General features: G+C 41.1%; 60 protein-coding genes and 3 tRNA genes (1 of these 63 only partly in view). 44 read left to right on the top strand and 19 right to left on the bottom strand.

Annotated features, from left to right (window positions below; all coding sequences use genetic code 11):
• From NO991_RS07605 to NO991_RS07595, 3 genes are all read left to right on the top strand, one after another.
• Positions 1-997 carry the 3' portion of a TonB-dependent receptor gene (locus tag NO991_RS07605; RefSeq protein ID WP_371351906.1) on the top strand. The gene continues 1,955 nt to the left of window position 1, outside the view, so 997 of the gene's 2,952 nt are visible here — the last part of the coding sequence; its start codon lies off the left edge, out of view; the stop codon is at positions 995-997.
• 228 nt (positions 998-1,225) lie between these two features.
• Positions 1,226-1,813, top strand: coding sequence for a dCTP deaminase (gene dcd / locus NO991_RS07600; protein ID WP_138615771.1), 588 nt, complete (start codon positions 1,226-1,228; stop codon positions 1,811-1,813).
• Positions 1,814-1,945: 132 nt separating this feature from the next.
• Positions 1,946-4,441 carry an EAL domain-containing protein gene (locus NO991_RS07595; RefSeq protein ID WP_371351905.1) on the top strand — a complete coding sequence of 832 codons (2,496 nt, stop codon included), beginning with the start codon at positions 1,946-1,948 and terminating at the stop codon, positions 4,439-4,441.
• Here NO991_RS07595 and NO991_RS07590 read toward each other — a convergent pair.
• A complete protein-coding gene (locus tag NO991_RS07590; RefSeq protein ID WP_138600098.1) occupies positions 4,407-5,183 on the bottom strand; it encodes a CLCA_X family protein in 777 nt (258 codons plus the stop codon). The genes NO991_RS07595 and NO991_RS07590 overlap by 35 nt on opposite strands.
• Positions 5,183-5,782 carry a tRNA-uridine aminocarboxypropyltransferase gene (locus NO991_RS07585; RefSeq protein ID WP_138600097.1) on the bottom strand — a complete coding sequence of 200 codons (600 nt, stop codon included), beginning with the start codon at positions 5,780-5,782 and terminating at the stop codon, positions 5,183-5,185. Before NO991_RS07585 ends, NO991_RS07590 begins: the two co-directional genes overlap by 1 nt.
• 121 nt (positions 5,783-5,903) lie before the next feature.
• On the opposite strand from NO991_RS07585, the gene NO991_RS07580 reads away from it, so the two are divergent.
• Both NO991_RS07580 and NO991_RS07575 read left to right on the top strand, forming a co-directional pair.
• Entirely contained in the window at positions 5,904-6,248 is a 345-nt protein-coding gene (locus NO991_RS07580) for an Hpt domain-containing protein (protein ID WP_054552950.1), read from the top strand.
• Positions 6,249-6,341: 93 nt separating this feature from the next.
• Entirely contained in the window at positions 6,342-7,559 is a 1,218-nt protein-coding gene (locus NO991_RS07575) for a pyridoxal phosphate-dependent aminotransferase (protein WP_138600096.1), read from the top strand.
• Positions 7,560-7,584: 25 nt separating this feature from the next.
• Here NO991_RS07575 and NO991_RS07570 read toward each other — a convergent pair whose 3' ends face one another.
• Genes NO991_RS07570 through NO991_RS07555 form a run of 4 tightly spaced genes read right to left on the bottom strand, consistent with a single transcriptional unit; the run spans position 7,585 to position 10,485 of the window.
• A complete protein-coding gene (locus NO991_RS07570; RefSeq protein ID WP_187490320.1) occupies positions 7,585-8,052 on the bottom strand; it encodes a glycine zipper 2TM domain-containing protein in 468 nt (155 codons plus the stop codon).
• 12 nt (positions 8,053-8,064) lie between these two features.
• A complete protein-coding gene (gene lpoB / locus NO991_RS07565) occupies positions 8,065-8,676 on the bottom strand; it encodes a penicillin-binding protein activator LpoB (RefSeq protein ID WP_300362963.1) in 612 nt (203 codons plus the stop codon).
• A 10-nt stretch (positions 8,677-8,686) separates the two neighbouring features.
• Positions 8,687-9,112: a YcfL family protein gene (locus tag NO991_RS07560; RefSeq protein WP_054552954.1), complete on the bottom strand. Its 426-nt coding sequence runs from the start codon at positions 9,110-9,112 to the stop codon at positions 8,687-8,689.
• An 8-nt stretch (positions 9,113-9,120) separates the two neighbouring features.
• Positions 9,121-10,485 (bottom strand): COG3014 family protein, encoded by a 1,365-nt coding sequence (locus NO991_RS07555; RefSeq protein WP_371351904.1) that lies wholly within the window; start codon positions 10,483-10,485, stop codon positions 9,121-9,123.
• 134 nt (positions 10,486-10,619) lie between these two features.
• Between NO991_RS07555 and NO991_RS07550 the strand changes: the two genes are divergently transcribed.
• Positions 10,620-11,492: a DMT family transporter gene (locus NO991_RS07550; protein WP_371351903.1), complete on the top strand. Its 873-nt coding sequence runs from the start codon at positions 10,620-10,622 to the stop codon at positions 11,490-11,492.
• Between the two features lies 1 nt (position 11,493).
• Here the strand turns inward: NO991_RS07550 and NO991_RS07545 are convergent, their stop codons facing one another.
• The 7 genes from NO991_RS07545 to NO991_RS07515 all read right to left on the bottom strand — a co-directional run bounded on the left by NO991_RS07545 (position 11,494) and on the right by NO991_RS07515 (position 18,129).
• Positions 11,494-12,174 carry a M15 family metallopeptidase gene (locus NO991_RS07545; protein WP_371351902.1) on the bottom strand — a complete coding sequence of 227 codons (681 nt, stop codon included), beginning with the start codon at positions 12,172-12,174 and terminating at the stop codon, positions 11,494-11,496.
• The gene (dapE, locus tag NO991_RS07540) at positions 12,171-13,301 is read right to left on the bottom strand and encodes a succinyl-diaminopimelate desuccinylase (protein WP_371351901.1); all 1,131 of its coding nucleotides are present in this window, start codon (positions 13,299-13,301) and stop codon (positions 12,171-12,173) included. The genes NO991_RS07545 and dapE overlap by 4 nt, the downstream gene beginning before the upstream one ends.
• Positions 13,301-13,645 (bottom strand): ArsC family reductase, encoded by a 345-nt coding sequence (locus NO991_RS07535; protein WP_054561266.1) that lies wholly within the window; start codon positions 13,643-13,645, stop codon positions 13,301-13,303. Before NO991_RS07535 ends, dapE begins: the two co-directional genes overlap by 1 nt.
• Before the next feature lie 5 nt (positions 13,646-13,650).
• Positions 13,651-14,148: a PTS glucose transporter subunit IIA gene (locus NO991_RS07530; RefSeq protein WP_188730213.1), complete on the bottom strand. Its 498-nt coding sequence runs from the start codon at positions 14,146-14,148 to the stop codon at positions 13,651-13,653.
• A gap of 3 nt (positions 14,149-14,151) precedes the next feature.
• A complete protein-coding gene (locus NO991_RS07525; protein WP_054552960.1) occupies positions 14,152-14,544 on the bottom strand; it encodes an ACT domain-containing protein in 393 nt (130 codons plus the stop codon).
• A gap of 209 nt (positions 14,545-14,753) precedes the next feature.
• Positions 14,754-16,910 (bottom strand): phosphate acetyltransferase, encoded by a 2,157-nt coding sequence (gene pta, locus NO991_RS07520; RefSeq protein WP_138615758.1) that lies wholly within the window; start codon positions 16,908-16,910, stop codon positions 14,754-14,756.
• A gap of 4 nt (positions 16,911-16,914) precedes the next feature.
• Positions 16,915-18,129, bottom strand: a complete 1,215-nt coding sequence (locus NO991_RS07515) for an acetate kinase (RefSeq protein ID WP_138600089.1) — start codon at positions 18,127-18,129, stop codon at positions 16,915-16,917.
• A 290-nt stretch (positions 18,130-18,419) separates the two neighbouring features.
• Between NO991_RS07515 and yfbV the strand changes: the two genes are divergently transcribed.
• Positions 18,420-18,866, top strand: a complete 447-nt coding sequence (gene yfbV / locus NO991_RS07510) for a terminus macrodomain insulation protein YfbV (protein ID WP_054552963.1) — start codon at positions 18,420-18,422, stop codon at positions 18,864-18,866.
• Here the strand turns inward: yfbV and NO991_RS07505 are convergent.
• The 3 genes from NO991_RS07505 to xthA are packed head-to-tail and all read right to left on the bottom strand — an operon-like array spanning position 18,863 to position 21,113.
• A complete protein-coding gene (locus NO991_RS07505) occupies positions 18,863-19,660 on the bottom strand; it encodes a putative RNA methyltransferase (protein ID WP_058584803.1) in 798 nt (265 codons plus the stop codon). The genes yfbV and NO991_RS07505 overlap by 4 nt on opposite strands.
• Entirely contained in the window at positions 19,657-20,307 is a 651-nt protein-coding gene (locus NO991_RS07500; protein WP_371351899.1) for an energy-coupling factor ABC transporter permease, read from the bottom strand. The genes NO991_RS07505 and NO991_RS07500 overlap by 4 nt, the downstream gene beginning before the upstream one ends.
• Positions 20,304-21,113, bottom strand: coding sequence for an exodeoxyribonuclease III (xthA, locus tag NO991_RS07495; RefSeq protein WP_138615750.1), 810 nt, complete (start codon positions 21,111-21,113; stop codon positions 20,304-20,306). The genes NO991_RS07500 and xthA overlap by 4 nt, the downstream gene beginning before the upstream one ends.
• Positions 21,114-21,356: 243 nt before the next feature.
• Here xthA and NO991_RS07490 point away from each other — a divergent pair, with 243 nt between their 5' ends.
• From NO991_RS07490 to rluB, 4 genes are all read left to right on the top strand, one after another.
• Positions 21,357-21,788: an exonuclease III gene (locus NO991_RS07490; RefSeq protein WP_138615748.1), complete on the top strand. Its 432-nt coding sequence runs from the start codon at positions 21,357-21,359 to the stop codon at positions 21,786-21,788.
• 206 nt (positions 21,789-21,994) lie between these two features.
• Entirely contained in the window at positions 21,995-22,516 is a 522-nt protein-coding gene (locus tag NO991_RS07485) for an EF-hand domain-containing protein (RefSeq protein WP_138600085.1), read from the top strand.
• Positions 22,517-22,646: 130 nt separating this feature from the next.
• Positions 22,647-23,237 carry an SMC-Scp complex subunit ScpB gene (scpB, locus tag NO991_RS07480; RefSeq protein WP_054552968.1) on the top strand — a complete coding sequence of 197 codons (591 nt, stop codon included), beginning with the start codon at positions 22,647-22,649 and terminating at the stop codon, positions 23,235-23,237.
• Positions 23,234-24,106, top strand: a complete 873-nt coding sequence (gene rluB / locus NO991_RS07475) for a 23S rRNA pseudouridine(2605) synthase RluB (RefSeq protein ID WP_063704647.1) — start codon at positions 23,234-23,236, stop codon at positions 24,104-24,106. The genes scpB and rluB overlap by 4 nt, the downstream gene beginning before the upstream one ends.
• A 101-nt stretch (positions 24,107-24,207) precedes the next feature.
• Here the strand turns inward: rluB and ald are convergent, their stop codons facing one another.
• Complete coding sequence (gene ald / locus NO991_RS07470; RefSeq protein WP_054552970.1) at positions 24,208-25,329, bottom strand: alanine dehydrogenase; 1,122 nt, start codon at positions 25,327-25,329, stop codon at positions 24,208-24,210.
• Between the two features lie 142 nt (positions 25,330-25,471).
• Here ald and lrp point away from each other — a divergent pair, with 142 nt between their 5' ends.
• From lrp to NO991_RS07370, 20 genes are all read left to right on the top strand, one after another.
• Positions 25,472-25,951, top strand: coding sequence for a leucine-responsive transcriptional regulator Lrp (gene lrp, locus NO991_RS07465; RefSeq protein WP_054552971.1), 480 nt, complete (start codon positions 25,472-25,474; stop codon positions 25,949-25,951).
• Between the two features lie 141 nt (positions 25,952-26,092).
• On the top strand, positions 26,093-28,585 hold the full coding sequence (locus tag NO991_RS07460; RefSeq protein ID WP_371351898.1) for a DNA translocase FtsK 4TM domain-containing protein: 2,493 nt from the start codon (positions 26,093-26,095) through the stop codon (positions 28,583-28,585).
• On the top strand, positions 28,585-29,211 hold the full coding sequence (lolA, locus tag NO991_RS07455; RefSeq protein WP_371351897.1) for an outer membrane lipoprotein chaperone LolA: 627 nt from the start codon (positions 28,585-28,587) through the stop codon (positions 29,209-29,211). Before NO991_RS07460 ends, lolA begins: the two co-directional genes overlap by 1 nt.
• A 3-nt stretch (positions 29,212-29,214) precedes the next feature.
• Complete coding sequence (locus NO991_RS07450) at positions 29,215-30,552, top strand: replication-associated recombination protein A (protein ID WP_371351896.1); 1,338 nt, start codon at positions 29,215-29,217, stop codon at positions 30,550-30,552.
• Complete coding sequence (gene crcB / locus NO991_RS07445; RefSeq protein WP_082389253.1) at positions 30,545-30,931, top strand: fluoride efflux transporter CrcB; 387 nt, start codon at positions 30,545-30,547, stop codon at positions 30,929-30,931. Before NO991_RS07450 ends, crcB begins: the two co-directional genes overlap by 8 nt.
• A gap of 9 nt (positions 30,932-30,940) precedes the next feature.
• The gene (gene serS / locus NO991_RS07440) at positions 30,941-32,245 is read left to right on the top strand and encodes a serine--tRNA ligase (RefSeq protein ID WP_371351895.1); all 1,305 of its coding nucleotides are present in this window, start codon (positions 30,941-30,943) and stop codon (positions 32,243-32,245) included.
• Between the two features lie 175 nt (positions 32,246-32,420).
• Positions 32,421-33,965 (top strand): arylsulfatase, encoded by a 1,545-nt coding sequence (locus tag NO991_RS07435; protein WP_371351894.1) that lies wholly within the window; start codon positions 32,421-32,423, stop codon positions 33,963-33,965.
• Positions 33,966-34,143: 178 nt separating this feature from the next.
• Positions 34,144-35,466, top strand: coding sequence for an ABC1 kinase family protein (locus tag NO991_RS07430; protein ID WP_371351893.1), 1,323 nt, complete (start codon positions 34,144-34,146; stop codon positions 35,464-35,466).
• 638 nt (positions 35,467-36,104) lie between these two features.
• Positions 36,105-36,458: a hypothetical protein gene (locus NO991_RS07425; protein WP_105174297.1), complete on the top strand. Its 354-nt coding sequence runs from the start codon at positions 36,105-36,107 to the stop codon at positions 36,456-36,458.
• Positions 36,459-36,579: 121 nt separating this feature from the next.
• Positions 36,580-37,089, top strand: coding sequence for a hypothetical protein (locus NO991_RS07420; protein WP_199529930.1), 510 nt, complete (start codon positions 36,580-36,582; stop codon positions 37,087-37,089).
• 793 nt (positions 37,090-37,882) lie between these two features.
• The gene (locus NO991_RS07415) at positions 37,883-38,320 is read left to right on the top strand and encodes a hypothetical protein (RefSeq protein ID WP_371351892.1); all 438 of its coding nucleotides are present in this window, start codon (positions 37,883-37,885) and stop codon (positions 38,318-38,320) included.
• Positions 38,321-38,436: 116 nt separating this feature from the next.
• On the top strand, positions 38,437-38,856 hold the full coding sequence (locus NO991_RS07410) for a hypothetical protein (protein WP_371351891.1): 420 nt from the start codon (positions 38,437-38,439) through the stop codon (positions 38,854-38,856).
• A 103-nt stretch (positions 38,857-38,959) separates the two neighbouring features.
• Positions 38,960-39,238: a hypothetical protein gene (locus tag NO991_RS07405; RefSeq protein ID WP_371351890.1), complete on the top strand. Its 279-nt coding sequence runs from the start codon at positions 38,960-38,962 to the stop codon at positions 39,236-39,238.
• Positions 39,239-39,406: 168 nt separating this feature from the next.
• Positions 39,407-40,270, top strand: a complete 864-nt coding sequence (locus NO991_RS07400) for a DUF2167 domain-containing protein (protein WP_371351889.1) — start codon at positions 39,407-39,409, stop codon at positions 40,268-40,270.
• 439 nt (positions 40,271-40,709) lie between these two features.
• Positions 40,710-41,150: a hypothetical protein gene (locus NO991_RS07395; RefSeq protein WP_371351888.1), complete on the top strand. Its 441-nt coding sequence runs from the start codon at positions 40,710-40,712 to the stop codon at positions 41,148-41,150.
• 113 nt (positions 41,151-41,263) lie between these two features.
• A complete protein-coding gene (locus NO991_RS07390; protein WP_371351887.1) occupies positions 41,264-41,533 on the top strand; it encodes a hypothetical protein in 270 nt (89 codons plus the stop codon).
• 107 nt (positions 41,534-41,640) lie between these two features.
• On the top strand, positions 41,641-41,907 hold the full coding sequence (locus NO991_RS07385) for a hypothetical protein (RefSeq protein ID WP_371351886.1): 267 nt from the start codon (positions 41,641-41,643) through the stop codon (positions 41,905-41,907).
• 121 nt (positions 41,908-42,028) lie between these two features.
• Complete coding sequence (locus tag NO991_RS07380) at positions 42,029-42,505, top strand: hypothetical protein (RefSeq protein ID WP_371351885.1); 477 nt, start codon at positions 42,029-42,031, stop codon at positions 42,503-42,505.
• Positions 42,495-43,184: a hypothetical protein gene (locus NO991_RS07375; RefSeq protein ID WP_371351884.1), complete on the top strand. Its 690-nt coding sequence runs from the start codon at positions 42,495-42,497 to the stop codon at positions 43,182-43,184. Before NO991_RS07380 ends, NO991_RS07375 begins: the two co-directional genes overlap by 11 nt.
• Before the next feature lie 998 nt (positions 43,185-44,182).
• On the top strand, positions 44,183-44,725 hold the full coding sequence (locus NO991_RS07370; protein WP_371351883.1) for a hypothetical protein: 543 nt from the start codon (positions 44,183-44,185) through the stop codon (positions 44,723-44,725).
• A 499-nt stretch (positions 44,726-45,224) separates the two neighbouring features.
• Here NO991_RS07370 and NO991_RS07365 read toward each other — a convergent pair.
• Positions 45,225-45,301, bottom strand: a tRNA-Pro gene (locus NO991_RS07365).
• Between the two features lie 105 nt (positions 45,302-45,406).
• Positions 45,407-46,024 (bottom strand): arylesterase, encoded by a 618-nt coding sequence (locus NO991_RS07360; RefSeq protein ID WP_371351882.1) that lies wholly within the window; start codon positions 46,022-46,024, stop codon positions 45,407-45,409.
• Here NO991_RS07360 and NO991_RS07355 point away from each other — a divergent pair, their 5' ends adjacent.
• The 13 genes from NO991_RS07355 (at position 46,025) to NO991_RS07295 (ending at position 57,671) form a co-directional block, all read left to right on the top strand.
• Positions 46,025-46,744 (top strand): ABC transporter ATP-binding protein, encoded by a 720-nt coding sequence (locus NO991_RS07355; protein ID WP_054553007.1) that lies wholly within the window; start codon positions 46,025-46,027, stop codon positions 46,742-46,744.
• On the top strand, positions 46,734-49,235 hold the full coding sequence (locus NO991_RS07350; protein ID WP_371351881.1) for an ABC transporter permease: 2,502 nt from the start codon (positions 46,734-46,736) through the stop codon (positions 49,233-49,235). Before NO991_RS07355 ends, NO991_RS07350 begins: the two co-directional genes overlap by 11 nt.
• A gap of 138 nt (positions 49,236-49,373) precedes the next feature.
• On the top strand, positions 49,374-49,898 hold the full coding sequence (ruvC, locus tag NO991_RS07345) for a crossover junction endodeoxyribonuclease RuvC (RefSeq protein ID WP_054553009.1): 525 nt from the start codon (positions 49,374-49,376) through the stop codon (positions 49,896-49,898).
• 1 nt (position 49,899) lies between these two features.
• Entirely contained in the window at positions 49,900-50,520 is a 621-nt protein-coding gene (gene ruvA, locus NO991_RS07340; RefSeq protein WP_054553010.1) for a Holliday junction branch migration protein RuvA, read from the top strand.
• Between the two features lie 7 nt (positions 50,521-50,527).
• Positions 50,528-51,532, top strand: coding sequence for a Holliday junction branch migration DNA helicase RuvB (gene ruvB / locus NO991_RS07335; RefSeq protein ID WP_371351880.1), 1,005 nt, complete (start codon positions 50,528-50,530; stop codon positions 51,530-51,532).
• 983 nt (positions 51,533-52,515) lie between these two features.
• Complete coding sequence (gene tolQ, locus NO991_RS07330; protein ID WP_054553012.1) at positions 52,516-53,220, top strand: protein TolQ; 705 nt, start codon at positions 52,516-52,518, stop codon at positions 53,218-53,220.
• A complete protein-coding gene (tolR, locus tag NO991_RS07325; protein ID WP_054553013.1) occupies positions 53,207-53,632 on the top strand; it encodes a protein TolR in 426 nt (141 codons plus the stop codon). Before tolQ ends, tolR begins: the two co-directional genes overlap by 14 nt.
• A gap of 1 nt (position 53,633) precedes the next feature.
• Positions 53,634-54,572 (top strand): cell envelope integrity protein TolA, encoded by a 939-nt coding sequence (gene tolA / locus NO991_RS07320; protein WP_054553014.1) that lies wholly within the window; start codon positions 53,634-53,636, stop codon positions 54,570-54,572.
• 9 nt (positions 54,573-54,581) lie between these two features.
• Positions 54,582-55,940, top strand: a complete 1,359-nt coding sequence (gene tolB / locus NO991_RS07315; protein WP_199528908.1) for a Tol-Pal system beta propeller repeat protein TolB — start codon at positions 54,582-54,584, stop codon at positions 55,938-55,940.
• A gap of 34 nt (positions 55,941-55,974) precedes the next feature.
• The gene (pal, locus tag NO991_RS07310) at positions 55,975-56,517 is read left to right on the top strand and encodes a peptidoglycan-associated lipoprotein Pal (RefSeq protein ID WP_054553016.1); all 543 of its coding nucleotides are present in this window, start codon (positions 55,975-55,977) and stop codon (positions 56,515-56,517) included.
• Between the two features lie 12 nt (positions 56,518-56,529).
• Positions 56,530-57,291, top strand: a complete 762-nt coding sequence (ybgF, locus tag NO991_RS07305; RefSeq protein WP_054553017.1) for a tol-pal system protein YbgF — start codon at positions 56,530-56,532, stop codon at positions 57,289-57,291.
• Between the two features lie 168 nt (positions 57,292-57,459).
• Positions 57,460-57,535, top strand: a tRNA-Lys gene (locus tag NO991_RS07300).
• Positions 57,536-57,598: 63 nt separating this feature from the next.
• Positions 57,599-57,671 (top strand) — tRNA-Lys (locus tag NO991_RS07295).

The following is a 57,671-nucleotide window of genomic DNA, read 5'->3' as shown; positions in this document are numbered from 1 at the left end:
TTATCAAGAAGAAGGTAATTATGATATCTGGTTACCAAATATCGACGTAAAAGTTGAAATTACAGACGAGCTTGTTGGTCGTGTTTCATGGGGTAAAACCATGGCACGTGCGCCGCTGGGTAATTTGGCTGGTGGCCGTAGCTTAACGGGTAGCCCGAAACCAGGTTCGCGTACAGGTAGCCAAGGTAATACTGATCTGTTGCCATTTGAATCAACTAACCTCGATTTATCACTTGAGTACTACTACGGCGAAGGTAGCTATGCTTCGGTTGGTTACTTCAAAAAAGACGTAGATAACTTTATTCAAACGCAAATCACTGAAACAACCATTGATGGTTTATACGATATCTTAAATGGTCCTCGTTACCTTGAAGCTGTGGCATCTGTAGAAGCTCGTGGTGAGCAAGCTACAAGTGACGCTGTGTTCAATGAAATGCTGGCATTAGGTTATGGTAATGCGGATGGTGCTATTGAACCAACGAGTTCTGATCCACTGATGGTATGGAATATTTCTCAACCACAAAACACGGATAGTAAATCAGTTGATGGCTTTGAACTAGCTGTTCAACACTTATTTGGTGAAAGCGGCTTTGGTTTAGGGGTTAATGCTACGTTTGTTGATGGTGATGTTGAATTTGATGTAGCAAGTTTGACTCAACAAGCTCCTTTATCTGGCTTAAGTGACTCAGCTAACTTCCAAGCTTTTTACGATAAAGATGGTTTATCTGTGAAAGTGACTTACGCATGGCGTGACTCTTACTTAATTGGTGTTGGTCAAGCACAAGGCTCATCTGATGCGCCGCCACAATTTGGCGATACATATGGTCAGTGGGACTTGAGTGTTAACTACGACATTAACGAAAACATGACTGTTTTCTTTGAAGGTATAAACCTTAACAACGAAACTGAGCGTGGCTATGGCCGTTACGAAGAGCAGTTCTTATTTGCTCGTCAATATGGACCACGTTACACAATCGGTGCCCGTTATAGCTTTTAATATGTGATCTCAAAAGGAACAAAAGCCGCTCGTTGAGCGGCTTTTTATTATCTATTTTAATTAATTAATAATTATTGAAGCAACGCACAGTTGATTTGTGTAATATATGCCTCACTAAGTCCACTATAATTAGCTTTTCGTAGACGCAAAAGGTTTGTGTTTTTTGTTAAAGTTATCGTTTTTTCCAACTTTAAATCAAATGTTTAAGTTGTTTAGGTAGAATAATAAATGAGATTATCAGATACCCATATTCAGCAATATATTGACGAAGGCCGCATTGTTATAGAGCCAGCACCAAGTAATGAAATGATCTCGGGTGTCACGGTTGACCTGCGTTTGGGCAATAAGTTTCGTGTTTTCCAAGATCATACTGCTGCGTATGTTGATTTAAGTGGCCCTAAAGATCAGCTTAATAAGGCAATGGAATCAATCATGAGTGATGAAATTGTGCTTGATGAAGAAGAAGCTTTTTTCCTTCATCCAGGTGAATTAGCATTGGCTATTACTCATGAAAAAGTTACTTTACCAGCAGATATTGTTGGTTGGTTAGATGGTCGCTCGTCGTTAGCACGCCTTGGTTTGATGGTACATGTAACAGCGCATCGTATTGATCCAGGTTGGTCGGGTAATATCGTTTTAGAGTTTTATAACTCAGGCAAGCTGCCACTTGCGCTTCGTCCAATGATGAAAATTGGTGCCATGAGTTTTGAAACCATGACAAGCCCAGCACAGAACCCTTATAACACGCGTAAAGATGCTAAATATAAAGATCAAAATACGGCAGTAGCAAGCCGCATTAGTGACGATAATAAATAATCCTTCAACATGTGGTCTTTGGACCACATATCATTATTTGTTAAACTTTTTACTTATTTGCATTCTCATAAATTGGCAATTTAAGCGTATTCATCCCATACTTTTAGCTGGTGTTTAAAGCACGGAGCTAAAATGCACTTTATTGGCAAGCTGATCCATCAGGTTATAAAAAATTTGCTCGTTTTACTGGGCTGCGTATTGCTTCATAGTGCCAGTATTAATGCTGCAAGCAATAACTTACCGGTATGGGTACTTGATTCAGAACAGCCTTTAGCCAAACTTAGTCAGACCCTCGAAGTATCACTGCAAAATGCTGAGCCTTTAAATGCTTTAGAAAACAATACGGTTCGCCTCGCAGCACAAACCTCCTATTGGTTAATTATCGATTTACAGCAATTGCCTGAAAATAAAAACTATGTTGTTTATCTTAGTGAGCCTAACTTAACGTGGGCAAAGTTTTATCTGTTAGATGAAAATTATCAGTCCACCAATGATCAGCGGCTTGCTTCTCTAGAAAGTTTATCGAATGTGCGACCTCATTGGTTAATAGAGCACAGCCAAGGAGCTCGCTGGGCGCTAGTTAACTTCGTGCACAAAAGATCGCTAACATTAGAACTAGGTGTCGAAACAGCAAAAAGTTTTGAAGTTGACTTACATCAAACTATTTTGAGTTACGGTGCGATTTTAGGGGGGCTGATTTTGTGTATGTTTGTTTGTGGTGTTTACTTTTTTGTATCCCAGCGAACAAAATACTTAGTCCTAAATGCCTATTTTATATTGGTCACCATTGGGTTTTTAATCGATAACGGATTAATAAATTATCTAATTGGTGGTTTTAATTGGGAATCTAAATGGCCTGTTAATGAGTTCGCATTATGTTTTGTGAGCTATTTTTTATATCATTTTTTAGCGATCCATACCTATACAGCAAAGTTTAAAAAGGCCTGGCAAGCAATGATGCTGTGTTTATTCAGTGCAGCTTTATTGTCATCACTATTGCCTCATTTTAATCGTCAGTGGTTATTTATAGTCAGCTGTTTGGGCTTTTTGTGCTTTGCCTCTGTAATATTTTATAGTTTGATTAAGCGTAAGGGTAATCGTACTCATCTGCGTATTTTTATGCTTCTAATTATTGTTATTCAGGCGTTAAGTCTGTTTTTATGGAATGGATTTGGTATTGGCTACCATGGAATTCATAACACCATTTTATTGCTCACATCATTGGCGATCTGCTCCGTACTGTTATTAAAAGACCGTCAGCAAATTTCAGCATTTAGTTATTCGATGCTGCACGATGCGGATACGAAGCTACCAAATAAACAATTTTTACTCGCGCAAATGATGAAAAAAGTGTCGCAAAAGCAACATTTTTCAGTTTTATTATTTAAACCTCATGTACTCTCAAATGCACGTTCTACCTTTGGGTTTGAGCAAGCTAATATTTGTATCAATGAAAAACTAAGTATATTAAACATTCAGATGCAGACCATGAATACATTAAAGTTGGAAGTTCAAGCCACCAGAAGCACATGGCTTGCTCATATTGACGATAGTACATTTGGGTGTTTGATCTTGGGCGAACTAGAATTAAGCCATATTGAGCAATTTGCCTGCATGATCCATGGTGTGTTTGAAGAGGGCCTTACTCATGAAGAAATTAACTTAGTCGACCGTGTTGATATTGGTGTTGCTTATTACCCGATGCATGGCAATACCGCGAAACAAATATTGCAATGTGCAATACAAGCAATGACTGAAAAGCGCCTACAAGGTGAACGTTGGCGTATGTTCGACTCAGAAAGTGCGCGGCTTTCTGAACAAAGGTTATCCATTGCGGCAGCGCTTAAAATTGCGATTGATGAAAATCAGCTAAGTTTGCACTTTCAACCGCAGATATGTTTGAAAACGGGCAAAGTAGTTGGCTGTGAAGCATTACTGCGCTGGACACATCCAATTTTTGGTATTGTTAGTCCTGAGATATTTATTCCAATTGCAGAGTCAGCAGGGGTGATCAATCAGCTAACAGAGTGGGTCGTTGAAAAGGGGGTTGAATGGCAAGCGAAGTTTTGCAAACTGATACCCGATCATGTTATTTCCATCAATATTTCTGCAAAGGATTTATTAAATAAAAATTTACCTGTGCTGCTAATTACCATTTTAAATGAGCAAAATGTGGCGGCTGAATCAGTGATGTTAGAGCTCACTGAATCAGCGACCTTAGAAGAAAGTAAAAAAATTAAAGCCATGCTTGATGATTACCGTTTAATAGGTCTAAAACTCGCTATTGATGATTTCGGTACAGGCTACTCATCACTTGCCTATTTAAGCCAACTTGGTTTTGATGAAGTCAAAATAGATAAACAATTTGTGTTAAATCTGCCGTTTTCGGTTAATGATCAAAGTATCTGTAAGGCAACCTGTGATATCGCCACTACTTTAGGTGCACATGTTGTTGCTGAGGGTATTGAAGATGAGCAAAGCCTCGCTATGTTACAAAGCTATGGTTGCCAGTTTGGACAGGGATATTATTTTTCAAAACCCCTTGCTGCAGATGATTATTTAGACTGGATAAGCGAGGTAAAAAAACTTGACCTTAATCTTGATGCAACAGCGAACCTAGCTGATTAAAATATTTAAGCAAGGCTTCAAAACAATTCATCGTATGCTGCTCATCCGGGTAGATTAAGCCACTTTTCGATAAGCCACTCACTAAAAAGCTATTTTTGATGTTAGGGTGGACGCTAATACACTTTTCAAAACAGCGGGCAGCTAGTTCCTCAGGCATACTCATATAAAGTTGCTTTACTTGCTTATCAAAAGCGATAGATTGTTTTACGAATTCATTTGGATTTTTACCAGAGTTATCTAAAAATACCTGATGATAAAACTCATTTAAGCGTTGATTAAGTGGATGACTCAAGTCTGGTGACTGTTCGAGCCACAGCGCCGAACAGAATTGCATGCTCTTTCTGCCGCTAAATAAGTGCTGACAAATATGATGGTCAAAAGCATGAAACCATTCATGGGCGAGTGCGCCACCACCTGCATTTTTAGCCAGCGCAAGGGTTTGGCTGTGAGCATTATAATGAGCCTGCACACCTTTTTGTCCGCCATGACCAAAAGCAAAATTGAGTTTCCCTCTAAGGCCAATTGCCGTTGGCGGTAAAGTCAGTATTTGCGCAAGATCGGCTAAAGCATCGTAAATTAAATTCGCCGCTAATAGCCGTTCTTGCTTATTAACCCAATTACCAACCACCATAGTGCGAAAACCAAAGGTGTCGCGAATATCGTCAAAATCGACCTGATCATCAAAGCGATAATCGGGTCCCTTACGATGAAAACCTGCGCTTAGTCGTTTTGATACACGCATTATAGATAGCGTGCCTTAACATCATCCGGCATATGCTGAGTTTGCTTATCGACCAGTGCTGCTAATAATCTGTATAGTGGTGTTACATCAATGCCTTCAATTAATTTAAGGCTATGAGCTACAGCTTCTAAAGTTGATAAACTATCTGCTCGAGGTGCTTTACGGATGACGTATTTGTTTTGTGGTATGTGCTTAAAACTCACCGTTTGAAATGCACGGAGGCTAGGGGTTAATTGCAGCATTTTGTAGGCTTTTTTCCATGTACCATCAATTACGATTAAATGATTTAAAGACTGTTTGAAAGCATCTGTAGTGGCAGTGTGCTCATCTAGACTTAAGGCATCCTCAGTAGGGTAAAGAACCGCTGTTGTTGCTTTTGGCAATGTTGCAAGCTGTAAAAAGTCTTGCTCTGACTCACCAGCGATGATCTGGCAATTTTCTAAACCTAAATTCAGTAAATTGGCCGTATTTTTAGTGACTTTTTCCTCACTTGGGTGGCGTAATATAATGATTTTTAGTTTATTATTGATTATGCTTATTGAATCACATAAACAGGTTTTAATTGAAAAGCCACAATGTGAGCATAATTCTCTAGCCATAGATACTCTTGTATACATTTGAAGTCTCTTTAGTATACATGAGCTAGAGCTGTAATTTTGCATTTTTAAAGCAGACAGCTAAAATTGCGATTTAAATATTTGGTTTTATTAAGGGATAAAGATGACGACTATCACTATCGATGAAAGTGCGCTTGAAGGAATGGAGTCGCTACTGGGTGATCAATTTGCTGACACGCTTTCTTTTTGTTGTAGCGAGTTTCAAAGGTTAGGCTCTGAGGTGCACGCTAATCTTGGTTCAGACAACGAAGCTGCAGCGCGTCATGCTCATAGCTTAAAATCAAATGCCGCCCAATTTGGAGCCCAAAGTCTATCTGAGCTCGCTCAATCAATTGAGCATGCACTCAATGAAGGGAATGCTGATATAGCACAGCAAAACAGTGCAAGTATCGATCAGCAAGTTTCTGGCTCTGTAGAAAAATTACAAGCTTGGTTCGCTACTCGCTAAAAACTTGAATTTATTTCAGTTATAACCGCAAAAATCCTCTGGCGTGGTGGCCCCTTACTAGGTTAGTCTTAAGGCTAATTAGTAGAGGTAACCATGTCACAAATCAAAAAGAGTCACAAACTAGACGGTGTCTGTTATGACATACGTGGGCCTGTGCTTGCACAAGCTCGAAAAATGGAAGACGAAGGGCAAAAAGTATTAAAGCTAAATATTGGTAATCCAGCTGCCTTTGGCTTTGATATGCCTGAAGATATGCACAAAGATATCATTCGTAACTTATATTCAGCCCAAGGCTACTGTGACTCTAAAGGCCTCTACTCAGCCCGTGTGGCAGTCTATCAGCACTATCAGCAACGCGGCTTATATAACCTTGATGTCGATAATATTTATATCGGCAATGGGGTCAGCGAACTCATTCAAATGACCACGCAAGCACTACTTGATAATGACGATGAAGTGCTTATTCCTGCACCGGATTATCCGCTATGGACAGCTTCGGTTAAATTAGCAGGGGGTAACCCTGTGCATTATCTTTGTGATGAAGAACAAGATTGGTTTCCTGATATTGCTGATATTAAATCGAAGATCACCTCAAAGACCAAAGCATTGGTGCTTATTAACCCAAATAACCCAACCGGTGCGGTATATAGCGATGATCTGTTGATGGAACTGATCAACATTGCTCGCGAGCATAAATTATTGTTATTGAGCGATGAAATTTACGAGAAAATCTTGTACGACGGTGTCAGCCACAGCTCAATTGGCGCACTGTGTGATGATGTACCAATTATCACCTTTAATGGCCTAGCAAAAACGTACCGCGCTGCGGGATTGCGAATGGGCTGGATGGTGCTAAGCGGTCGCACTAGCATGATGGACGACTTGAGTCGTGGCCTAGATATGCTGGCATCCATGCGCTTATGTGCCAATGTACCAGCACAATATGCTATTCAACAAGCTTTAGGTGGTGTGCAGTCAATCGATAACCTGATAAACCCAGGTGGTCGGCTTTATGTTCAGCGTGATATTGCATGGCGTGGTTTAAATGCCATTGATGGTATTAGCTGTAAAAAGCCTAAAGGGGCGCTTTACGCATTTGCGAAAGTAGATACCGCGCACTTTAATATTAAAGATGATGAGCGCATGATTTTAGATTTACTCAAAGCGGAGAAAATCTTATTAGTGCATGGCCGTGCATTTAATTGGCCAGATCCTGATCATTTCAGATTGGTGTTTTTACCAAACAAAGATGATTTAACAGAAGCCATGAGTAAGATGCAGCGATTTTTCGCTGATTATCGACAAAGCTAAAAAAAGCGAGCCGAGGCTCGCTTTTTTAATACGCTTTATCAACACGCACCGTGTTATCATTGAGGTACACCAAGCGTACTTTATCACCTTGGCTAAACAGCATTTGGTTGTCTTTATCTTGCACAACCATAAATTGTTCGCCGCTTTCTACTTTGATCATTAATTCAACAAGTTGATATTGTATTACGCGACTGTTTTGCTGACGGTTGTGAGCAACAGAGCCACCAATCATCGAACCTAAAATGGTTGCTACAGTACGGCCACTACCGCCACCAAACTGATTACCGATAACACCGCCAATAAGTGCACCGCCAAACGTTTCCCAGCCGTTGGTTCTGTCTTTGACCAGTTCTTGTTCGGTAATGGTTCGTACTGATTGTACTGAGCCAAATAACACCTGTTGTACTGGTACTGCTTTGTTACGCTGATAGTCAGCATAACTAGGCGAGCTCAGTAATAAACAGCTTGCTAGGATTGCTACTAGGTATTTCATAACCCCTCCTGACTACCAGCCAAAGGTTGATTTCTCACGTGTTTTACGGATTTCAGTTTCATCAGCCCATTCAACTAAGCCGCTTTTTAAATCCATTAAACGCATAGTGAATTTGTAATACACATCAGCCTTGTCAGCATTTGATTTAACAATGCTCGATAAGTTGCCGTATAACATATATTGCGCACCAACTTGCTGGCCAAAGGCAATAGCGGTATTTGGATCAACTAGTGGATCGACGTTTTGGAAATTAAGTTGTTCGCGCACAGCTTCAACACGGGTCATATCAACAAAGCGGAACTTACCACTGCGTAATAACTGTGTTGAGATTGAATCGGTGATTGATTCAGAATCAATATGCTCGCTCGTTTTGTTTTTAATACGCTCAACAAACACGATAGGGCGAGTATTTGCTGTCATGGTGCCAACCACAGGTGAAGCAAGTAACGAGTCTGTCATTTGGCTGGCTACTTTTTGTAGATCTGTTGAACCAAAATTGATGTCTGTGGTTTCAACAGCTTGCGCATCACCATAGCTAACAACGGCCTTATTAGCACAGCCAGATAGTAACAAAGCGCTTGTCATTGCAACGGCCGCAGCCGACTTAACAGAAAGTAATTTCATTGTAGTATCCTTAATCTTCAAATTCTTGTGCTTCTGTTGACACTTCACGCACTGCAAGCGAGAAGGTGACAGCATTTGCTGTCGGGGCTAGGCCCGGTAATTGAGTTTTAGCAAATCCAAATAAAGTAATGGGTTGCCAAGGTGAGTGGTTGCCACGAATAACAAAGCCATCAGCGTCATACCAAGTAAATTGATATTGTAAGTATTGAGACTTTTTATATTGGCTTGCCAGTGTCACAACCACATCAGTTAAGCCGTTCGTTTGGCGTGTTTTTACATCTGTAATGGCTAATTTCTTGCCTAGTTCAGGGTTATTAACAATCAGTTGTTGGTTATACTGTTGTGATGCCTGCTCAACACCAATGCCAGAAGTGGTAGGGCGTGAGGAGCAAGCCGCAACAAGTAAAATGGTTAATAGTGGCACTAAGTATTTCATCATTGCTCCTAGAGTTGTACAACGTGTGTGTCGTAGTAGTTATTTATGGAGGTTAGAAAAATCAAGGTTAACCCTTGCTTACCAACCGTAAAAGTTATTTCGCCATGCCCTGGCACAGTTAAAGTGTGCTGACCTGTGGGCATTGGGTGCTGAGCAATGCTAAGTTGGCTTGGTAAAGTCAACCAGCTTCGTGTATCAGCTTGCTCAGATGCAACGTTATAAATGTTGGCTAAAATGTTACCAACATCGCCGCCACTTCTTGCTAACTCTGCACGTACCTTTTCTTTTGCTACCAGACGCATTACTTGTCGGGTTATTCTGCCAGCACTTTGATCCTTTAATGTCTTCGCCGCTAGTGCTTCGAGCCTAACAATAGGGGTTAACATTATGCTTTCACCACCGATATTCACAGTGTTATCACCGCCAGCATAAGGTGTATCGCGATAAACTGGCATGGCAACACTATAAAAGCGTGCATCGCCACGCGAAGTATAAATAGGTAACCGTAAATTAAACTCTTGCCTTGCTGGTATTAAACCTTGCTCTGCAATTACAATTACTTGGCCTGTGTTTGCTTGAGTCTGCTTTAGCTTGCCAAAGCGTTTGCTAAATTCTTCAAAGTCCTGATCAAAACCTTGTTTTTTGGCAAGACGTAACACTGCTTGCTGTAAGTAGCTATTCTCACTGTTTATTTCGAGCGCTTTCTTATAGTCGATATAGGCATCATCATATTGTTTATCTGCCTCATAAAGTAGGGCCGATAAATAAAACGTAAAAGCATTTTGAAAGCCATTTTTGACATTACCAATTAACTCGGCCATATCAGGGTAGCCTTCAGCGGCCTTTTCTGCTTGTTCATCAAGTGCGGCTTGATTATCTTTTAGTGCATCTTCTTGCACTTTATTAGCGCGTCTAACTTCAACTAATGCAGATTCAAGTTGTTTATCAAATACATAACTCAGTGCTTTGTAGCTATGCAGCATGGTCATTTCATAGGCTGCTGGCTCATAACCAATCACTGAGTCATTGGTTAATAATGAATTTGTTTGCTCAAGGCCTGCACTTAGCTGTACTTTGGCTGCTTGACGCTTTTTTTCCATATTTTGATAAACAGCTTCAAAGGTCTCATTGGCCTGAGAATTTTGTTTAGCCAAAAACTCAAGACGGGCCGTTTCAAGCTGATTTAACAAATAGTTACTGTGAACACGGCTATTACTTGGCAAAAGCTGCTGAGCACTTGCTATGTTATTTTGAGAAACAGCTTGGCGCACAGGTCTTAGCTGCGTCGCATAATCTTGGAATAGATCAGTAATACCTATGGTACTGCAACCAGATAACAGTAAAGCAGCTCCAATAAATAAACGTCGATGCACTGAACACTCCTTTTAAACAATGTACTCAGATTAGCATACGCGGCTTAACCTTATATGATAAATTATGTAAAAAATCGTAAGTTAATAGACAACTTTCTGGTCTTTTTATTTTTTATGTTAAAGGAACACCGTATTTGTTAAGCACTGTACTTTATACCTTGATTGCACTTTGTGCGTTTGCAGCTAACTCTTTGCTGTGCCGGATGGCATTGCAAAGTGGTGATATTGATCCGTTAAGTTTTACCGTCATTCGCTTAGTGAGTGGGGCGTTTATGTTGCTTGGTATACTTTTATGGCAAACAACTTTATTGAGATCAAAATCACAATCAGCACAACCTTTAACCGATAAAGGTAGCAATATCAGTGCGCTTAGTTTATTTATTTACGCGCTGTGCTTTTCAGTTGCCTATGTTGATTTAAACACAGGCACAGGCGCACTTATCTTATTTTCAGCAGTACAGTTAACCATGATAGGCCATAGTGTTTTAAATAAAGAACCACTCAGTAAAGTGCAGTGGGGGGCTTTGTTTGTCGCTTTTGCGGGGTTTATATACTTAATGCTACCCTCAGCCACGGTGCCTTCTTTCATGCCGGCAATGCTCATGGCGTTAAGTGGTGTGGCGTGGGGTGTTTACAGTATTCGCGGAAAATCATGCAGCTCACCTTTGAAAGCAACCAGCTTTAACTTTCTAAGAAGTTTAATACTTGTGCCAATTTTAGTCTTTCTAGCCGTGGTTGATTGGCAGGGTATCACAGCAACTGGCGTTTATTTGGCGATAGCTTCAGGAGCGCTTGCATCTGGGCTTGGTTATAGCATTTGGTACATTGCACTACCTAGGCTTAAAAGTAGCCAAGCAGGTGTGGTACAGCTAACCGTGCCCGTGCTTGCCACATTAGCTGGGGTGGTGGTATTAGATGAGCAATTAACAGCGCGTTTAGTTGTAGCCAGCGCCTTAATTCTTGGCGCTGTACTGGTGTTTTTAATGGCTAAAAAGCACAGAGTCTAGATTAGGGCTTATTAACATTTAATACGTAGCGTTCATACAGGGTGTTTAGTTCGGCTAGTATCGCTTGTTTGCCGCTAAGCTCACTTTGTTCAATACATTGCTGTAATGTTGCAACTGACAAATACTGCATCATCTTAGCAGCTGCACCAATATGACTAATATGCCAAGGCTCAGGGGCAACTCCACCTTTGTATTCTTGGTAAGGGCGATAAAAACCATACTTTTCTAGGTTATCGTCAAGCCATGCAGCAAGCTTGGCAAAGGGCCCTGTGGGCGAATACTCATCAGGGGTTAATTGCAGCTGGTAATCATCGTCAATAGGGCGGGTATCGTAAATGTCGAGGTCGGTACCAAAGTGGTGCCTACTTGCCCCAGGGAGTGCTGAGTAAAGCATAATAGCGTGGCACTTTTCAGTATCACTTAGGCTTGCTAAATCTACCGTTTGTTGCTCAAGGGTGTAAACCGGTCGAAGGCCCTGAAATTTAGCATTCCAAATAGCACTTTGACGATGAAAATCGCGAAAGCTTGAGGCAATTGTCAGATCAATACCTGCTTCTTTTGCCCCTTGCTGCAGAGCTAAAAAATCATCGACAATATTACGATGCAAGCGATGATTTTGTAGCTCAACTAAATGTGAGCTACTCAACCCAGTGGCGCATTGCTTAAGCTCTGTTTGGTTCATGTAAGCAGCTGCTCTAAAATCACTTCGTAAATATCAGCAAGTTGAATTAAATCATCGGTGCTAACACATTCATCTACTTTATGGATGGTTTCATTACGCGGACCAAGCTCAATGACTTTGGCACCCGTTTGTGCGATAAAGCGACCATCAGAAGTACCGCCGGTGGTTTCAAGTGCGGTGTCGCGTCCAGTCACCTGCTTAATAGCGTGCACGGTGGCATCAACTAACGGACCATGGTCGGTTAAAAACGGTAGTCCATTAATAATCCAATTTAGCTCGTAATTGAGGTTGTGTTTCTCAACAATATCAACCACTCGTTGCTGTAGCTGTTGGTGAGTTACTTCGGTGCTAAAACGAAAGTTAAATTGAATCTCAAGTTCACCTGGGATCACATTACCGGCACCGGTGCCACCGTTAATATTCGAAACCTGAAAACTTGTTGCAGGGAAAAATTCGTTACCTTGATCCCACTCGGTTTGACTTAGCTCAGTTAACGCAGGAGCAGCTAGGTGAATCGGGTTTTGCGCTAAATGCGGGTAAGCAACATGGCCTTGCACACCTTTCACAGTTAAAAAGCCAGTTAATGAACCACGACGACCATTTTTTACCACATCGCCAAGTACATCTCGTGAAGAAGGTTCGCCAACTAGGCATAAATCAATCTTCTCACCTCGTGCTTCAAGAGTATCGATAACACGGGTTGTGCCGTTGATAAACGGGCCTTCTTCATCAGACGTAATTAAAAACGAAATTGACCCTTTATGATCAGGGTGTTTAGCCACAAAACGCTCGGTGGCAACCACCATGGCAGCTAAAGAGCCTTTCATATCGGCTGCACCGCGGCCATGTAACATACCGTCTTTTACCAGTGCAGAAAAAGGAGGGTGCTGCCAATTTTTTTCAGGACCTGTTGGTACAACATCTGTGTGACCAGCAAAACAAAAATGCGGTGACGCATCGCCCTTACGAGCCCAAGTATTTAGCGTATCAGTGAAAAACAGTGATTCAATATTAAAGCCTAGTTTTTCAAGGCGTTCGTTCATTAACGCTTGGCAACCAGCATCTTCAGGCGTTACTGATTCACGCTGAATAAGCGCTTGAGCAAGTTCAATAACAGGGTGAGTCATTAGGCAAAAATCTCATCGTATTGAGCGGCTTTAAAACCTAAGTGGTATTGGCCGTTATGCACAAGTACCGGGCGCTTGATCATCGCAGGTTGCTCAACCAGCAATGCTAATGCAGATTCTTTATCTAGGTTTTGCTTTTGTTCATCAGATAATTGACGGTAAGTTGTGCCGCGTTTATTAACTAAGTCTTGCCAATCAATGTGCGCTGCAAACTCATTAACTAGCTCAGCACTAATGCCGTCTTTACGGTAATCATGGAAAGTAAATTCTTGATTGTTATCAGTTAAATATTTTTTGGCTTTTTTAATTGTATCGCAGTTGCTGATACCGTACATGATAGTCATAAATTCTACTTTTTAGTTACAGTGAGTAATGTGTCTACCCCAGCAGTGACCTGAGATAGTGAATAATAAAGGGGTCCAAGGTGTTGGCTATTGAGAACGCAAAGCGTACCAAGCATAGGGCTGCTCAGCTCGCGTAAATCAAAATAGGCTAATCGTTCACCTTGGCTAATTTTACTGCCGTTTAATTTAGCAATATTGGTGTGGTTGATATGTTCTTCAACCGATGAAAACGATAAGTTTAATAAAACTTTTAAACCGTTTTTTGCTTGTAAAATGTATTCTTTACCAGCATTTTTAACTTGTAATAGGGTGCCATCGAATGGCGCAATGATGTTGTGGCTGGTTAGTTCAACACTAATCCCTGGGCCAAGGGTGGCAAAACGAAAAAATGGCTCAGGGTGCTCGCTAATGCTTTTTACACGCCCAGTAAATGGGCTTTTAATGGCCATGCAGCGCGCTTTTCTGAGACTGCGTTCGGGTAAGTATTGAACTTCGTTAGTCATGGCTTATTTAACATCACCTAGCACATGGTAACCGTCTTTTTTCAGAGCTGTAATGGCTTTGGCCATACTTTGTTTTTTCACCAATACATAATCTGTATCGTAGGTTGATAATGCAAAAATCGAAATCGACGCTTTTGCTAACACACCAGAAATGTTCGCCATAATACCTGTTAATGAAAAACCAAGTGGGCCAATGACTTCCAGTGCTTGCCAGTCGGTTTCTTGGTCCAGACTGTCGAGCTGGAAACTACTTGGGCAGACAATAGACAGCTCATCAGCCGTTTTTGCAATAAAGAAAATAGCTTGTTGGAGTAAGGCAGGGTCAATCGTTGCATCGACATCTAAACTATGAATGGTAAGTTCTTCACTATGAAGTTGTAACGTTTGTTTTGACATCTGCGATCCTATCTTTGAAGCCTTTGAATTTATAGTATAGGTAAACAAAGTTAAGATAAAGCGCAATAATTTTGATTGCTGAGGTTTTGCCCAATATCGCTGTTGAGGTTGTCCACAGATTCTGTGGATAAATATGGGAATAGGTCAGTATAAAGAAGGTAATAGGCTAATTTATAAAGGGTTTATAAATTAGCCTAAATTTTGAAGGGTTAATTTTCTAAGCTTTCAACTTGCTTAGCTTGAATCGCTGTAAGGGCAATGGTGTAAACAATATCGTCTACTAATGCACCACGGCTCAAGTCATTTACCGGCTTACGCATACCTTGCAGCATAGGGCCAATACTAATTAAATCAGCACTACGTTGTACGGCTTTATAAGTTGTATTACCGGTATTTAAATCAGGGAATACAAACACCGTTGCTTTACCTGCAACGGGGCTGTCTGGTGCTTTCTTAATTGCTACGTTTTCCATAATTGCAGCGTCGTATTGAAGCGGGCCATCAATCACTAAATCAGGGCGCTTTTGCTGGGCAAGTTTAGTAGCTTCACGCACTTTTTCTACATCAGCACCTGAACCCGAAGTACCTGTACTGTAGCTTATCATTGCAACACGAGGTTCAATACCAAACGCAGCCGCTGAATCAGCTGACTGGATCGCGATATCGGCCAGTTGCTCTGCCGTTGGGTCTGGGTTGATTGCACAGTCACCATAAACCAGAACTTGATCAGGTAACAACATAAAGAACACTGACGATACCAACGATGAACCTGGTGCAGTTTTAATTAACTGTAACGGCGGGCGAATCGTATTCGCTGTAGTGTTAACCGCACCCGACACTAGGCCATCTACTTTGCCTTGCTCAAGCATCATAGTACCAAGCACCACGTTATCCAGTAGTTGTTCTTGAGCAACCACTTCTGTTAAGCCTTTGTTTTTACGAATTTCAACCATAGGCGCAACGTAATCGTTGATCACATCACTTGGCTCAACAATAGTTACGTTATCGTTAAGCTCAACACCTTGTTGCTCAGCAATACGTAAAATCTCTTCTTTGTCACCAAGTAAAATTGTTTTTGCAATGCCACGTTGACCACAAATTGCCGCAGCTTTAATTGTGCGCGGCTCATTACCTTCTGGTAAAACAACCGTTTTATTCGCTTGACGAGCTTTGTCTGTCAGTAAGAAGCGAAACGCTGGTGGAGACATTTTACGAGTACGACCAACACTTTGTGCCAGGCTGTCTAACCAGTCAGAGTCAATATGGCTGGCGTTGTGATCTTTTACTTTATCGATACGTTGGTCATCATCACACGGTACTTCCATATTGAAGTTGTGCAGTAATAAAGATGTGCGCCATGTATCTTCTTCTGTAGCAAGAATTGGCAGGCCAGTATCCATCGCTTGTTCGCATAATTTCATGATGCGATCTTCAGGTTTAAAGCCACCGGTTAATAAAATAGCCCCAAGCTTGGTACCATTCATAGCCGATAAACAAGCGGCAACGAGTACATCAGAGCGATCGCCCGGAGTGACCAGTAATGCACCCGGGGTAAAGTGGCTTAAAATATTCGATACAGTACGAGCACAGAAAGTAACGCGACGTAAACGACGGTGAGCCATGTCGCCTTCATTAATAACTTCAGCCTTTAGGTATTCACATAAATCACGCACACGCGGCGCCACTAGGTCGAAATCCCACGGGATTGAACCTAATAACTTAAATGGGTGTTTTCTGAAAATAGGCAGTGATGCTAAACGGTTTAATTCGTTTTCAAGTTGCTCAGGCTCATGGGCTTCAACAAGGTCAGCACGGGCACGACCTTCGTCATCTAAAGGTGCATTAACTTTATTGAAAATACAACCTAACACGCGAGGGTGGTTAACACCGCCATAGTTGCCTGAGGCGATTTCTAAACGGTCTTCAATTTGGTCGTTGCTATCGTTACTAGGCGTTAAAACAAAAACAATATCAGCACCCAGTGTTTGCGCGATTTCACGGTTTACACGGCCTGCATAAGGCTGACGGCGTGTTGGCACCATACCTTCGATAATAGCAATTTCGTCTTCTTTAATAGTGCTTTCAAAGCGCTCTACGATTTCTTCTAGTAAATCGTCGCCTTTACCATCACCAATCATTTGCTCTGCATAGCTAAGCTCAAATGGTGTCGGCGGATTAATTGGTGAGCCATGGGTGACAATTTGCGTCGACTTTTCAGGGCCTGTATCGCCAGAACGTGGCTGTGCAATTGGCTTGAAAAAGTTCACTTTGAGCGCTTTTTGCTCAAGCGCACGCACTAAACCAACAGAAACAGATGTTAAACCAACCCCAGTCGAAATAGGGATCAACATAATTCTACGTGCCATTTACTTAACCCTCCTTTGCAATGCGGGCTGCATCGTTAGCAATAACCCATTCTTCGTTGGTCGGGATCACAAACGCTTTAGCATGCGTTTGGCCTTTTGAAATTAAGCCTTCTTTACCAAAACGTGCCGCTAAGTTTGCAGCTTCGTCACACTCAAGGCCTAAAAAGCCTAATTGGGTGATCACTTTGTCGCGAATGATATCTGAGTTTTCACCAATACCACCGGTGAAAATAAGCGCATCAAGGCGCTGCACAGGCACTAAGAATGCGGCGATTTGTTTTGCTAAACGGTAGCAAAAAATATCGAGTGCAAGGTTCGCTTGCGGGTGGCCTTCAACAGCGGCTTCTTCAATAGTGCGACAGTCATTTGATAGTTCACTAATACCTAACAGGCCACTTTGCTTATTAAGTAAGTCATCAATTTCTTGCACTGAATAATTTAGTTGCTGAGTTAAAAACGTGAATAAACCCGGGTCGATGCTACCACTGCGCGTGCCCATCACTAAGCCTTCAAGCGGTGTTAGACCCATACTGGTATCAACGCTCTTACCATCTTTAATCGCACACACTGAACAACCATTACCTAAATGCGCACTGATCACATTGGTTTGGTCGCGCTCTTTGCCGAGCATTTTTGCTGCTTCACCTGCAACATAATAATGGCTTGTACCATGGAAGCCATAACGCCTTACGCCGTGCTCTTTATAAAGCGAGTAAGGCAGGGCGTATAAGTAAGCAATATTTGGCATGCTTTGGTGAAATGCCGTATCAAATACAGCAATTTGTGGCAGCGCTGAGAACGCTTGCTGTGCAGTGCGAATGCCTAATAAGTTGGCTGGGTTATGAAGTGGAGCAAGTGCGGCTGTTTTTTCGATAGCTGCAAGTACATCATCGTCGATAAGCACAGATTCAGTGAAATGCTCACCACCGTGTACAACACGATGACCCACAGCAATTAAATTATCTGCAAGGCCTAGCTCATTAACTAGCTTCACAAGCTCAGCAATTGCTGCATCGTGGGCTTGGCCCTTTGCAAGCTCAATAAGTTGTTTTTCACCATTATATTTATATTTGATTGAAGGCGTGTCTGAGCCAAGGCGCTCAGCTAAACCAGAAATAACTTCGTCAGAAGTGGCGGCATCTAAAATGGCAAATTTTAAACTTGAACTACCACAGTTCAGTACTAAAACATGTTGTGGTGAGCAAAGGGGCGTCGACATAGCTAGGTCCTAAAAGTACGATATCAGTCAGTGTATATTAAGGCTTGATAATTAGAATTCTTTGCCAGTATAGTAAATAAGTATTTTGTTGCTACACTTAACAAAGCTAGGCTGTAATTATACTAAAGTCTGGTTGACTTAAGCCGATAACATTTTATCTCATTTAGACTTTAAACGTTAGTCTCCTAACCATTAATTTGGTATTAAAACTAGGACAGGTTTTGCAGGGATTGTATCCGGGAGTGTGTTACACTCGGTTGTGAAACAAGTTGAAAACCCTAGGAGTGATGATGCAAAAAGGTGTCATGTCACAAGTGCAAACAGGTCGTCAATACGCTAAAAAATGGCCGATGCGACAAGAGCTCGCTCCATTGTTTGCCGAATTTAGAGTGATCAAGGCCACTGATCTGGCAATTACAGTGATGCCAATTTTGGCAATGCTGACCGTATTTATGCAAGTGAATTACTTAGGTAGTGATTATTTTCCACAAGCTATCACTATCGCGCTTTTCTTTTTATCACTACCGCTTCAAGGTTTGTTGTGGCTAGGCCGCCGTGCAGAAACCCGTTTAGAGCCAGCAATGCTAAGTTGGTATACCGAGCTGCACAGTAAAATGAAGGCGCATGGTTATCAGTCACAGTTAACGACTGAAAAACCACGCTACACTGATTTAGCTCAATTATTAAAAGATATGTTCGAAAAAATGGATAAAGCCTTCACTAAAGAACACTTCTAATCGCGAATAAACTGGCTCACATAAAACGATAACGTTACTTTTTGTGGGCCTTGCTGCTCAATCTGCTGCCAATGCTCCGGGCGAAACTTCCACGCAAACGGCGTCATCATAATTAAATGTTTAATCTCATCGACAGACAACAGCACCTGCTGTTCTAATAAATTTATCGACTCTTTGCTGAAGCCTGCTGGTGGTTCTATCTCTGTATGCGGTTTTACATCAGCATAAATAAACGCTTTTAACTCTTTAAGGTGCCAAGGGCCAGGACTTGCAACAATTAAACTAGCTTGCGGCTTGGCAAGGCGGGCAAGCTCTTGTGCAAATAAAGGGGCAAACACACTAACAAGCACATCAGCCTGCGCATCTGCAAAAGGGGCTTGGCTAATCGACGCGACACTAAAATGCGCATTTTCGTAGCGCTTAGCGGCGTATTTTACCGCGGGCTTAGAAATATCGACACCATATACATCGGCACTCGACTGCGCTGCTATAGCTTGAGTATAAAAACCTTCACCACAGCCTAAATCAATCACTGAACTTGGTTCGAGAGATGCCACTAACTCAGCTAAAGCCTGCTGTAAAAACAAATAGTGTCCGGCACTTAAAAAAGCGCGGCGAGCCTGCACCATTTCAAGGTTATCGCCCGGTTGTTTCGACTTTTTATTTTGCACGGGAAGTAAATTGACATAACCCTCTTTGGCGATATCAAAACTGTGGTTATTGTCACAACGGTAAGTTTTGTCGTTTAGAGTGAGTTCAAGTTTGCAAAGCGGGCAGTGGTAGTGAAGACTCATGAGTCTAAATAGTCCTTATCATAAAAGGTTTTAACCCAATGAGGGCGATAGGTGATCATCAAGGTAATGGCCATGCCATTGAGCATTGCTTCAGGAAACCAAATTATGGCACACAGAATCAGATAATTTTCTGAAATCTCAATAAAACTGTAATCACCAAGCAAGTAATAAAACACACCGCTGGTAAGTATTTTAATACAGGCGATAACAGCAGCGGTTAAAAACGCGCATAAAAAGATATAAATAAAAAAGTGTCTTGGTAAATAGGTATAGCAAATTACAAAGCACAGATAGCTCAACGTAATTGGAATGAACGCTGTAAATAACAAATGCACAGGCAATAAACTGATTGGCAATTGTGCAACCAGCACTAACAACAAACTCGCCAAGGTACTTGCAAAAATAGCCAGTCGCCAACCTAAAATTAGGGTCACTGAAGTAACCCCTAAAATATGCAATTCGAGGCCTGGCAATATCCCCGCTTTAATGCGCCACAGTACCGCAAGTACTAAAGCACATGCGAGCACACCAACTTGTCTTATTGGCGTTGCCAATAATTGTGATGCGCTTTGCTTATCAAAGCTGAGCCAGAGTATTATAGCCACACAGCTCCATAAAGGGAGCTGCCATTGCAATGTGTCTATCATGCGTTAAATGTTGACCAAATTGGCGCATGATCAGATGGTTTTTCGATACCTCGCAATTCGTAATCGATACCAGACTCAACACAACGCTCAGCAAGAGCTGGAGTTGCTAAGATCACATCAATACGTAGACCACGGTTGTCATCAAAACCTTTTGAGCGGTAATCAAACCACGAGTATTGCTCAGTTTTTTCTGGGTAAAGTTCACGGAAGGTATCTTTAAAGCCCCAGTTTAATAAAGTGCTTAACCATTCACGCTCTTCAGGTTGGAAAGAACACTTACCTGTTTTTAACCAGCGCTTACGGTTTGGTTCACCAATACCAATGTCGAGATCGGTCGGTGAAATATTAATGTCGCCCATCACAATAACATCTTGATCAGCCGTGTGGTTATCTTCTAAGTGAGTCATTAAATCTTTATAGAACTGACGCTTATAAGGGAATTTGGTTTCGTGGGCAATATTATCGCCTTGTGGGAAGTAGCCATTCATCACCGTTAGGTCACGACCATTTTCTTGTGTCACGGTAACACTGATCATACGACGCTGTGATTCGTCGGTATCGGTTGCAAAGCCTTTAACAACTGATTTTGGCTCTTGTTTACATAACATTGCCACGCCGTAATGTGCTTTTTGACCGTGAAAATAAACGTGATAACCCATTTTTTGTACGTCTTCGAGAGGGAAGGCTTCATCATGTACTTTGATTTCTTGTAAGCCAATAATATCTGGTTGATGTTTATCAATTACGGCTTGCAATTGGTGTAAACGAGCGCGCAGGCCGTTAATGTTAAATGAGATTACCTTCATGGTGCACCTATTATTTTTGTTTCAGTGTTTAGCGCAATTCTATCATCAAACTAGGGCTTATTCATAAGCTAATTACGAAAATCAAATTGGGTAAATGTTGATCAATTGCTGCTTAATTTAAAAACATTGTTAACTCACTATTAATTATTAAATTAAATAAATAATTCAGTTGATCTGCTTATTTTTGTTTATATAATGCGCGCAAACCACCCGTTCATATTATGTACTATTTAAAGGTAAACCATGAAAAAACAATTAGTGATGCTTTCTCTTGCATGTATCTCATTTGGCTCATTAGCAAGCAACCCGCACTACTTTTCAGCTGATAACAGTATTGAATCGAAGTTATGTAGCTTAAGTGCAAACGAAGGGTTTACCGCTGCACGTAAAGAAGCAGCAAAGCATGGCATTTCAATGTCACGTTTTTCAAAAAGCATTTTATGTAACGGTACTGACATTCGTGAAATTGCAAAAAAAGCACAATCACAAGAAGTAGCAAAAGCATCGATTGAAGTGTTTGCTAAAAATGAGCAAAAAGAAACTCAACTTTGCATCACTGCACTCAAAAAAGGTTTAACACCTGTGCGTGAAAAAATTGGCAACTTAAACACGTTAAAATGTAATGGCGAAGCAGTAACAGACTTCGTTAAGCGTTACCAAAACGCAGCTATCTAATAACGGCATTTTTGTTATTTGTAAAAAGCGCTCTTCGGAGCGCTTTTTTTATGAAAAAATTACAGCAACCTATGAAAAGCTTGCTAAATCATAGGCTTAACAGTAACTTAACTAGATTGTAAGTGCTTGATTTTAGTCAATAAGGCATTTTGGCATTCAACTTGAAATAGTCTAATTGAATCTAATCGACTACAAGGAAATGTCTTATGAAAAAGTTAACTTTAGCATCTACAATTTTAGCAGCACTAAGTCTTTCAGCATGTTCTGCAAGTAACTCTTTAGCAAAAATCGACAGCGATTTTGGCAGTCTAGATAATGACAATGACGGCTATATCTCTAAGGTAGAAGCTGACGATGATGCAATTTGGGAGCATTTTTCAAACATCGATACCAATATGGACGAGCAAATCAGCCGTACTGAATTTAATGCATATATGCAATTAAATACAGGCAAGGTGGCAGCTGATAGTGAGGTATCTGAATCAGCATTTAAAGCTGAAATCGCTAAATTTGACCCAATCGAAAATGACTTTAAATCGTTAGATAACGACAAAAATGGTTATGTTTCAATTGAAGAAGCCGATGACGACGATATCGCAAATCACTTTGGCTATATGGATAGCAACAAAGATAAGCGTATAAGCCGCACTGAGTTTGTTAATTACATTAGCAAATATGGCAGCGACGTTGCCGAAGATGATGCCCTTGAAATGGTTAAAAATAGCTAATTTCAAAATTCATTTATAAATATCCCCCAAAGCCAGTGTTTTACACTGGCTTTTTTACAATAATTTTTCCAACCTTGGCCGACTTCTGTCATAATAGAGCGTTAGTGATTTAAAATGACCTTTAGTAGCAATGGCCACAAAACGTATCAGTGATGAACAGTTAGTCGAAATCATAGAAGCCGCGATTTTTGTTGCTGGAAAACCTGTGTCTAAACGTCATTTAAAAGAGACAGTATTAGCTGATTTAAGCGTATCTATGCCGCGCATTAATAATGCAATTGAACAAATTCAAACGCATTATCAAACCCGAGGCATTAAGCTTGTTGCAGTAGGCAGCGGTTACAGGTTTCAAGCCTGCGCTAGTTTAGCGCCTTGGCTGGCAAACTTATGGCAAGAGCGCGCACCTAAATACTCACGAGCACTACTAGAAACGTTATCCTTGATTGCCTATAGACAACCTATTACCCGTGGTGAAATTGAACAAGTACGGGGGGTCGCTGTTGGCTCAGGAATAATTAAAACCTTATTAGAAAGAGAGTGGGTTAGAGTTGTTGGCCATAAAGAGGTGCCCGGGCGCCCAGCGTTGTATGCCACAACATCCGCTTTCTTAGATTATTTTTCATTAGCTGGTTTAGATGAATTACCGCCGTTACCTGAACTTCAGGAGAGTAAAATCAACCAGCTATTGAGCGATCCTTCTGTGAGAGAACTATCTGAATGAGTAATGTAGAAACTGAAAAGTTACAAAAAGTATTAGCCCGTGCTGGCGTGGGTTCACGTCGTGAAATGGAAAAATACATCGATGCCAACCGCGTGAGCGTGAATGGTAAAGTGGCTCGTTTAGGCGACCGCGTAGAAGCAACCGATGTAATTCGTGTTGACGGTCACGTAGTGAAAATCGAAGACAAAGCCGACCGTATTTGTCGTGTGCTTATGTATAACAAACCAGAAGGTGAGTTATGTACGCGTAAAGACCCAGAAGGTCGTCGTACGGTATTTGACCGTTTACCACGTGTTGATGGCGAACGCTGGATTGCAGTTGGCCGATTAGATATTAATACCGCAGGTTTAATGCTGTTTACTAACGATGGTGAACTTGCTAACCGTTTAATGCACCCAAGCTACGAAGTAGAGCGTGAGTACTCAGCTCGTGTGTTTGGTGAAGTGACTAACGAAACGCTACGCACTCTAACAAAAGGCGTTGAGCTTGATGATGGTCCTGCGAAATTCTTAAACATCAAACCTATGGGTGGTGAAGGTATCAACCGTTGGTTCAATGTGACTTTAACAGAAGGTCGTAACCGCGAAGTTCGTCGTTTATGGCAATCACAAGATGTTGAAGTATCGCGTCTTATCCGTATTCGTTACGGTAAGTTAGAGCTTGATAAGCGTTTGCCACAAGGTGGTTGGGCTGAGCTTGATTTAGACACGGTTAACTATTTACGTAAAACAGTACAACTTGGCCGCGAAACGCAAACTAAGCTGTCGGTTATTCCTGAAAAGCGTAAAGACAAACGTGCTAAAATTAACCAAATCCGTAAAGCGGTTAAAAAGCACAATCAACGCGCTAAACAAACTAAGCGTCGTTAATCAGAAATATAATTGTTTGCAGATAAACTAATTTATTTGCAAACAGGCATAAAAAAAGCAGCGATTTCGCTGCTTTTTTTGTTTCACAATGCTAATTCTTATTAAGCATTTTCAACTGCTGTACGTGGGTCAACATATTCCATGTTGAAAGCTTCAGCTACTTCTTTATAAGTAACTTGGCCTTTGATCACGTTTAAGCCTTTTAAGAAGTTTGCATCGTCAAGAAGCGCTTTCTTATAGCCTTTGTTAGCAAGGTTGATGATGAACGGTAATGTTGCATTGTTAAGTGCGAACGTAGAAGTACGTGGAACAGCACCTGGCATGTTAGCAACACAGTAGTGAACAACGTCATCAACGATGTAAGTAGGATCAGCGTGAGTTGTCGCCTTAGAAGTTGCGATACAACCACCTTGGTCGATTGCAACGTCAACGATTGCAGAACCAGGCTTCATTGCTTTGATGTGCTCAGCTGTTACTAGTTTAGGCGCTGCTGCACCTGGGATTAGTACGCCACCGATCACAAGGTCAGCTTCTAGTACGTGTTTTTCTAGTGCATCAGCAGTAGAGTAGATAGCTTTAACTTTATTACCGAACTGTGCGTCTAATGCACGTAGTACGTCGATGTTACGGTCAAGAACAACAACGTCAGCACCTAGGCCAACAGCCATTTGCGCTGCGCTACGACCAACCATGCCGCCGCCGATAACAACAACTTTAGCTGGCTCAACACCTGGTACACCACCAAGTAACATACCACGGCCGTGGTTTGATTTTTCAAGCGCTTGTGCACCAGCTTGAATAGACATACGACCAGCAACTTCACTCATAGGAGCAAGAAGAGGTAAACCGCCACGTGAATCAGTTACTGTTTCGTAAGCGATACACACTGCGCCACTTTTAACTAGGTCTTCAGTTTGTGGAAGATCCGGTGCTAAGTGAAGGTAAGTAAATAGAATTTGGTCTTCGCGTAACATTGCACGCTCAACAGCTTGTGGCTCTTTTACTTTAACGATCATTTCAGCTTTAGCAAAAACGTCTGCTGCTGTAGGTAAAATTTCAGCACCAGCTGCAACATAATCTTCGTTAGTGAAGCCAATGCCCATACCAGCATCAGTTTCAACAAACACTTGGTGGCCATGGTTTACTAGTTCACGAACACTCGCAGGAACCATACCTACACGGTATTCATGGTTTTTGATTTCTTTAGGTACACCAATAATCATAGTTTTTCGCCTTAATAGAACGGGATAAAATTTTTGACTATTATATTCATGACCAGCCAGTGTGTCTCACCTTTTTTAAGTGGCATTCTAGTGATATAATCTAAAAATATATTTTAAACAGTGCAAAACTCTGGTTTGGCTTATGCATCAATTACTCGACAGAATAGACCGTAAAATTTTAATGGAATTACAGCTCGATGGTCGGATCTCTAACGTAGAGCTGGCAAGGCGTGTAGGACTAAGTGCCACCCCTTGTTTAGAGCGGGTAAAAAAGCTCGAAAGAGAGGGGTATATACTTGGATATAAAGCAGTAGTGGATCCTGCTAAGCTTGGCCAAGGTTTGTCGGTTTATGTAGAAGTAACCATCACTAAAACCTCACCAGATGTTTTCGAAGAGTTCAACGCTGCAGTTAAAAAGCACGACGAAATAATTGAGTGCCATCTCGTGTCGGGTAATTTCGACTTTCTATTAAAAACACGTGTAAATGATATGTCGGAATATCGAAATGTACTGGGTGATATTCTACTAAAACTACCAAATGTTAGTGAAAGCCGAACTTATGTGGTAATGGAAGAAGTAAAAGGTGAAGAAGGGGTCATTATTCGCCCATATATTGCCTAAACTGTTAAAATACACATTGAGTAACAAAAACTTGTTCATTATCAGTCCATCAAGGCTAAGATAAAGTGCATCAAACGGCATTTCCTGCTAAGGTATTTCACTGCTAATCGATCAGTAAAGAATAATAAGGAATAGGGAGCTATGCGCCTAAATGGTGTTCAAAGACTGTTAGAAACGGGGCTAATCATCAGCACCTTTGCTGCAGTATTTATTTTATGTGCATTAATCAGTTTTGATCCTGCGGACCCTTCATGGTCGCAAACCGGTGAATTTGTTAATGTTAAGAATATTACCGGCACAGCGGGAGCTTGGGTTGCAGATATCCTATTACTCACTTTTGGCTGGCTTGCTTATTTAGTGCCTGTTGCTATTCAGTTGTTCGGTTATTTATTGTTTAAACAGCCACACCGTATTTTCCAGCTTGATTACACCACGCTTGCCTTACGTGTTATTGGTTTTGCGTTGTTTATTACTTCTGCGACAGCTATCAGCAGCATTAATTTTGATGATATTTATAACTTCTCATCTGGTGGGGTAGTGGGGGATGTTATTGCGACAGCAATGATGCCTACCTTTAATTTTACCGGCACCTCAATTTTACTACTGTGTTTTTTCTTTGCTGGTTTAACCCTATTAACCGGTATTTCGTGGGTGCAATTTGTCGATTTTGTCGGCAAGTGGGTAATGAAAGCATTCTACTTTTTACGTGAGCAATTTTCTGCTTGGCTACATCGTGAAAAAGAAGCTGTTAAAGATATCGCCACTACAGAGCCTGACGCTAACTTTGTAGAGCCAGAAAACGAGCCTGCTATTAACTTTAATGATGCAGATGAAGAACAACCAAAGCCTGCTAAAGCTAAGCAAAAGCCTGCTGAAAAAGCCGATGATGACTTTAAAGGCTTTGATGAACTAGACGATATTCTTGACCAAGAAATTGGTTTTAGTGCCCTTGATGATGAATCATTTGATACCGTGTCGGCACTGAATGCGCTTGATCAGAGCCCAGTTGTTGAGCCAGAAAAACCTGTCACAACGGTTGTTTCGCCTGCGCGCCCAATGCCTAAGCCAAAACCTGCGTACCAGCCACCGCCAACTGCAAAAGAAAAGTTTGAAGCACTGCTTGAAGAGCAGCCGCCTGCAAACCCGTTACCATCACTTGATTTATTAGACCGCCCAGATAAAGCGAAAAACCCATTATCTCAAGAAGAGCTTGATGGAATCTCGCGTTTAGTTGAAACCAAATTACTTGATTTTAACATTCAAGCTGCGGTTGTGGGTGTGTACCCTGGTCCGGTTGTAACGCGCTTTGAGCTTGATTTAGCGCCGGGTATTAAAGTGGCTAAAATCACTGGCCTAGCGAAAGATTTAGCGCGTTCACTGTCTGCTGTAAGCGTACGTGTGGTAGAAGTTATTCCGGGTAAAACCTATGTAGGTCTAGAGCTGCCAAACAAACACCGTGAAATTGTGCGCTTAAGTGAAGTTATTAACGCGCCTAAGTTCGAATCAAACCCATCACCACTGACTATGGTGTTAGGTAAAGACATTGCTGGCGAACCGGTATGTGCTGACCTTGGCAAAATGCCACATTTACTTGTTGCGGGTACCACAGGTTCAGGTAAGTCAGTGGGCGTTAATGTAATGATATTAAGCTTACTGTACAAATCGGGCCCAGATGATGTTCGTATGATCATGATCGACCCGAAAATGCTTGAACTTTCTGTGTACGAAGGCATCCCACATTTATTATGTGAAGTTGTGACCGACATGAAAGAAGCAGCCAATGCATTGCGTTGGTGTGTAGGCGAAATGGAACGTCGTTATAAGCTGATGTCGGCACTTGGTGTGCGTAATTTAAAAGGTTACAACCAAAAAGTGTTGGATGCCAAAGAAGCGGGTCAGCCGATTCTAGATCCACTGTTTAAAGACACCGACGGTATGGCCGATGGCCCTGAAGAGCTAGATAAACTGCCAAGTATTGTGGTGGTTATTGACGAATTTGCCGACATGATGATGATCGTGGGTAAAAAAGTGGAAGAGCTGATTGCACGTATCGCGCAAAAAGCCCGTGCTGCAGGTATTCACTTAGTGCTAGCAACACAGCGCCCATCGGTTGACGTTATTACAGGTTTGATTAAAGCGAATATTCCAACCCGTATGGCGTTCCAAGTTTCAAGTAAAATTGACTCGCGTACCATTTTAGATCAGCAAGGTGCTGAAAACTTACTTGGTATGGGTGACATGCTTTACTTACCGCCGGGTACCAGTGTGCCAGTGCGTGTGCATGGTGCGTTTGTTGACGACCACGAAGTACATGCGGTTGTAGACGATTGGAAAAAACGTGGCAAACCAAATTATATTGATGAAATTTTAAGTGGCGATGCCACAGAAGAAATTTTACTACCAGGAGAAACCAGTGAAGACGGTGATGAAGAGTCAGATCCGCTTTACGATGAAGCAGTATCATTTGTAATTGAAACCGGCAAAGTGTCGGTATCGAGTGTACAGCGTAAGCTTCGTGTAGGTTATAACCGCGCAGCGCGCTTAGTTGAACAAATGGAAACATCAGGCATTGTTAGCGCACCAGGACATAACGGTGCCCGCGAAGTCTTAGTGCCAAATGGTGGAGCAAATTAATGAAAAAAATTAAATACCTAGCCCTAATTATGGGCTGTTTATTAAGCGGCCAAAGTTTTGCAGACGACAGCGAAGCGTTGCAACAACAGCTGGCTGCGATTAAAAGTTTTAAAGCAGAGTTTTCACAGCAAGTGACGGATTCACAAGGTGAAGCTATCATGCAAGGTGAGGGGAATATTGCCCTTCAGCAACCTATGATGATCCGCTGGCAACAGCAAAGCCCAGACGATACCTTGTTTGTATCAAATGGCGACAAAACGTATTACTTCGACAGCTTTGCTGAGCAAGTAACGATTATGAATACTCACAGCCTGATTGACTCAACCCCGTTTGTGCTGTTGACCTCAAAAGATCCAGAGCAGTGGGCTAAATACCAAGTTGTGGCAACTGATGCAGGCTTTAGCGTCACGCCAAACAAAGGCGTTGAGAGCCAAGTTGAAAAGTTAGACATTAGCTTTAACGCTAAAGAACAAGGTCTAGCATCACTGACAGTATTAGATACCTCTGGTCAGCAGTCTTTATTTACCTTTAAAGAGGCTAAAGTAAACGAAGCACTGGCAGCTCAAACCTTTGAATTTACCATTCCTGAGGGCGTTGAAGTTGACGACCAAAGCCAAGGTGATTAAGGCTTGAGTAACCTCGGATTTAATTTTGGTCCTGATGTGCGCCCACTTGCGGCGCGCATGCGACCTGAAACACTTAATGACTACATTGGTCAGCAGCACCTTTTAAGCCCCGATAAACCTCTTTACCAAGCGATTCTTGCAGGTCGATGCCACAGTCTTATTTTGTGGGGGCCGCCAGGTGTTGGTAAAACAACCTTAGCGCAGATTATTGCAAACCATGCCGATGCCAGCCTTATTCAAATGTCGGCGGTTACAGCGGGTGTTAAAGACATTCGTGAGGCAGTAAGCGAAGCCAAAGCAAACCTTGCCGGGCGAGGGCAACGCACCTTATTGTTTGTCGACGAAGTGCATCGCTTTAATAAATCTCAGCAAGATGCATTTTTACCACATATCGAAGATGGCACCTTTATTTTCGTAGGCGCAACCACCGAAAACCCATCATTCGCACTTAATAACGCGATATTGTCTCGTGCTCGTGTGTATGTTTTAAAAGCGCTTGAACAAGCCGACTTATTTACCGTGATTGAGCGCGCCTTACGTGAAGACGTAGAGCTTAGCCAAAAACACATAGACATTGCCGATAACGCTAAACAAGCGCTTTGCCAAGCAAGTGATGGCGATGCGCGTAAAGTGCTGAACCTTTTAGAACAAGCGGTTGATTTAACTACGGAGCAGCAGGGCAAATACTTTGTTGATCAACATGTTTTAAGCCAAGTTTTACCAACTCACTTAGCCAAGTACGACAAAGGCGGTGATGAGTTTTATGACTTGATTTCAGCGTTTCATAAGTCAGTGCGAGGTAGTTCACCTGATGGCGCTTTATATTGGTATTGCCGTATTTTAGCTGGGGGTGGCGACCCACTTTATGTGGCTCGGCGTTTATTAGCGATTGCTACAGAAGATATTGGCAATGCTGACCCGCGAGCAATGGAAGTGGCACTCAACGCGTGGGATATTTTTCAACGTGTAGGCCCTAGTGAAGGTGAGCGCGCTATTGCACAAGCCACCATTTATTTAGCCAGTGCCCCTAAAAGTAACGCAGTTTATATGGCGTTTAATCAAGCTATGCAAGATGCTAAAAATGAGCCGAGCCATCCGGTGCCTGAGCATTTACGTAATGCGCCAACCAACTTAATGAAAGACTTGGGTTATGGCGCTGAATATCGGTATGCACACAATGAGGAAGGTGCATTTGCAGCAGGTGAAAAGTATTTTCCTGAGGCGATTAATGATCGCCAGTATTACTTCCCAACTGACCGTGGGCTTGAACAAAAAATAAAACAAAAGCTGGACTATTTAACTCAGCGTAACGAGCAAAGTGATATTAAACGCTATGAATAGTTTGAAACTTTACATGATGATTGCAATGGGTGGCGCTTCAGGGGCATGTTTACGCTATTTTCTTAGCGAAACCATGCTAAAACTGCTCGGTAGGGGATTCCCTTTTGGCACGTTGACAGTTAATATTCTTGGTTCATTGTTAATGGGCATTTTATACGGCTTGATTGAAAAAGAAATAATCGCTGTTAGCCCCGCTAAAACCTTAATTGGTATTGGCTTTTTAGGTGCATTGACCACCTTTTCAACATTCTCAATGGATTCGTTGTTGCTCTTGCAACAAGGTCACTTTTTTAAAATGGCCCTCAATATCACCTTAAACGTGGTGGTGTGTATATTTATGGCTTGGCTGGGCCTTCAGCTGGTAATGCAAAAAGGTTAAAAATCGAACATGTTAGATTCTAAATATTTACGTCAAGATATCGAACAAGCGGCTGCACGTTTAGCATCACGCGGTTACGAACTTGATACTGCAGCGGTAACTGCACTTGAAGAAAAACGCAAAACATTACAAGTAAAAACGCAAGAACTTCAAAGCGAGCGTAATGCAAGTTCCAAAGCTATCGGCCAAGCAAAAGCGAAAGGCGAGCACGAAAAAGCACAACAGCTGCTTGATTCAGTAAGTAATCTTGGCGATCAACTAGACAGCGTAAAAGCAGAGCAAGACGCAGTACTTGAAGAGCTTAAGCAAATTGCACTTGCTATTCCAAATTTACCTGATGAGTCTGTTCCTGTAGGTGAAGACGAAGATCAAAACGTTGAAATTTCAACCTGGGGTACGCCTAAGTCATACGGCTTTGAAGTAAAAGATCACGTTGATGTTGGTCAAGACGTAAACGGCCTAGACTTTGAAATGGGCGTTAAAATCAGTGGCGCGCGTTTCACTGTTATGCGTGGTCAAGTTGCACGTATGCACCGTGCTCTTACGCAGTTCATGCTTGATACGCACACAGAGCAAAACGGCTATACAGAAATGTATGTGCCTTACCTTGTTAATAGCGCAAGCTTATACGGCACAAGCCAATTACCTAAGTTTGCTGGTGACTTATTCCACACATTAGGTTTAGTGGATGACGACGGTCAGCAACAACCAGGTTTTAGCTTAATTCCTACAGCTGAAGTACCGCTTACGAACAGTGCTCGTGACGAAATTTACGACGAAAGCGACTTACCAATTCGTTTAACAGCGCATACGCCTTGTTTCCGCAGTGAAGCCGGTAGCTATGGCCGTGATACACGTGGTCTTATTCGTCAGCACCAATTCGACAAAGTTGAATTAGTACAACTAGTAAAACCAGAAGATTCAATGCAAGCGCTAGAAGAGCTAACAGGCCATGCTGAGCAAATCTTACAAGCATTAGAACTTCCATACCGTAAAGTGATTTTATGTACGGGTGATATGGGCTTTGGTGCAGCAAAAACTTACGATTTAGAAGTATGGTTACCTGCACAAAACACTTATCGTGAAATCTCATCATGTTCTAACATGGTTGATTTCCAAGCACGTCGTATGCAAGCGCGTTTCCGTCGTCAAGGCGAGAAAAAGCCAGAGCTACTTCATACACTAAATGGTTCAGGTTTAGCGGTTGGTCGTACACTGGTAGCAATCTTAGAGAACTACCAACAAGCAGACGGCTCGATTGTTGTACCAGAAGTATTACGCCCTTACATGGGTGGCTTAGAAGTTATTAAATAACGTTTAAGTTAATAACGTTTTAAAAACCGTATTTTGATCAGAAAATACGGTTTTTTTATGCCTAGCATTAATAATAATTGCGGTACACAGTATTTTTAGTAGACTAAAAAAAGTACTACAAGTTTAAAAACTAAACTACATAGTATTTTATTAAAATACACGAAGGACTGCTGTTATGAAAAGACTACTCGCCGTAGCATCCGCTGCTTTATATTTAGCAAGCTCTGTCGCTTTTGCTAAAGACAAACCCAATATTCTAATTATATTCCCCGATGATGTTGGCTGGCAAAATGTAAGTGCTTATGGACTTGGTACCATGGGTTATAAAACGCCAAACATCGATAAACTCGCCCACGAAGGGGCAATGTTTACCGATCATTACGCGCAACCATCGTGTACTGCAGGGCGCGCTGCACTTATTACAGGTCAATATCCAATTCGTAGTGGCATGACAACGGTGGGCCGACCAGGCGCTGAGCTTGGTTTAAAAGCGGGTTCTTATACCCTTGCTGAGGTTTTAAAAGAGCAAGGTTATGCAACAGGGCAGTTTGGTAAAAACCACTTAGGTGATCGCAACGAGCACTTACCAACCGTGCATGGCTTTGATGAGTTCTTTGGCAATTTATACCACTTAAATACTCAAGAAGAGTTTGAGCAACGTGATTACCCGAAAGATCCTGAATTCTTCAAAAAATATGGTACGCGAGGCGTTTTACATACTTACGCCACAAATGTAGATGACAAAACAGTTGATCCACGTTTTGGTAAAGTAGGTAAGCAAAAAATTAAAGATACTGGCCAGCTTTCTCGTGAGCGTATGAAAACCGTTGATAAAGAGTTTATGGACGCAAGCATAGACTTTATTAAACGAGCGAAAAAAGCAGACAAACCTTTCTTTGTTTGGTTTAACCCAAGCCGAATGCATATGTACACGCGTTTAAGTGATGAGAGCCGTTATTTAGCAGAAGAATACACCACAGAGCATGATTTATACGGCAGTGGTCTGATTGAACATGATCAACAAGTGGGCGAGTTAATGGCTGCACTAGATGATATGGGTGTGCTTGATAACACTATTGTTGTTTATTCTACAGATAATGGCCCAGAGCACAGTGCTCGATTACATGGTGGTACAACGCCTTTCCGTGGTGAGAAAATGACGACCTATGAAGGTGGTGTACGTGTGCCTATGATTGTTCGCTGGCCAGGTAAAGTACCTGCAAATACAGTATTAAACGGTATTCAATCGCACATGGATATTTACACAACCTTGGCTGCAGCAGCAGGTGAACCTAATATTGTTAAAAAAGCGCTGAAAGAGCATAAGCAACCGATTGACGGCGTAAATAACTTGAATTACTGGCTTGGCAAAACTGACCAAAGCGCCCGTGATCACTTTTTCTACTATTACGAATCAAGTATAAAAGCGATTCGCTACAAGCAATGGAAGCTGCACTTTGAAACGAGCGAAAATTATTATGCTCCTTATGAAAAGCAAAAGTTCCCAATTTTCTATAACATACGTATGGATCCGTTTGAAAGCTTTGATGGTTTAACCGACCGCTCAGACATAGTGCAAGCTAAGCAATGGCTGAATGAGCCTGTGCAACATCTACTTGGCGAACACATAAAATCGCTATCAGAGTATCCACCACTGCAAAAAGCAGCAAGCTTCGACTTTAGCCAGCTAATGGAACAGTTGATGTCTGGAAAGCAGTAACTCTCAATAAAACAATTTATTGGCTTGTTAATTAAATAAATAGCCGCATCGGGAAGCAAATAAGCTAACCATGCGGCTTTTTGCTTTTGGCTAGAAGACAAGTGATAGTAAAGCTAAAGTCGATCTAAACTCGAACAACCAACGTATTCAAAGCATTAAGTTAATAGTGTGAAGTAATATGAGTGATAAACAAAAGTCTGTTCCAACATCACGCTTAGCACGAGCAGCTCGGCTTGGTTCTTTAGCAGGTAAAGTTGCGAGTAATATGCTGTTTGAAGGCACAAAAGCATGGGCGACTGGCAAGCAAACATCACGACAAGAGTTATTGTTACAGCCAAAAAATATTCAGCGCTTTGCAGAGCAGCTTGCAAATCTGCGTGGAGCAGCAATGAAATTGGGGCAGCTGTTATCCATGGATAGTGGCGAATTACTTACTCCTGAGCTGTCAGCAATTTTAGCAAGGCTACGTTCAGAAGCGACGCCCATGCCACAAAAGCAGCTAGTTAAAGTAATGCGAGAGCATTGGGGCGATGCGTGGCTAGAACAATTATCGCATTTTGAACTCAGACCATTTGCTGCGGCATCAATAGGGCAAGTGCATATTGCTTACCGAGAATCGGGCGAAAAGTTAGCAGTTAAAGTGCAATACCCAGGTATTGCAAAAGGCATTGCCAGTGATGTTGATAACTTAGCTTACCTTCTCAAGCTCAGTGGCTTATTACCTAAAGAGGTAGAAATACAGCCTCTTATCGAGGAAGCAAAACAGCAGCTTATAAACGAAGCTGACTACGAATTAGAAGCGAGTTTTTTAAAACGCTACAGCGAGTGTTTAAAGGGTGATGACAATTACCTTATTCCAAATGTGGTTGATTCGCTTAGTTCTTCTCAAGTTTTAGTCATGAGCTTTGTTGAAGGGCAAGAGCTAGATGAACTGGCAAGTAAAGAGCAAGCTATACGTAATAAAGCGGTTGAACAGATACTCAGCCTATTTTTACATGAATTATTTAGCTTTAAACTAGTTCAAACTGATCCAAACTTTGCCAATTATCAGTATCAAATCGACAATCAACGCTTGGTGCTTTTAGACTTTGGCGCCACCCGCGAACTATCTCAGCATATTAGTGGTGGTTACTTACAGTTATTATCTGCTGCTATTAATAACGATAGAGCAGGTGTGGCAACAGCAGCACAGCAAATTGGCTATTTTCAACAAGGGCTTGCTCAAGAATATATAGATAATGTCGTTGATATATTTCTACTCGCCTGCGAGCCACTGCGCCACCATGGAGAGTATGTTTTTGCAAATAGCGACTTACCAAAACGCATAAAAGATCTCGGCCTAAAAATGAGCACCGCCTCAGAGTATTGGCATGCACCACCCGTAGATGCCTTGTTCGTTCACAGAAAACTAGCGGGCCTGTTTTTAATCGCTGCAAAGCTAGGCGCAAAAGTGAATGTGAACAGTATTTTTAAGGAGTTTGAAGTACTGAGGGATAAATAATTGAAAGGGAGTTTGGGGTAACTCATTTCTGGCCCAAGATGAGCGACGAGAGCATTTTCTTTTTCTGAATATCTTTAGTATCAATAAAAAATTAGAATTGGTAAAGCATTACGTTATTTGTTAAAAATAGATTTATTAATACATGAGTGTGACATCGGCAGAAAGATACGGGACGAGCGCACTATAAAATTGTTAGGGCACTATGAGATTCCTCACCATATTTTTAATCGTCGCTATTGCAGGCTGCTCTTCTAGCCTGAAAGTCATAGATGATGCTGACTCCGGTGAAGGTATTGTAATAATGAGCCGAAATGCAGAGATAATATTGGCAAAAGTAGTCTCATATCCTTCTAGAAGTTATTCATTTTATTTGGAAGAAATTAATAAGTTTTCGGGTAAATATTGTGGCAGCAATTATGAAGTTACTCTGAGAGATGACATGATTGTTGTCATTAGCTACGAATGTCGGTCTGGTCGTTGCGGAGAGACACCAAATCAAGCATATGTTTTTGAAATAACATGCCCTAACAAGGCCTTAAAGTCGGATTCTTAACAGTTGGCTCGGTTCCGCTTCGCTTCACAGTTTAGCCAACTATTAATCACCTCTTAAGGCGGCGTTATATGCCTATAGGAGCTAGATGAAACTTCTGTTGAAAATTGCCTTATCAGTTCTCACTTTACTGGTCGTGCTTTATTGGTCTAGCTTCTTTATTTTACCTGCTATCACAATCGTGAATTATTCGGGTGCAACCATATCTCAAGCGGAAATTGATTTACCAAATAGCCACTTAGATTTTGGTGCAATTTCTAACGGTGCAAGCAATACCCTTCATTATTCTCTGGCGCAACAGCAAGAGGGTGTATACAACTATACATTTATCACTGCAAATTCGGTTGCAAATCACGGTAGTTGCGGATACGTTACTAACAACGAAATAAATAAACGTGTTGTTATTTCTGTGCACAAAGACAATCGTGTCACATGCAATTAGGCATATAACAAAGGACGCAAAATAGCAGGCTTGCGTTCCTACGTCGCTAATATTAGCCTGCTATTTTGCGCCGGTTAGGCAAGCGTTGCTGTTATCCGAATATTTTAGAAAAGGATTTATTATGAGAGTTGGCTTTTTATTAATACCGTTAATTGTAAGTGGTTGTGCAGGCTTACCTAAGTATAAAGCTCCTTTAGCAAACCAGCCTACAGCGACACTAAAAATAAATCATGATTTCAATGCGCCTTTTCTTGGTTACTCTACATTTGTAAATGTTCACTCAGAAGAGGAATCATGTGGAAAATCGTTTGGTGCGGAAAGTGCAGCTCAATTAGTTATTTTGGATGACAGTAATCCTTTAATTTCGCCATTAAATCCAGATGGCGTAAATCTTATTGCTGATAAAAAATACACCTTCATGATTATGTCTGTTGCAGGCATGAGCAATTGTACAACTTACGCTTCATTCAAGCCAAAAGCAGAGCAGAATTATGAAATAAACGTGTCGGGTAAGTTAGGTGCTTATGACTCATACTGTAAAGCTGAATTAGTCCGTATTGATGGAAAATCAAAAGAAGCTTCACCTACACAATTCGATTATTATGGTAATTGCAGAGAATCGAATAACTAACACATAACAAGGCACTCAACCAAGGACGCAGCAGAGCTTATCGTTATGTTTTAATGGAGGAGTGGTGAACTTAGGAAACTGGGATTGCGCAATTATCAAAAGCCTGTCATGGGTAGCCTTAGGAATAATCCTAATAACTTTGGTTATGGGTTCACTACCTACAACCGATAGTGATATTGCTGGCTTATTTGTATCAAGTTTACTTTTTCTGGGTGTCTATTTATTTGTATCGTTGGTCGGGTGGCTATGCGTCGGCTTTCCTGTTCATTGGGTAATTTGTAAATATGCAAATGCTTCCTTCAAGATCTATATGGTAGTTAGTATTCTAGTAAGCTTAACGTTGTATTTTGTTGAAAGTCAGGATTCTGTATTATTTGCGCTGACTGCATTGTCCCAAGCAATGATATTTAGGTTCTATGTGTATAAGAAAACTTAACAAGCTGTTTAAGTGTGGGACTGCTAAAGCTTGGTTCGGTTTCGCTACCTTTGCATTTTAGCCAAACATTAATCAGCTCCTAACTGGGTGTTACCAAGGCCTTTCTTTTATAGAGCCGTCCTTCGTTTGTTCACAATAGCTTTTTTATTTCGTCAAAGTAAAGTGTTTGCATAGTCAGAAAAACGACCCAATCGCTTGTTTTTATCCTGAGGTAAAAGCGAGAACTCCTAAATTTTAATAACACTGGTAATTAGTTAACAAGTTTGTTAGAAATAATCTAATAAGAAAAACGAGCTACGCTGTGGTAGAAAAACGCGCGATTAGCTCGCTATAAACATGTTATGTTTACTTTGAGATATGACTGAATCGGAAGCTATAGAGAACTTCAAGGAATTTTGTAGACAAGAATTTAAAGAGCTTGCGCTTCGACTCGGCTTAAAGGAGGTTGTATCACCCAAACGTAAATTTGAAAACCCATATAAAATAGCCTTCAAAAATAAAGCATTTTTCATCCAGTTTGAAAGCATTAGCTATGGCTTTCGTTTGGGAACAACCTTTGGCAAGTCATCTAGGGTAAATTCCTTTAGCGTTAACAATGCCCTATGTTTATTAAAAGGTAGAGCGGAAGCAGAGAAATATAATGATACTTGCCCAAGTGGTTACCATGCGAATCTAAAAAGAGATTTGAAGATTCTAAATGATAACCTTAGTTTTTTTACGCAGCTCGATGACGAACAAAAGATAGCGGATCTTTTAAATATACAAAAGGAAAATCGAGAGCTGTATCTTGTGTAAACATAACAAACGCATTAATGAATGGACGTCTAAAGCTTGGCTGACGCTCGTTCCTCGCTGATTTTAGCCAAGCTTAATCCGCCCATTATGCGGGCGTTATATAGCACAAGGAAGTCATGCGTTATCTGTTACTAATTTCAATTATTCTAATATCAGGTTGCTCAAGGGAGCATCACCCTGCGATAGGTGTTATACAATTTTCAATTGAAGATGCCAACAAAATAGAATTGATAAAACATTTAGACTCATTTGCTCTCAACAACAACTTAGCAAAAAACTACGAAGGTGGAGAACAAATGCTCCCTGAAAAAGCTGCTGTTTTAGTTGCTGCTAAATATTCTTTGGATGACGGCGTCCATATATTTGTTCAAAACTATTTAAACCACGATTGTTTTTTCGCGGCCGCATATGACTTTAATAAAGGGAATGAAAAAAAGGCTAGAGAATTAGCTGAATTACTAAAAGCTGAACTAGTTAAAACGTTTAAAAAACGACTAACTTTTTATAGCGACAGCCAGTGTAAAAGTGCTATATAACAAGCCAATTAAGTACGGGACTGCTAAAGCTTGGCTCGGTTCCGCTTCGCTACATAGTTTAGCCAAGCATTTATCAGCCCCTTATTGGGGCGTTAGGTTACTAATGAGTACAGATATAGAACCGATGTATATTGATTGCGGTAAGCATGGAAAGCGAGTGGCTGCCGTACTATGTGGTCATCTTGTCAAACCTGAGGGAGAGCCTCTCGGTTTCATTGAAAATTCAAGCGTTCCAAATGATTTTCAAGCTTGGTGTTATCAATGTGAGGCTGTTTTTGAGGAAGAGGACGGCATGACAGAAAGATTCAGAGAGTTTAATCAAATGTCAGTCGTATGTGTTAACTGTTACGAACAAGCAGCACAGTATCACAATGTAGATTGAGGTTCGTAACCTAACAAGCTGTTTAAAATGGACGCCTTACTGCTTGGCTGGTGCTCATTCTTCGCTAATTTTAGCCAAGCGTAATCCTCCCATTAACAGGGCGTTAGTTGCATAGGTTGAACCGATGCAGCATCAACATAAATTACAATAACAAATAAGGAAATATTAATGCGTTTAGGACTATTAATTGTATGTACCATATTTTTCTCCTTTTCAGCTTTTTCTCAAGATGATGAGTATCTCAATCAGGTCCAGCAACTTGACTGGAAAGGTGTCGTTGATAGCTATGAACTTGCCTCTAATGATGCAAAGATTACGATTAGTGAAAATGAGTATTTAGTTTTGGGAAAAGATGCCCACAAATTCATGCTTCTTACAGAAGGGCACGATGGCTTCAAGCCTGACGCCGTAAAACTCAAAATACATGTCGATGAATCTGAATCTACGGCAATTTATCAGCGATATGACATTGGTTTTGTAAAAACTGATGACTGGGAAGAAAACATTGATTCCGATGAGATGTTAGCTGAAATCATGCAAGGCACAGAAGAAACCAATAAAATACGCGCTGAAGGCCATGCCAAGCTATATATTGACGGTTGGGCGCAGGCACCTTTTCTGGATAAAGAGAACTCGATTATTTATTGGGCTATTAATGGGCATACTAGTGAGAATAGACAATTTATTAACGCGAAAGCATTAAAACTAGGCAGAAAAGGTTATACAGAAGTTATTTGGGCTGGTTCGCCTGACCAATTTACTAATGCCGAAGCTGTATTAGAGCCTGTTTTGGCGAGTTACACATATAATGAAGGCTTTCAATATGATGACTTTATGCCTGAAACAGACACTGTTGCTGCAATGGGAGCTGGCGCATTAGTTTATAAACTTGCAACAGGTAAAGCGGCTGTTAAAGCTGGATTCTTAGCCGCTGCTGCTATTTTTGCTAAAAAGTTCTGGTTTATCATTTTTATACCGTTCGTATATGGTTGGAAATGGATCAAACGTAAATTTTCTGGCAAATCAGAATAAGCAACTAACAAGTTGCTCAAGTTCGTTCGTAAACTCACTGGGACAATTAACAGTTGGCTTGGCGCCTCGCGCAAGTTTAGCCAACAGTCAATTGCCCCTTAGCAAAGCGTTACTGATTAAATACTCTAACACGTTTTTGTCCAGAAATGAGTTAACTCAAATACCCTAAATATCAATTCTCAGGGATAGCTAGACATTGAGATTGGCTTAAAATAAGAGTTAATTGATTTCCATACTCTATAGTACGCGCATATATTCAAGAAAATGTGCGACGAGCGCATTTTCTTTTTTCTGAATATCTTTAAGTACTAATAAAAAAATTAGAGTTGGCGATGCCTTAACTAATTTGTTACTAATAGACTTATTAATACATGCGCGTAACATCGGCAGAATGATGCGCGATGCTCGCATTATAAAATTGTTATATACCAAGGGAAATATGGTTCAACATTCTAACTCTGTTCAAATAATGGCTTATATTTGTGGAGTCATACTTTTGCCTGTTTATGCGCTAGGTCCTCTATCTATGATTTACTTATCAAGCAATAGAATTGCGGATGGTGATTGGCAAACTTTAATTTTTTTATTTTTCTTATGTAGCGCTTTGGTTTATTTTTGTGGCAAATATTTCTTTCTATTGGTTCGTTTCCTTCGGAGTTTAAAGTTTAGTTTTACCTTCGATTCTAAAGGAATTGTTCTATGTAAAAACGAGCAATCATCATTCTATGCTTGGAGTGATTTAAAAAACTCGAAAGAATATGCTAATTGCCAAATGTATTGTTTAGTCGACTCAAATGGAGAGCACTTATTTTCTATTTGGGAGTATGCTGACAACTATCAAGAATTCCGAGATGCGGCTCTGGTACATATTGGTATATAACATGTAAATTATGTGTGGGACGTCTAAAGCTCGACTGGCGCCTGTTCCTTGCTATTTTAGCCCAAGCTTAATCCGCCCATTATGTCGGCGTTCTGTGCTCTAACAGGTCAGTGATGGATATACCAATTGAAGATGAATTAAAATCTATTTGTATTGAGATAGTTAACCAAGACTACTCAACTCATCAATGGCTTGAAATAGAGTCGAGCGATATGTTTCAGTCTCCATCGTTTGTTGGTGGCTTTGACGCTGATGAAGTGGAGTTTTGCTTTAGTTATTTCGATGAGAATCGCACTGAATTTTGGTTTCAGTTTACTTTAGACCAAGCAAAGTCAATTTCAAAAGATGAAAGCGTTAAGTTGTCTGGCTTAAAATCTGAATAAAAACACATAACAAGTGCCCAAACCAAAGGACGCAAAACAGCAGGCTTGCGCTCCTTCGTCGCTAATTTTAGCCTGCTAAGCAAACGTTATGTGTTTAGGAGGTTCAGGTGACACACGGAGGAGGTGGGGCATTATACCTACTACTTATTTTGTTATTAGTATCTCTACCTGTCACCTTGATTTGGATTTTTCATGGGCAAGGTAATGCTAGAAAGAGGCGTGCTATAGGTTTCTCTCAAATAGGCATTTTCGCTATAGCAATAATATTATTCTTTTCTGGTGTCAGTTACCTTCAAAATATTGGGTTTGTCGCTGGTTTTATTGTTTTGATAGCTATGTTGATCACACCCGTAGTATTTAAAAACAGAGTGTAATATACACCTAAAAAGGCCGTTAAACCGTGGGCACAAAACAGCAGGCTTGTGCTCCTACGTCGCCAATTTTAGCCTGCTATTTTGTGCCGTTTACTGCAAGCGTAATATTGCAAGGAGAGCTATGCGTAATCTAATCATTATTTTAGTCGCTTCGGTACTAATATCTTGCGTTGGAATCCCTGCTGAAATTTTAAAATCCAAATCAGCTGAGTATAAATTTCCTATTCTGCCTAGTACCGAAAGTACAATCGTGTATCTAATATCTCCGGTTGCATACCAAGAACCGGGTGCGAATCAACAAGTAAAAGTTAACGGCATTAATAGTAAGCTATATTTTGGAGCCTACAGTTCAATTACATTAGCCGAAGATGCAACTATACAATATCGCTTCAATCACAATTCAAACTTGGTTGATGCTGGTCAATGGAATCAACTTAAAGTAGCAGCTAATAAAAATGAGCTATTTTATGTATTAAAGAATGGTTTATTTACTCAAGTATCTAAAGAGCAAGCTATCGCTCACATTGTAACCATTGAATATCGGTATTGTGAATATAAACCAAAGCCTTGTGAGCCAATGGTTTACAATGCAATATAACAATCGCACTAAGGGTGGACGCAAAAAGCTTGGCTTGCGCTCCTTCGTCGATAATTTTAGCCAAGCTTTATCCGCCCTCTATACGGCGTTAGGTACAAAGGAAGTAAATTTGAAATTTCTAGCTCTTTTTTTGCTATCAATACTTTCTGGCTGTAGCGTTGTTGTACACGATAAAACTAATGATCCAATAGCGCTTTCCTTGATAGGAAGTTATTACCAAACAGTTAAAGATGGCTTTTTATACGAAGCAAGGTGCGCGGACATCAATGCGTCTATCCAATCAACAGAATGGTGTACTGGAATACAAGCTTTTGATTCGGGCAACGAATACTCTAAAACACCTACCAACTATCAGGCATATAAATCAGCTCAAGAAGAGTGGGATACCAAGCTATTTACTAAGTTAGCTTTTGAGAAACAGCGCTCAATAATTTCGGCCTTATCAAAAGGTACTGTTATTAAAATTACTAAATTAGTTCAGTACCCTTGGGGTACTAACGGTTATTATTGGGTTATTAGAGCAGATTTGATTAACACCGAAGGCAATCTGATAGAAGTAGAATTGCCAACAAATAGTGCGTTAGCTTTCCCTAGTTGGCTACAAGGTTATGGTGTGCAAGCGTTACCACAGTTGAAGCATGAGTATTTAATGCAATGTAAAAATGCTAAGTGCACCTAACAAGCAACTGAAGTCGTACGCTGGCGCTCATTGGGCGTTAGGTTTTACGGAAAGAAAGGACCCAACATGAAAAAAATTTATTCTCTCCACTTTTTGTATTATTACTGTAGGGTGTGCAAGCACTGAACAAGGTGCTAGTTTTTCAGGAGCCTCGTTTGAATATATTGAACCAATAGGTTCTGATATTGCCTATTTACAGCTGGAAACTGAAGAAAAAACAGATGGTTTTGGGCTTGCTCCTTATCCCCATACCGCAATTATTTACGAGCTGTGTTCACGCGAAGGTGAAAATAGCACCTTTGGTTACGCTGGAGATATTAAGGTATCTACAGAGTTAAAGTTAGGAAACCCTGCAACAGTAAAAGTAGCATCTGGAAAACCTATTTTTGTAGCTTTTGGTTTAATACACCCCGTTAATGGCTATGAATGTACATCAAAATATATATTTACACCTGAGAGAGGTAAAACGTATTCAATGGTTAATTCCGTTAGTTGGTCTGAGTGTCCAACGAAGGTAGGAGTTATCTCAAACGGTAATCAAGTTTTACCTATTAACGGTTTACAAGTTTTAGACAAAGCTACAAATTTACAGTTGGAAAATAAAGGCGTAAATGTAATTCGAAAGAAGTGTAAAACATAACAAGCTGTTTAAGCGTGGGACTGCTAAAGCTTGGTTCGGTTTCGCTACCTTTGCATTTTAGCCAAACATTAATCAGCTCCTAATTGGGTGTTACCAAGGCCTTTCTTTTATAGAGCCGTCCTTCGTCTGTTCACAATAGCTTTTTTATTTCGTCAAAGTAAAGTGTTTGCATAGTCAGAAAAACGACCCAATCGCTTGTTTTTGTTCTGAGACAAAAACTAAATCCCCTGCATTTTAGTAGTCATGGCAATTAGTTAAGAAGTTTGTTACAAATGAGTCATTCAGAAAAGCGAGCGACGCAGTGGTAGAAAAACGCGCGATTCGCTCGCTATAAACATGTTAGACTCAAGAGGGAAATGTGGATTCGAAATTAGTTATTGCAATGGTATCAATATCTGTTGGCTGGCTCCTAGCCCAGCTCACAGAAGTTTGGAAGTCAATTTATAAGACGCGCAAGCTAAAGTCGGCACTAAAAGCAGAACTTTCAGATATTTTAAGGAAGGCCAACGGCGCTAAGAAATACTGCCTAGAGTTCCGTGATGGAGCAAAAGAGAGTACAAACGGACCTATCACTCCTCAGCCTATTAAAACATTAATATTTGATAAGTTTTATCACGAGATGTATACAAAATTTAAGCCCGAAGAGCGTGATGCCATTTCAACTACTTATGGGCATATTGAGAATTTGAATAAGCTGATCTCTGAGTATAAGTTCGAGAACAGATTTGAAAGTTATGCAAATATGTATTCATCTACTCTATGGGCTATTGCGTGGGTGGAGGCTCAACTTGAAAACAGTTCCACAAGCCTTCGTAAGGAGAAAGTCCAGGAGGTGAATGAGCATATTCGGCAATATGCTGAAGAAATGGAACGCTTGTTCTCCCAGGCCAAAAGAGTCTAACAAACAGCGGCAGAGCGACAGCCAACGCTACGCAGATTTTGTGTTACTCGCTGACGCTCAAACATTAACACAAAATCTGCTCCGCGCTGGCTGCACCTGCGCTGGGCGTTACTGATTAAATACTCTAACGTGTTTTTGTCCAAAAGCGTGTTAGAGTGGCCGTCTGCTTCTCGCTCAAACCTATCAGTTAGGAGCAATTCTAACCTAATTGCCAAAAGCATAAGATCATATATGGGCTGCCACGATTCATTGCCCGTCTATTACATATTATTTATCTGAAAAGCTTTTATAAAATTCTATCTTTGGGAAGGTAACAAAGGTGCCATTAGCTGTCTTCATATATCCCCCCAATCAACACATAATCTAACCTAAAAATAAGAAAATAAATTTAGTTAACTATGGTGCGATAAATGTGCGATATAAATAAAGGAATGCAGAGTTAAGGTGCGATAAAGTGAATAGGTAAGTTATTTAACTTATTGAATAGAGTGTAGAAAAATGGTCGGCATAGCAGGATTTGAACCTGCGACCCCTGACACCCCATGACAGTGCGCTACCAAGCTGCGCTATATGCCGACGTTGAAAGCCATAGTACGGCTTTTTTTATAAAAATCAATATCCCCGCAGTTCGATTGCCTGTTAATTGTTCAGGCAATCGATATTAAATCAATGGGCTAGAGGTTAATCTAGCCAATCGTTGATCGTATTGTACATAAAGTCGCGTATTAATGGTTGAGCATCGGCATTAGGGTGCAGGTTATCGTTTTGCATAAGTTCAGGGCGGCCTGCAATGCTAAGCATGAAAAACGGCATGAGCTCAGAATCTGTTTCATCGGCAATGGTTTTAAAGCTATCGGTGAAAAGTTTTGTGTAACGCGGGCCATAGTTTGGTGGAATTTGTACTTCCATTACGGCGGTTTTCGCCCCAATTTTTTGGCTTTTTGCAATTAAATCACGTAAGTTAGCTTGCAGGCGTTTAATAGGGAAACCTCGTAAACCATCGTTTCCGCCAAGCTCAATGAGTACATGAGTGGGTTCAAATTCGCTCAGTAACGCGTCGAGCCGTCTTAGGGCACCGCCTGTGGTTTCACCGCTAATACTGGCGTTTACTAGGTATACAGATTGGTCTTTTTCATCGTACTTATCTTGTAACAATTTAACCCAGCCTTGCTCTTGTTTAAGTCCGTAAGCGGCGCTTAAACTGTCACCTAGAATTAAAATTGTGTTGTCAGCTGCTGCCGTAAGTGGTTTGATTACTAACAGTAAAACGAATATAAAACGTAGGATTGGATGCATCATATGTCAGCGCTTTCTCAATTAAACATCATTCAAGTTAAAGGACTTTCTAAAACGGTCACCACGGTTGAGGGCGACCTGACCATCCTCAGTGACATCAGCTTTAATGTCAAGTCGGGTGACTCAGTTGCCGTGGTGGGCACCTCTGGTTCGGGTAAGTCTACTTTATTGAGTTTATTGGCCGGCCTTGACCAATCTACCGGTGGTAGTATCCATTTAGATGGAGCCGCATTACACGAATTAGATGAAGAGGCACGCGCAGCACTTCGCGCTGAAAAAGTAGGTTTTGTATTTCAGTCTTTTATGCTTGTACAAAGCTTAACAGCCCTTGAAAACGTAATGCTTCCCGCTGAACTTGCAGGAAGCAAAGACGCTAAACAACAAGCCCTAGAGCTACTTGAAAAAGTAGGCTTAAGCCATCGTGTGGGTCATTACCCATCGCAATTATCTGGTGGTGAGCAGCAACGTGTAGCAATTGCTCGTGCATTTATAGGCACACCGAAAATCTTATTTGCCGATGAACCATCAGCAAACCTTGATAGCAAAAACGGTAAGTTAATTGAGTCTCTATTATTTGAATTAAATAAAGAGCACGGCACGACACTTATTTTAGTAACCCATGATGAGCAGCTTGCACAAAAGTGCCAGCAAATTTTACATATTGAAGCAGGGCAGCTAGTAACTGTTAAAGAAAACGAAGGAGTGCAAGCGAATGTGGGCTAAATTAGCACTAAAACTGTTTTCACGTGAGTTTAAGCGTGGCGAATTAACAGTGATCAGTGCAGCAATAGCCTTAGCTGTTCTCACTGTTTTAACACTGTCTATGGTTACCGATCGAATTGGTCAAAGTATTGAAGAAAAAAGCAGTGCTTTTATTGCGGCTGATCGCGTTTTAGCGAGTAACCATGCTTTACCTGTTGAGTTTTTAGAACAAGCTAACCAAGAAAACTTACGCACCGCTAAAATAACTTACTTCGACACCATGTTATTTGCCGGTGACGAAATGCAACTTGGCTCGGTCAAAGCGGTATCAAACACTTATCCGTTAAAAGGCGAATTAAAAGTAAAAACCAGCCTGACTGGTCAACCACAAGTAACTTCTGATATCCCAAGTCGTGGTGAAGTGTGGTTAAGTGAATCTGTGTTTTATGCGCTAAACATTGAAGTGGGCGATAAAGTAGAGCTTGGCGCAGCTACGTTTACGGCTAGTCATGTTGTAGCTGAAGAGCCTGATGCACCGTTTAATGTGTTTTCAAGCAGCCAACGAATCTTAATCAATGAAGCAGACATTGCTGTGACAGAGGTAATTCAGCCGGGCAGCCGGGTGTTTTACCGCCAACTTTATGCTGGCGACAAAGACAACTTAGATACCTTTTATGCGTGGTTAAAACCACAAATGAAAGAAAACCAGCGTTGGTATGGCGTTAAAGATCGCCAGTCACCTATTTCTAATAGTTTAAATCGTGCCGAAAGCTATTTATTGCTAGCTGGTTTACTTGGCATTATTTTAGCTGCCGTTGCTATTGCGGTATCGGCAAAACGTTATTGTGAGCGTCAGTACGACCCAGTTGCTATGATGAAAACGCTTGGCGGTAGCCGCGCTATGATCCGTAAAATCTATTTATTACATTTGAGCCTTGTATGTTCAATGTCGGTGATTGTCGGTTTACTGATTGGTTATGGTTTACAAGCGATTGCCACTGATTATTTGGCACAAACCATGGGCTCAGCATTGCCGAGTGCATCGGCAAAACCTTGGATCATTGCGATTAGCACGGGTGTGATTTGTGCGGTTATGTTTTCAATTAAACCGCTACTCGATTTATTTGATATTCCGCCGCTGCGTGTGCTTCGCCGTAACTTAGGCGACCGTTTATTAGTAAGTAAAGTGCACCTTACTATGTCGGCGCTTACTGTGTTTTTACTGATGTGGTTATTTAGTAACAACATCAAAATTAGTGCAATTTTGTTCCTTTCTACGGCATTTTTAATTGCGGTGTTATTTGGCTTATCAAAGGTTATTTTTGGTGGTGGCCGCAAACTTGGCTTGAGTCCGGGCAATAGTTGGTCATTGGCGATTGCGTCAATTCAAAAGCGTGCCAATGTGAATGCTGTGCAATTAATTAGCTTTGCTTTGGCTATCAAGCTATTACTGTTTTTAATTGTACTTAAGAACGACATGATTTCGGATTGGCAGTCTCAGCTTCCTGAAAATGCCCCTAATTCATTTTTAGTGAACATTACTGAGCAAGAGTTAGAGCCTATTACTAGCTTCTTAGCGCAAAATGATATGCCAACGTCTGATTTCTATCCGGTTGTTCGTGGCCGTGTAAATGCCGTAAATGGTGAGTTGGTTGCCCGCGAAGTATCGCAAGAAGACAACGAAAAGAAAGACGAAGAAGCCCGCTCTGGTATTGGCCGTGAGTTAAACCTAACTTGGCGTAAAGACTTACCCAATCAAAACGAGCTTATCGACGGTACATGGTTTAGTGAAGACTCAGTAGCCGAGGCATCGGTCGAAGAGTCGATGCTTGAGCGCCTTGATGTAAAAATAGGCGATACGCTTACTTTCTTAATTGGCGCGCAGTCGTTTGACGCAAAAATTACCAGTGTACGTAAGGTTAATTGGACCACGCTTAAACCTAACTTCTTTATTATTTTAAGCCCAGATGTGCTAGCGAGTTTTCCTGCTACTTATATTTCATCAGTGAATGTAAAAGCAGAGAAAAAACGAGAGTTTAATGAGCTAATGCGTCAATACCCCACGGTTAACGTGATAGATGTTGAGAGCTTTATTAAACAAATTCGCTCAACCATAGAGCAAGTATCGTTAGCGATTGGCTTTGTACTAGCGATTGTGGTTGCCTGTGGCGCTTTAGTACTTATTTCACAAGTACAAGCAAGTTTGGGTGAGCGAATGCAAGAGATTGTTATTTTGCGAACCTTAGGTGCGAAAGGGCGCTTAATTAAAAATGCCACCTTATATGAGTTTTTATTATTAGGCGTTACCGCAGGCTTAGTTGCTGCCATTGTCAGTGACATCGCCCTGTTAATAGTACAAAAACAAATGTTCGATTTAGCAGGTAAGTTCCACCCTCATATTTGGGTGATTGGCCCAGCAGTCGGTGGCTTATTTGTGGCATGTTTGGGTTATTTGATGATAGCGCGAACAATGCGAAAAAATACCCAAGGCTTATTACGCTCGCTCGCGTAAATGTCTTAATTAAAGGTTGACTATAAAATGCTCGCAATTGCGGGCATTTTTTATGAATTGCAATTGGCTACTGGTAATTTATACAGTGCTCTGGCATTATTAACCGCAGATAATAATGATAATAGACGAGTCAGTTAGTTGGCGATTATTTTAGGGATTGATCCTGGTTCACGATTAACAGGGTACGGCGTGATTGCCCACCAAGGTGCTAAGTTCACTTATTTAGGCAGTGGCTGCATTAAATTGGCCGATCACGATTTTCCGATACGCTTAAAAATGATTTACCAAGGGATCAGTCAATTGGTAGAGCAATTCTCCCCAGACAGTTTTGCTATCGAAAAAGTGTTTATGGCACACAACCCAGACTCAGCGCTTAAACTCGGTCAAGCACGTGGCGCTGCTATCGTTGGTGCTTCAATGGCAGAGCTGCCAGTTTATGAATATTCAGCTCGGCAAATTAAGCAGGCCGTTGTAGGTAATGGCGGAGCCGATAAGTCTCAAGTACAGCATATGGTTAAAAACATTTTAAAGCTGCCAGGTACCCCTCAAGCCGATGCCGCAGATGCTTTAGCAATTGCTATTTGTCATGCACACTCAGAACAAAATTTAATAAAACTTGCGGGCAGTGCGAGCAAAACCGTAAGAGGACGATTAAGGAAGTAATATGATTGGTCGATTAAATGGCTTACTAGTAGAAAAGCAGCCACCAGAAATTCTTATCGAAGTAAGTGGTGTAGGCTACGAAGTACAAATGCCCATGACTTGCTTTTATGATTTACCAGCAGTGGGTGAGCAAGCGATTATTTATACCCATTTTGTGGTACGTGAAGATGCCCAGCTATTATTTGGCTTTAACAACAAAACCGAACGCGCTTTATTTAGAGAGCTTTTAAAAGCCAATGGTGTAGGGCCAAAGCTTGGTCTAGCTATTTTATCGGGTATGTCGGCGCAGCAATTTGTAAGTTGTGTTAATAATGAAGATGCGACCACACTGGTTAAACTACCGGGCGTTGGTAAAAAAACGGCTGAGCGTTTAGTGCTCGAAATGAAAGACAGGCTTAAAAATTGGGGTAATGACTTATTTACACCATTTAGCGATAATGCCGTCATTGAGCCATCAAGTGATGATACCCTAGTGGCAAATAATGCTGCTGATGATGCTGTATCAGCACTTGTGGCATTAGGCTATAAGCTACCGCAAGCACAAAAAGCGGTTAAAACAGTGAACAAACCAGATATGACGACCGAGGTTCTAATTAAAGAAGCTCTAAAATCAATGTTGTGAGTAAACCATGATTGAAGCAGATCGCTTAATAGATGCGAGTGAACAAAGTAACGAAGACAGTGTTGATCGTGCCATACGACCAAAACTGTTAACCGATTACACAGGCCAGCCGCATGTTAAGCAACAAATGGAAATTTTTATTGAGGCAGCTCGCCATCGTGGCGAAGCGCTGGATCACTTATTAATATTTGGTCCACCGGGTCTTGGTAAAACCACACTTGCAAACATTGTTGCCAACGAGCTTAAGGTTAATATTAAAACAACGTCGGGGCCAGTGCTTGAAAAAGCAGGGGATTTAGCCGCACTTTTAACGAACCTTGAAGAAGGTGACGTACTGTTTATTGACGAAATTCACCGTTTGAGCCCGCAAGTCGAAGAGATTTTGTATCCAGCAATGGAAGATTATCAGCTGGATATCATGATAGGTGAAGGCCCTGCAGCACGTTCAATAAAGCTTGATTTACCGCCATTTACTTTAATTGGCGCAACAACGCGTGCTGGCTCACTCACCTCACCACTTAGAGACCGTTTTGGCATCGTACAGCGATTAGAATTTTATTCGGTTGAAGACTTATCAAAAATTGTTGCCCGTTCAGCAAGCTTTTTAGACTTAACCATGTGCGATGAAGGTGCTACAGAAATCGCCAAGCGTTCACGCGGTACACCGCGCATAGCAAACCGTTTATTACGCCGCGTTCGTGATTACACCCAAGTGAAATCAGACGGTAAAGTGAATGCCACAGTTGCAGAGCAAGCCCTCGATATGATTGATGTTGATAAAAGCGGTTTTGACTACATGGATAGAAAATACCTGTTAGCTATTATCGAAAAATTTATGGGCGGCCCCGTTGGCCTTGATAACCTAGCGGCTGCAATTGGTGAAGAAAAAGAAACCATTGAAGATGTGATAGAGCCGTTTTTAATTCAACAAGGCTTTATACAACGCACCCCACGCGGACGACTTGTTTCAGACATCGCTTATTTACACTTTGGGCTAACGCCAGAAAAATAACTAAAAACCCCGCGGTTAGTTACAAGCTTTAAGCTATAAGTATCAAGCAGCTCGAAAGGGCTGCTTTTTATCGAGATAAATTGCTTGTATCCAACGGGTAAGTAGATTTTTACCGCTTACCGCTTACCGCTTACCGCTTACCGCTTACCGCTTACCGCTTACCGCTTACCGCTTACCGCTTACCGCTTACCACTGGGTTGTTGTCTTATTTTAACATCTGTAATTCACATGCTGTTAAGTTATCGATAGGTATTCTCATTGACGTTTGTGTAGGCAAAAAAAAGCCCGCATAAGGATGCGGGCAAACAACAAGTTGAAGGAAGTAATCCAGGGAACTACGGTCTACTTAAAAAAGGTTTTATCCAGATTTAAGTAAACCTAGTGCAATACGAAATTTCATATTGCTAAAAACGGAGCTTAATGAAAGAAACTTTCATGAGGTTGCTAGCTCGGTATAGGTAAATAATACGCAATGATGGATTTTTCTTCAAACTAGAAAAATTTTATTTTCAGATAAAAAAAACTAATGTGAGTATATTTTTTAATTGTTTTCTTTTTGTTCACATTGTGAATATATTAATTTTAAGTTTATGAATGGGAAGGTTTTTATAAATTTTAAGAACTTTATTCAGGATTAGTTTAAGTATTCTGTAGTAGATTCGTAAAAGTGCTTTTGGGTGTTTATGCGTTATTTATGAATAAACGCCGAGTTTTTGGCTGTTTTGGTTGCTTTTTAGTGTCACTGTAGTGACTTATTATTAAGGTGAAAATATGCATAATTGTATTGATAAAACCTAATGTGGCTAAAAAATAACTAAGCAAATTGCTTTTTACCGTTATTTGCCGCTAATTCACAGCAAGAGCGTTGTCAGTTCATAGCTGACTAGATACACTAGATGTAACTTTTGGCCGCCTTTGTGGTCAATAAATACAAGTGTAAAAAATATAACAAATTACATAGAAATCTATTTTAGGAGTTTAACGTGGGATCAGGGCTTAACTTTTTAGATCTTATTCTAGAAGCCAGTGTACTTGTCCAGCTAGTAATGTTGGCATTAGTCGGTATGTCGGTAATGTCATGGGCAATTATCTTTCAGCGTAAAAAAGCGATTTCTGATGCACTTAATGGCGCAAAGCGCTTTGAGCAGAAGTTTTGGTCGGGTATTGACCTAAGTAAATTATACAACGAAGTATCAGCGCGTCCTGGTGGCGCATCAGGTGTTGAAGCATTATTCGTTGCAGGTTTTAAAGAGTTTGCACGTCATAAGAAAAATTCACCACAAAGTGCAAGTATTGTTATGGAAGGCACACACCGTTCAATGCGTGTTGCTTTATCGCGTGAAGTTGAAAAGCTTGAGTCAAGTTTATCGTTTTTAGCAACAGTGGGTTCTATTAGTCCTTACATCGGCCTGTTTGGTACGGTGTGGGGTATTATGAACGCATTTATCGCATTAGGTGAAGTTAAGCAAGCAACGCTACAAATGGTAGCGCCAGGTATTGCTGAAGCACTAATCGCAACAGCAATGGGTTTATTTGCTGCAATTCCAGCTGTTATTGCTTACAACCGTTTTGCAAACAAAGTAGAAAAGCTTGAAGGTAATTATATTAACTTCATGGAAGAGTTCGCCAATATTTTACACCGCCAAGCTGCTGCGCAAATAGAGGCTAAAGCGAATGTACCAGCGTAAGAAACGTCGCCCAGTAGGTGAGATAAACGTAGTTCCTTACATTGACGTAATGTTGGTACTACTAATCATATTTATGGCAACTGCGCCACTTATTACTCATGGTGTAAAAGTAGATTTGCCAAAAATGGAAGAATCGGATCTTGTTGATACTAAAGACACGCCTCCAATTATTGCGTCAATTGATGCTGAAGGTAAGTACTATGTAAGTATTGGTACAGATCCTGAAGCACCAATGGAAGCGTTGGATGTTGCTGCAGTGATTAAACTTCAGCTGCAAAAGAATCCAGATACGCCAGTGATGATCAAAGGTTCGGGCCGTGTTTCTTATCAAGAAGTACTGCTACTCATGGACTTTTTGAAAAATGCCGGTGTGCCTTCAGTGGGTTTAATGACCGAATCATTTGAGGGTTAGTATGCGTGAGTCATTAATCAAATCGATTCTATTACATCTGGGTATTATTGGTTTTTTAATTGGATCAGCTAGTTTTCATTTACCTACTCCTAAGGTAATGGAAGTAACTTTGAATCCAGCTATGCCTGAGCCAGAAAAGGCTGTTTCAGCGGTTACGGTAGACCAACAAAAGGTTGAACAAAAAATTGCTGAGCTAAAAAAGCAAGAAGAAGCGAAAAAACAAGCTGAAGCAAAGCGTCTTCGTGATCTTGAACGACGTGCCAATGATGCGCGCAAGCAACGTGAAGCGGAAGATCGTCGTCTTAAAAAGCTAGAGCAACAGCGCCGCGCGAAAGAGAAAGAAAAAGCAGAAGCCGAAGCACAAGCGAAAAAAGCACGTGAAATTCAGCAAAAAGAACGTGCTAAAGCGCAACAAGCCGAAAAGCAAAAGCAAGAAGCTGAAGCAGCAGCAAAAGCTGCAGCAGAAAAGCGCAAAGCTGAAGAAGAGGCGTTAAAGAAAGCGGAAGAAGAGCGTAAGCGTAAAGCTGCCGAAGCAGAAGCTGAACGTAAACGCAAAGAAGCCGAAGCCGAGCGTAAACGCCAGCAAGCATTGCAAGAGCAAATGTTGCAAGAGCAGTTAGCTGCTGAGCAAGCTGCACGAAATAAAGTTCGTCAACAGCAAATTGTAAGTGAAGTCGACAAATACAAAGCCTTAATAATGGCACGTATTCAGCAAACTTTACTTATCGATGAAAAGATGAAGAATAAACAATGTCGTGTAAATATTCGTCTTGGCTTTAATGGCTTAGTAACACAAGTTAAGTCATTAGGTGGTGATAAATTAGTGTGTGAAGCTGCGCTTCGAGCTGTTCGTATGGCAGATACACTCCCGGTATCACCCGATAAAGACGTATTTGAGCAACTTAAAAATATTAATTTAACAATCAAGCCAGAATTCTAAAGGAATGATATGTTCAACCAGATAAAAACAGCATGTTTTATTGTATTACTGGGCTTTCATGGCATCGCCAGTGCTGCACTAGAAATTGTTATTACCGAAGGTGTTGATGGTGCACGTCCGATTGCGGTTGTGCCATTTCAATACAATGGGGTTGGCCCCATCCCTGAAAAGTTAAGTAACGTTATTGCAGCAGACTTAATGCGTAGTGGTAAATTTAAACCTATTGATGTAGCAACAATGCCTCAATTACCAGCAACTGATACTGACGTTGACTATGCTGCATGGGTTAATAAAGGTGTTGAAGCCGTTCTTGTTGGTCAAGTTGAACAACAGCCAGGTGGACGTTACTTAGTTAAGTATGAGCTTATTGATGTTATTCGTGGTCAGATCACGGGTGGTCAAACACAGATGATGAGTAACGGTAAGTTAGTTAAAAGCCAAGACCATATTCTTGATGCAAGAGAAAGTGTAATAGCTGAAACGGGTTTCCGACGTTATGCGCACCGTATTAGCGATGTAGTTTATGAAGCACTTACTGGTGAAAAGGGCGCATTTTTAACGAAGATTGCTTATGTCATCGTTCGTGATGGTGAACCTAAGCCATACCAATTAGTTGTTGCTGATTACGATGGTTTTAATGAGCAAGTGTTACTTCGCTCTAAAGAGCCATTAATGTCACCAGCGTGGTCACCTGACGGTACTAAGCTTGCGTATGTAACATTTGAAAATCGTCAAAGCCAAATTTACATTCAAGATTTATACACGGGTAAACGTGAGCTGATCACAAGTCACCCTGGTATTAATGGTGCGCCACAGTTCTCACCTGATGGCAAAAAGCTACTATTAGTGCTCTCTAAAGACCGCAATGGTGCAACAGAAGTATATGTTTTAGACCTTGCAACTCGCAAAGAAAGACGCCTTACAAATCACCGTAGTATAGATACTGAACCATCTTGGTTCCCTAATGGGCAAGATATTGTGTTTACGTCTGAAAGGGGTGGTAATGCCCAGATTTATAAGTTAAATTTGCAAACTGGTAGGTCAAAACGCATGACGTTTGACGGAGATATGAACCTAGCAGGTTCGGTTTCTCCAGATGGAAAAGAATTAGTGATGGTGAACCGTACCAACGGTCAATACCATCTTGCTAAGAAAGAGCTAGCTACAGGTGCGTTCCAAGTATTAACTAGAACACGCCTTGATGAATCGCCGAGTATCGCACCAAACGGCTCGATGATTATCTACAGCACGCTTCATAATAATAAACAGGTGTTGGCGTTAGTTTCTATGGATGGTCGCTTTAAAGCACGCTTACCTGTGCTAGACGGACAAGTTAAGGCACCGGCTTGGTCGCCTTATTTACAGTAATTATACTGGTTTACTCAATATAGGAATCAATTAAATGCAACTTAATAAAACTTTAAAAGGCCTGCTAATTGCTGTGCCAGTGATGACATTAGCGGCGTGTAGCTCTTCTTCAGGTGTTGATGAAGGTGCTGCAAACCAATCTAACCAAGGTATGGTTGAGCAATCAAACAACACTGATACTGTTGAAGTTGCAACGCTTACTCCAGAGCAACAAGCTGAAGAAGCACTTCGTGAAAAATACGAAGCGTTACGTCAAGAGCAAATCATTTACTTTGGTTTTGATAACGCAAAAATCCAAAGCAAGTATGCTGAACTATTACAAGCACACGCTGAATTCTTAGTACAAAACCCTTCAGTTAAAGTACTAATCGAAGGTCACGCTGATGAGCGCGGTACGCCTGAGTACAACATCGCACTAGGCGAGCACCGTGGTCAAGCAGTAGAAAAATACTTACAAAGTTTAGGTGTTTCTGCTAGCCAAATGTCAGTAGTGAGCTATGGTGAAGAGAAGCCAATGGTTAAGTCTCGCACTGAAGAAGCGTTCGCGAAGAACCGTCGCGCAGTATTAGTTTACTAATAAAGAGTCATTATGAAGCCGAAAATTATTTTGGCAGCAATGATCTTAAGCGGGAGCACCCAGTTATGGGCTGCTCCCGCTCCTGTTTCAGAAGCTGCAAGCTCGCAATCGAGCATTGAGAAGCGTTTAGTCGCTTTAGAAAACATGATGAAGTCACGTAATTTATTGCAAGCTGAGCTTCAGCAGCAGCTTAATATTTTACAAGACGAAGTGAGCCAAGTACGTGGTATTACAGAAGAGCAAAGCTATAAGCTTGAAAAAGTACTGCAACGTCAGCGTGAGCTATATCAAGAAATTGAGAACCGAGTTAGCCAAGCTTATAGCCAGCCTGCTGCAACACAAACTCAACCTACAAATACTTATACAGATGTAGGTGCATCACAGGCAATCAGTTCAGACTTATCTGAAAACGAAGCTTATGAGCGTGCAGTGGCGTTAATCATGAAAGATAAACGTTATGAGCAAGCAATTCCTGAGTTTCAAGCATTCTTAACGACATACCCAAATTCAGTGTATGCATCTAATGCGCATTATTGGTTAGGTCAGCTGTTAACTATTCAAAACGATCAAGCAGGTGCGACTGAGCACTTTAAAGTTGTTGTGAATGAATACCCTAATTCTAATAAGCGCCCAGATGCAATGTTAAAGTTAGGAAACTTATTAGCGGATCAAGGTTTAGGCGAGCAAGCCCTTAAAACCTTTAATGATTTAATTAATCAGTACCCAAGTACTACCGCTGCTAAATTAGCCACAGAACGTCTGTCGCAAATGTAGATTTGACCTGATTAGACTGCTTTTTGACATAAGCGGTCTAAAATTAGGCAACTAGACATAAAAACTTAAAAAAAGAGATATTTTCTGTTGCACTCAGCATTTAAATAAGTATTATAAGCGCCCGCAGCAGGCGATTGGTAACAACAGCCAAAATGCGGAAAAAAGAGCGGGTCATTAGCTCAGTTGGTAGAGCAGTGGACTTTTAATCCATTGGTCGATGGTTCAAGTCCATCATGACCCACCATTCTCTTAAAATGGTAATCTTTAATCGACGGATTTACGTATAGCTTTTATAAGCAATTAGAGCGGGTCATTAGCTCAGTTGGTAGAGCAGTGGACTTTTAATCCATTGGTCGATGGTTCAAGTCCATCATGACCCA

It is taken from the genome of Pseudoalteromonas sp. DY56-GL22 (assembly GCF_041414715.1).
Lineage (GTDB): Bacteria > Pseudomonadota > Gammaproteobacteria > Enterobacterales > Alteromonadaceae > Pseudoalteromonas > Pseudoalteromonas simplex.
Note: the sequence above shows the minus strand (reverse complement) of the source record. Positions and strands in the feature narration are given on the sequence as shown.

Excerpts from the sequence above, each read along its gene's own strand:
- NO991_RS07560 (WP_054552954.1), bottom strand. The coding sequence starts at position 9,112 with ATGAAATACTTAGTGCCACTATTAACCATTTTACTTGTTGCGGCTTGC.
- NO991_RS07355 (WP_054553007.1), top strand. The coding sequence starts at position 46,025 with ATGTCAGCGCTTTCTCAATTAAACATCATTCAAGTTAAAGGACTTTCT.
- NO991_RS07585 (WP_138600097.1), bottom strand. The coding sequence starts at position 5,782 with ATGGCTAGAGAATTATGCTCACATTGTGGCTTTTCAATTAAAACCTGT.
- serS (WP_371351895.1), top strand. The coding sequence starts at position 30,941 with ATGTTAGATTCTAAATATTTACGTCAAGATATCGAACAAGCGGCTGCA.
- NO991_RS07435 (WP_371351894.1), top strand. The coding sequence starts at position 32,421 with ATGAAAAGACTACTCGCCGTAGCATCCGCTGCTTTATATTTAGCAAGC.
- NO991_RS07395 (WP_371351888.1), top strand. The coding sequence starts at position 40,710 with ATGGTTCAACATTCTAACTCTGTTCAAATAATGGCTTATATTTGTGGA.
- rluB (WP_063704647.1), top strand. The coding sequence starts at position 23,234 with ATGAGTAATGTAGAAACTGAAAAGTTACAAAAAGTATTAGCCCGTGCT.
- NO991_RS07415 (WP_371351892.1), top strand. The coding sequence starts at position 37,883 with ATGACTGAATCGGAAGCTATAGAGAACTTCAAGGAATTTTGTAGACAA.
- tolR (WP_054553013.1), top strand. The coding sequence starts at position 53,207 with ATGTACCAGCGTAAGAAACGTCGCCCAGTAGGTGAGATAAACGTAGTT.
- NO991_RS07515 (WP_138600089.1), bottom strand. The coding sequence starts at position 18,129 with ATGTCGACGCCCCTTTGCTCACCACAACATGTTTTAGTACTGAACTGT.
- NO991_RS07505 (WP_058584803.1), bottom strand. The coding sequence starts at position 19,660 with ATGAGTCTTCACTACCACTGCCCGCTTTGCAAACTTGAACTCACTCTA.
- ruvB (WP_371351880.1), top strand. The coding sequence starts at position 50,528 with ATGATTGAAGCAGATCGCTTAATAGATGCGAGTGAACAAAGTAACGAA.
- NO991_RS07535 (WP_054561266.1), bottom strand. The coding sequence starts at position 13,645 with ATGACTATCATGTACGGTATCAGCAACTGCGATACAATTAAAAAAGCC.
- tolB (WP_199528908.1), top strand. The coding sequence starts at position 54,582 with ATGTTCAACCAGATAAAAACAGCATGTTTTATTGTATTACTGGGCTTT.
- NO991_RS07590 (WP_138600098.1), bottom strand. The coding sequence starts at position 5,183 with ATGCGTGTATCAAAACGACTAAGCGCAGGTTTTCATCGTAAGGGACCC.
- NO991_RS07360 (WP_371351882.1), bottom strand. The coding sequence starts at position 46,024 with ATGATGCATCCAATCCTACGTTTTATATTCGTTTTACTGTTAGTAATC.
- dapE (WP_371351901.1), bottom strand. The coding sequence starts at position 13,301 with ATGACTCACCCTGTTATTGAACTTGCTCAAGCGCTTATTCAGCGTGAA.
- dcd (WP_138615771.1), top strand. The coding sequence starts at position 1,226 with ATGAGATTATCAGATACCCATATTCAGCAATATATTGACGAAGGCCGC.
- scpB (WP_054552968.1), top strand. The coding sequence starts at position 22,647 with ATGGCCACAAAACGTATCAGTGATGAACAGTTAGTCGAAATCATAGAA.
- pal (WP_054553016.1), top strand. The coding sequence starts at position 55,975 with ATGCAACTTAATAAAACTTTAAAAGGCCTGCTAATTGCTGTGCCAGTG.
- NO991_RS07400 (WP_371351889.1), top strand. The coding sequence starts at position 39,407 with ATGCGTTTAGGACTATTAATTGTATGTACCATATTTTTCTCCTTTTCA.
- lpoB (WP_300362963.1), bottom strand. The coding sequence starts at position 8,676 with ATGAAATTACTTTCTGTTAAGTCGGCTGCGGCCGTTGCAATGACAAGC.
- NO991_RS07580 (WP_054552950.1), top strand. The coding sequence starts at position 5,904 with ATGACGACTATCACTATCGATGAAAGTGCGCTTGAAGGAATGGAGTCG.
- NO991_RS07410 (WP_371351891.1), top strand. The coding sequence starts at position 38,437 with ATGCGTTATCTGTTACTAATTTCAATTATTCTAATATCAGGTTGCTCA.
- NO991_RS07380 (WP_371351885.1), top strand. The coding sequence starts at position 42,029 with ATGCGTAATCTAATCATTATTTTAGTCGCTTCGGTACTAATATCTTGC.
- NO991_RS07375 (WP_371351884.1), top strand. The coding sequence starts at position 42,495 with ATGCAATATAACAATCGCACTAAGGGTGGACGCAAAAAGCTTGGCTTG.
- NO991_RS07390 (WP_371351887.1), top strand. The coding sequence starts at position 41,264 with ATGGATATACCAATTGAAGATGAATTAAAATCTATTTGTATTGAGATA.
- NO991_RS07405 (WP_371351890.1), top strand. The coding sequence starts at position 38,960 with ATGAGTACAGATATAGAACCGATGTATATTGATTGCGGTAAGCATGGA.
- NO991_RS07490 (WP_138615748.1), top strand. The coding sequence starts at position 21,357 with ATGAAAAAACAATTAGTGATGCTTTCTCTTGCATGTATCTCATTTGGC.
- NO991_RS07525 (WP_054552960.1), bottom strand. The coding sequence starts at position 14,544 with ATGTCAAAACAAACGTTACAACTTCATAGTGAAGAACTTACCATTCAT.
- NO991_RS07460 (WP_371351898.1), top strand. The coding sequence starts at position 26,093 with ATGCGCCTAAATGGTGTTCAAAGACTGTTAGAAACGGGGCTAATCATC.
- NO991_RS07500 (WP_371351899.1), bottom strand. The coding sequence starts at position 20,307 with ATGATAGACACATTGCAATGGCAGCTCCCTTTATGGAGCTGTGTGGCT.
- NO991_RS07425 (WP_105174297.1), top strand. The coding sequence starts at position 36,105 with ATGAAACTTCTGTTGAAAATTGCCTTATCAGTTCTCACTTTACTGGTC.
- NO991_RS07595 (WP_371351905.1), top strand. The coding sequence starts at position 1,946 with ATGCACTTTATTGGCAAGCTGATCCATCAGGTTATAAAAAATTTGCTC.
- xthA (WP_138615750.1), bottom strand. The coding sequence starts at position 21,113 with ATGAAGGTAATCTCATTTAACATTAACGGCCTGCGCGCTCGTTTACAC.
- yfbV (WP_054552963.1), top strand. The coding sequence starts at position 18,420 with ATGCAAAAAGGTGTCATGTCACAAGTGCAAACAGGTCGTCAATACGCT.
- NO991_RS07350 (WP_371351881.1), top strand. The coding sequence starts at position 46,734 with ATGTGGGCTAAATTAGCACTAAAACTGTTTTCACGTGAGTTTAAGCGT.
- crcB (WP_082389253.1), top strand. The coding sequence starts at position 30,545 with ATGAATAGTTTGAAACTTTACATGATGATTGCAATGGGTGGCGCTTCA.
- pta (WP_138615758.1), bottom strand. The coding sequence starts at position 16,910 with ATGGCACGTAGAATTATGTTGATCCCTATTTCGACTGGGGTTGGTTTA.
- NO991_RS07485 (WP_138600085.1), top strand. The coding sequence starts at position 21,995 with ATGAAAAAGTTAACTTTAGCATCTACAATTTTAGCAGCACTAAGTCTT.
- ald (WP_054552970.1), bottom strand. The coding sequence starts at position 25,329 with ATGATTATTGGTGTACCTAAAGAAATCAAAAACCATGAATACCGTGTA.
- NO991_RS07420 (WP_199529930.1), top strand. The coding sequence starts at position 36,580 with ATGAGAGTTGGCTTTTTATTAATACCGTTAATTGTAAGTGGTTGTGCA.
- NO991_RS07575 (WP_138600096.1), top strand. The coding sequence starts at position 6,342 with ATGTCACAAATCAAAAAGAGTCACAAACTAGACGGTGTCTGTTATGAC.
- lrp (WP_054552971.1), top strand. The coding sequence starts at position 25,472 with ATGCATCAATTACTCGACAGAATAGACCGTAAAATTTTAATGGAATTA.
- NO991_RS07530 (WP_188730213.1), bottom strand. The coding sequence starts at position 14,148 with ATGACTAACGAAGTTCAATACTTACCCGAACGCAGTCTCAGAAAAGCG.
- ybgF (WP_054553017.1), top strand. The coding sequence starts at position 56,530 with ATGAAGCCGAAAATTATTTTGGCAGCAATGATCTTAAGCGGGAGCACC.
- NO991_RS07570 (WP_187490320.1), bottom strand. The coding sequence starts at position 8,052 with ATGAAATACCTAGTAGCAATCCTAGCAAGCTGTTTATTACTGAGCTCG.
- lolA (WP_371351897.1), top strand. The coding sequence starts at position 28,585 with ATGAAAAAAATTAAATACCTAGCCCTAATTATGGGCTGTTTATTAAGC.
- ruvA (WP_054553010.1), top strand. The coding sequence starts at position 49,900 with ATGATTGGTCGATTAAATGGCTTACTAGTAGAAAAGCAGCCACCAGAA.
- NO991_RS07430 (WP_371351893.1), top strand. The coding sequence starts at position 34,144 with ATGAGTGATAAACAAAAGTCTGTTCCAACATCACGCTTAGCACGAGCA.
- tolA (WP_054553014.1), top strand. The coding sequence starts at position 53,634 with ATGCGTGAGTCATTAATCAAATCGATTCTATTACATCTGGGTATTATT.
- NO991_RS07545 (WP_371351902.1), bottom strand. The coding sequence starts at position 12,174 with ATGAACCAAACAGAGCTTAAGCAATGCGCCACTGGGTTGAGTAGCTCA.